Genomic DNA, 48,882 nt, shown 5'->3' with positions numbered 1-48,882 from the left:
GTTGGCTTTACCGCCGGCAACCTGCAGGAACGCCTCAGAAGACACAATTCCAATCACAAAGGATTCACCGGCCAAAGCAATGACTGGGTCATTGCCTACTACGAAGCCTTCACCGATAAACCGTCTGCAATGAAACGGGAAAAAGAAATTAAAGCAAAGAAAAGCAGGGCTTACATTAAGGAATTAATCGATGGTTCAGAGCATTCCGGCTCTTAAGCCGGAAGGGTCGGGGGTTCGAGCCCCTCAACTCCCACTACGGCCTCGCATGTTGCGGGGCTTTTTTATTTGCCTATGTTCACCAGCCCCATCGGGGAAAAGAGCATAAACAACAATATAGAAGCGACCACAAGCGCCAGCCCAACAATACGCCCGTACTTCCATGGCTGGACCGCCACCCTACTGTTTTGCTTTAATTCAAAAGGTATGGACATGGGCCTCCAACGGCCAATCAACAACATGAGCAGGGTGGTGATCACAAACAGGATGGCCAGCACATGCAAAAAATGCAGCTTACAATCGAAGAACAACTGGGTACTTCCATAGCTAATAATAAAAAAGAACAGACCAGTCCTTGCAGCCAACGGCGGCACCCGTTTTGTAAGAAATCCAACAAGCATAATTGTAAATATGGGTACGCTGAACAGCCCGCCAATCTTCTGAAGCCAGGTATAGAACCCTCCGGTGGCAAACAGGATGAAGGGTGCAATCATCATGGCGATGATGGATATCAGCACCTGAAATTTTTTGGCGGTGCGCACTGGGTCCTGCTCGCCCGAAGGCAGCTTTTTTCCGGCGATCAGAGGCTTATAAACGTTCAGTACGAAGAGCGATGCAGAACCGTTGAGCCCGGCAATAAAAGTGGTGATCGTAGCGCCAAATAGCAACGCAGCCAGATAACCGGAGTAGGCCGGAGGCGATACATCCCCGGCCAGCTTTGAAAAAACAGTGGAAGTATTGGGAATACCCGTATAAAGATGGGCGGCAATTACGCCGGGAATATTCAGCAGCAATGGAAGCACCAGTTTGCCAAGGGACGCCAGTGCGATCCCTTTTTGACAGGTAGCCAAATCCTTTGAAGCCAGCACCTGCTGAACGATGTATTGTTCAGTGCCCCAATAATACAGGTTCACCAGCAGCATGCCCGTGAAGATGGTACTGAAGGGAATAGCATCTCCGGCTTTTCCGATGCTGTTCAGGTGTTCCGTTTTTGAAGACAAGATGGTGTGCAACCCTGCCTGCCAGCTGCCCGCGCCCAGGTAGCGCAATGCAAAGTAAGGAAGCAGCAATCCGCCGGTAAACAATGCAAAGCCGAGCACCGTGTCAGAAACCGTAAGAGCCTTCAGACCGCCAAGCAATGCATACAACGTGCCCAATGTACCGATGACCCATACCAACAGCCATACTGTTGCCTGCGGGCCGATCCCCAGATGCCCCGAAATATCAAACAGTCCGTCAAATGCCACTGCACTGCCATACAGCACGGCCGGCAGCAGGTTTACAATGTAATTTGCCAGGAAAAGAAGGGAAACGATCGACTTAACCGACCGATCGTACCGCAGTTCAAGAAAATCGGGAGTGGTTGCGATCCCTGTCCGGAGATAGATGGGAATGATCAGTTCGGATACCAGTTGCATGGCCAGCACCGAAGTAATGCCCCAGGCCATCACGCTCATATTATTGACATAGCTGAGCTCGTTTTCACCAATAAAGGATGCCGTATTGATATTGGTAAACAACAGCCCGCAGCCAACAGCAGCAAATCCAAGCTTGCGGTTAGCAAAGAACAGGGCATTTAAGGTTCCCGTTTTCTCCTTTCTTGTTTTGAACCAGGAGAACAAAACAACGGAAAAAATGATGATGATAAAACTGATCAGTGCCATGGATACCGGATCTTGTCTAACGAAGCGTAATGTTTAAAGGCTTCTTGCCATCCCATCCGAAATGGAGCCCGCTCCTGCCCTCTTCAGTTACCGTAATGCGGTACTTTCCGGAAACCCGCTGTACCAGCAGATCGAATTTTGTATGGAAGGCATTGACGTTTTTAAGGGAAAGCTGGTTCCATTTTTTGGGGAGCCGGGGGCTGATGGAAAAAGACCGGAAGCCGGTAGGATCAAAGCCGATCAGTCCTTCCACGAGGGCCCTGCAATACAACCCGCTTTCTGCTGAAAGATGGCGCTGGTTGCCCTCCGGCCAGGCTTCAATGGCATAAGGTACATGTGCGCCCAGCAAGCGGCTGCCGGAATAAAAAGAGAGATAGGCTATTGCGGTGTCTGTGGCGCCTGCCTTAAACAAGCCACGGAATGCATAGAGCGTAGACCGGTCCCAATAAGTGCTGGAACCGGATTCGGTAAGCAGGCCATTGGGCGACCATAATTTTGGAGAGAGCAGGGCTGCCTGAGTCTGATCTTTCCGATCGTAAATACCCATCACCAACGGCAAACAGATCCAGGAGCGTAGTTTATTATTCCCTTCGTAATATTTATAGGTTTTATACCCTTCCACCGTGCCGCCAAAGTAGTGTTCCATGTGCTGCCGCAGCTCCAGGGCCTCCCGTTGCCATTCTGCAGCCATCTTTGTTTTGCCCAACGCGGTTGCCAGTCGTGATCCGTATAAGAAAGAGCCGTAGGCCAGGGCATTGGTAGAAAGATTCACCTTTCCTGCCGGGAAACGTCCTTCCAGCTCATCCGACTGGGAGGCAATCACACCATCGGCCGTTTTCTTACGCAGCAGGTAGGTATTGCACCATTCGATCAGGGGCCAGAGCATTGCAGCTTCGATAGTGTCGCCACTGGTTAAAGCAAACTGGGAGGCGCCATAACCAATCATAGCCTGATCACCCCGGTCGCCCGCGCCGTTCCAATAGCCAGCGCCTTCGGCAATGATGGAACTGGGAATGGGCGTGTAGGAAGGATTTATGTAGCCGGCAAAGAGCCGGTAACTGTTGCGGGCTGATTCCATACCAGCGGCATTGCCCAAATAGGCGAAGAAGGGATTGATATATTCCGCCTGATCATTGGCCCAAATAGCGGCATAGTATTCACCGCCGCCCGGTCCATGCATCAGTCCTTCTTTGGTTTCATAAATGCTTTCAGCGGCCCGGACTTTTGCAAACGCAAACATCCGGTTAATCAACGGATCGGGGGTTTGCAGTACCAGCTCGCGTTCCAGTTCATGAACCAACGCCCGTCTTTTTTCAAGTTCGTAGGTGGCGGCATAGTAATAGCGGTTTTCACATTTTTTTCTTGCCGATATCACGATCCAGAAATGACGGGCCTCCCGCGGCCGAAGAATCATGCGTCCGCCGTTGTACAGCTTTGTATTAATGATATAGGAACCATATACTCCTTTCTTTTCATCCGTAACAATGTTGCTGTCGATAAGCGGAATGTTTACAGAAACCGGCGCGGGGCCCTGGTTCCGGATGATGTACGACTCCAGGTAAGCCGCATGATCTGTGGATGGAAACAGGGTACGTTCCAGCACAATATCTTTGGTAAGTATGCTGGTCGTTTGCAGAAAACCATGTATCAAAAAACTACGCGGTGTTTCAGTGATATGGTTTCCATCGATAGTGATGGAGTCGGTGATATTACCATTGAACTCCCTGATCAGGTTTCCGCGGGTGTCATTGGGAATCGTGCGTAACATCGGGAATACCAGTTTCCGGTTCAGGTAGGCTGCTCCCGATGGTTGAACGCCATAGCGTACAATGGCGGAAAGCTGTTTGCCGCTCATCTCAATATGATCATGGTGTGTTTGTCCGGGCTGAACGATCCATTGAATGCTCCCATCGTTATTCAGTTTCCAGTAACGTTGTTGTGCAAACAGGGTAAGGCCGGAAAGTAATAGTACCGGCAAGAGTAATTGTTTCATGATGGCAGGAATCATTTTATAAAAAAAGTTTTAAAGGGTATTTCTCCGGGCGAGCGTTGTAGGTATGATAGCCTGGATGGGCTCATTTGTCAAAATGGTTTTAGCCGCCATGGTTCCCATCAGGGCAAAGTCGGCGGAGTAAGTGGTAATGCCTACAAACTCTTTGGCAGGTTCATCATTGTGCGAAAGAATGCCTACATCCCTTCCGGGTTTGAATTTCTTCAGCTTACATTCTTTCAGGATTTCCCACATGGCAAAGTTATCCAGTGTGAAATAGACCTTTCCTTTTTCAACGGTGCCGGGGACGAACTCCCGGAGCAGCCTGCCATTGATCTTGTATTTTTTTATGAACTTATGAAAGGAGGTTACGATTTCTTTCGGGTCCAGGGAGTCTGGTGAATGATAAAAAACAAATTCGTCAAATGCGCGGATCTCGTTTACCAGCTGTTCAAACACCCCGTAAGACGAGCGTTCAAACTCCTGGGTAATATGATTAAAAACTCCATCGATTGGTTCATAACGGTCAACCATCAGCAACCGGTTACGCGGGATGGCATTGAGCAGCTCCTTCGATCGGGGGTGCGGAATGGGGGCAATCACATACATGCCGAATTGCCGCCGGGTCCGTTGCAGGATGGTTTCAAATATCTCGATATTCCCGTGATGAAAAAACACCTGCAGATTGATGTCCTCGCCCAACGTTTTGCGAAAGTTCCGGTAAAACTGTTCCTCAAAGCTGTCGAGATTATACATGAGCAGGGCTACTCTTAGTAATTGTCTGGTACTTCCATTGGCTACAAAATATCCCAGCCGGTTCCGTGATGCTACAATGCCCCTGCTGATCAACTCGCGGTATCCGCGGATGATCGTTTCTCTTGAAAATCGCAATGTGCGAATCATGGTGTTGACTGAGGGAAGTGTATCTCCGGGCAATAAGATTTTTTCATCAATGGTATTGATCACACCCTGTACGATCCGATCGTGCTTTGAGTAGGAACTAACCTCTTCCAGTTCAGCGATCTTGTCAAATACTGTCATTATTCATGAGCCTTTTCGGCGGTTTAAATTGATTTAGAAAATAACAGCCGTTGCTTTTCCCCCGGGAGCAACAGCAATATCTGTATAAAAAAATGGCTGACCGGTTACGGTTGTTTGCTGAACCGCTTTTTGGCTTTTTCCGTTAACCAGGATCGATTGGCCGGTTCCGCGGAAGCCAGCCCGCCAGTGGATTACCGAGTTCCCATTATTAACAAAGGAGGATCCTTTGTTCCAGTGCCGCACCCCGATACGTGATGACAATACAGGAAGATTGCGCAATTCGCAGGTATCGCCTGATGGACCGCTATAGAGCGTGGCAACGCTACCTTTACGCGCATCCGGGCTTACGCCCATAATGCCCTGCACCAGTCCCTCAACAACGCCAAAGGACACCTCGGGGTAATCATGCCGTTCTGTAGCAGGGTTGGCCAGGAATAAGATGTTCTGGTATGCCTGTTCCTCATAACCGTAGCGCGCCAGCTGGTAGGGCAGGTAAGACCGGTTTTCTACGTTCCATTTTGCGCTGAGCAGATGTTGTATTGTGTGCCGGATACGGCTGCTGTCGGTTAATGCATTGTACCAAAGCAGATAGGTTTCTCCCTCACCACTTCCAAATCCCCCCTGGCCGGAATAATAGGTGTGATACCGGTTGATAGCACCGCTCCACCAGGAGGTTTCCAGCTGTTTCCGGTAAGCTGCTGCTTTTTGACGATACAGGGCTGCTTTTTGAGGCTGTTTCCATAATATGACCATTTCTGCATAGCTCATCAATCCCCTGTAAATAGCGGCCACCAGATCGATGCCCATTTTTACATCGTGTATAGCCTCGTAATAAGAAGGCAGGCCCCTGCAGCGGTGAAAATAATCATTGTTATTAAAGGGCACTGGCGCGTTCAGGTAAACGGGCCTTGTTAACAATGAATCCACCTGCAGTTTCCAACGTTCCAGGTAACGGGTTACCGTAAGCTCAAAAAAGGACCTGAATGCCGGCGCTGTTATATAGTGGGTATCACCGGTCCATAAATACATACGCCAGCAGGCATAAATGAGTTCAAAATTGGCATTGAGGTTGTACCAGAATTCCCGGTCATTGCGGTAATCTTCAGGTGCCGGCTGCCCATCCCGGTTCATCTCCCAGTAGGTGCACCAGTCTCTGCTTTCCGAAATATTAGATACAAAGCGGGTGAATATATTTTTATTTTCAGCGTCCATGCCCAACACTTCGGCGGGTATACATTGGTGCGATACATCCCGGATGCAAAAAGCATTGCGCGAAGGAAGTGCCGCTTCATACCAGGGACCAACGGGATCGGATGGGCTTCCCCTGAAAGAGAGGGCGAGCTTCCTGGCGCGATAAAAACTACCTTGCAACGCAGTGTCTGACGACACAAAATCAAGAGGCCGGCTTTGCGCCGGCGCCGGGACTGCGGAACCTGTGAAACAGCAGAGTGCCACGAAAATGCGTAGTATATTCAATGGATACATGTTGTTAATACCTTATTGTTTTTTTGCTGATATCGACCCCCAAAAAATTCCGGCTATTTCATACCTGTGAAGGCTTAAACGCCAGGCCTTCAAATCTCTGCGTATGAATGAGGATTGGAAAGATAAACATAAACACGAATATGAATTCTTTTTTCATTTTTTGTGAATGCTTATACGACACGACTCCCGGATGTGTTGTCATTCACTATTGACTATTCACTATTGACCCCCACCCTTCACCTTACCGGCAATTTCCCAAAGCCATTTCCCGTACTGTACAGCCTAAAAGCGCTTCCGGCCCGATACCCAGGTAGGCCGGACTGCCTCCTGTATTGGAAACCCTGCCCGAAATAAAATCCCGGTACCAGTCCATCCAGGGAAAGGAGTAATGATACACTTCTGCCGCATGTACCGAAAAGCCGCCTGCCTTTTCGGGAAGGTTCAGCCCTTTTGCCTGGTAAAAATTTTCGCCTACGGTGTGCAGCCATTCATGTACCCATACACCGGGGTCATTTATTTTGTACTGGTTAATCGTTGCTGCAATATCGGCACCCGGATCAAATTTGACCGTTACATAGCCCGTCTTCAGGGCTTCTGCCATCGGGTTGGTCCAGGCCAGTCCGAAATAATTACCCGGAAAGCTGCAGGCGCCTTCCTTTTCTCGCCAGAACACAAATACACAATCGTACACTCCGGGTTGTATCTGCGGCATCAGCGCCGCAATGGCAGCAGGCTCCACCGTATACCCGATACTTCCTTTTGTAAGGGTAACCGGGACGGTAATGTCCCTGCGTTCCACCTCCCATTTCATTGTTCCATAAGCATACTTTTCAAAATGCTCCTTCAGGCTCCAGGTGAAAAAATTGTAGCCGGCATCCAGATCCGCCGTAGAAAAATGTGTACTGCAGTCGCCTGTTTCTGTATTTCCCCGGGTTTCATACAACCCAATCCACAGGGCCTTCCAGGTTTTGGGAGCTGGCTTATCTGCGGTGGTAAAAGCTACTGGTGTACTGGCTGCTGCAGTAATGGTTTTCCGCAGATAGATCTCCGTATTTTTCAGTGCCACACCAATGGTATGATGACCGACTGAAAAGCTGACCGTACCCGGCACCAAAATACCGGTATACTTCCCATCGATATAAAGATACCCTGCTTCGCCCCCGGGCGTGGATATGGTTACAGGAACCAGGCCTGGCAACGAAGGGGCGCTATCCTTTTTACAGGCCGATAGAAAAGAAACGACCACTGCAAGTGTGTAACAAATAAATTTCATAGTACTGTTGTTGCGATGAAGGAGGCGGTATGCGTTTAGCTGTATCGTTACTCCGGAGATGCTTTGATAAAGTCATTTCAGCATCTGTTAATCGATCAATTATATTGTAAAAAACCATTAAGATTAATTAAGGCGCATTCAGGAATAGGATCACTCAACGGTTCTTAATACCTTAATGGTTTTGTTACGGTCTGTTAATCTTATTAATTATAGCCCGGGTTCTGCTGCAAACCAGTTCTTTTAATTTCTGTTCTGGGAATAGGCATCAGGTAATGCCGGGCCTTATCAAAGCTCCGGGGCTCAATATCCTTGTACTGGTAGGTTTTTACGCCGGTGGTGGCATTGCGGGTAATGATCACCTGGCGCACGGGTTTATTCTCTGTTACCTCGGCTATCTTCCAGCGGCGCACATCATAGTACCGGTGCCCTTCAAAAGCCAGTTCCACCTGCCGTTCATTGCGAATACGTGCTTCAAGTGCGGCTCCGGTTTCTGTGAGCGGCGCGGTAATACCGGCCCTTGTTCTGATCCGCTGCAGGTAGTCACGGGCAACATCTTCATGGCCTGAATAAAATTCGGCTTCGGCATAGTTGAGATAAATCTCGCCCAGGCGCGCCAGGATCCAGAATTTATTGGTTTGGGTGGTTGCATTAAAATTATACGTTGTATCCATATACTTCCGGAATGCATAACGGGTTAAGCTATTGTTCCAGGCATCGAAACCCTGGTCAGAGTCATAACCGCCCTCATAGAATTGAGCTGCCGTAGTGGTACGGTCTGAAAAGAATGCCGCGTTGCCGGTGGGCCGTCCGTCAAAAATGATGTCTGCATAAAAACGGTGGTCGCGGTTAACATAGGGATTTTGCGGATCATACCCCGAAGCGGGATCCGTAATATATTTACCATCTGCCGTTCCAAAAGCATCTACCAGCTCCTGTGTGGGAGCAAAGGCAGCCCAGCCATGATAGCCGTTGGGGAAGCACATCATTTCCAAACCTGTAAAAGGATCCCATTCGCCTTTATAGCCGGAAAGGTGCACGCCGATCAGTTCTGCGTTGGACGTGGTAAACAAATCGGCATAGTTGCCGGTAAAAAGACTGTACCCGGGCAGGTCGATAACGGCTTTTGCAGCGGCAGCAGCGGCGGTCCATTTTGCGGGATCTGCAGTTGGATTCCACAACGGGCTGGCGGCATATAACAATAAACGTGATTTTATAGCAAGCGCCAGTGGAGCCGATGCACGACCTTTCTGCGCCGTGGTATTGGCCAGTAAAGCCGCCGCTTTGTCCAGTTCATCGCTCACAAATTTTACACATTCGTCAAAGCTGCCCCGGGTGGCTGTAAAATCAGAGTTCAAATTGAAGGGTTTCGTAATCAGTGGTACTCCGCCATAATCGCTGATCAGCTGAAAATAGGCGTAGGCCCGCAGGAACGTAACCTCTCCTTTTATGCGTTTGCGATACGCATCGTCACCAGGCACATCATCAATCTTCGAAAGGAAAATATTGGCGTTCTGGATCTGGCCGTAATTTTTTGACCAGATGTCGAAACTGCCGGCATTATCCGGGGAAAGCAGTCCCTTGTTCAGCACATTCCGTGCACCGCAGGTGTAGCCATCGCCAAACTTGGTAAAACCCTCATCACAGGCCGATGATAATACCACGCTTCTGTTGAGCGAACTGCCCCAGTCAACCGTAAAGGTAGGTAACACATTATAAATGTTGTTGGCATAGGCTTCTGCCAGCTTCAAGTCCTTCCACACAGACTCATCGGTATAAGAGTCCAGCGGCGCTTTATCCAGCACTTTTGAGCAGGAGGACAAGAATGCTCCGGCCCAAAGAATGCTGATTGCAATGATTATTTTTGATTTCATAAACTGATTTTTAAAATTTACAATCCTATATTCAGTCCAAACCGGACGATCTTTGACTGGGGGTAGTTAACGCCAGTGGTATTGTTCGTTTCAGGATCCACGCCGTACTTTTTCAGGTGATCAAAAGAGAGCAGGTTATAACCGGCCGCATATACACGTACAGAAGAAAGACCCAATTTAGCATACACCTGTGAAGGGATGCTGTACGACAACTCCAGTGTTTTCAGGCGCAGGAATGCAGCATTCATCAGCCAGAAATCGGAATTATTATAGTAGTAGGCATTGGTGCTGTTATCATTGAAGGCACGGGGATAAATGCTGTTTGTGTTGTCGGGAGTCCAGCGGCCATCATAGAGCCATTGGGGCGGTGCAATGAGCGACCCCTGCATTTGCGAGTTGATCAGCTGTTTGGCCTGTGCCTGGCCGGAGAGCAGTACGTTCAATCCAACACCTTTATAGTTGAGGCCCAGGGTACATCCGTATACGATTTGCGGAACAGCCGACTCGTAGGTACGTACCGCATCATCGAAGGTGATGGAGCCATCGCCATTGGTATCCTTAATGCGGATCTCGCCAACCCGGGCGCCGGGCACGTGTACGGAATTATCAATTTCATCCTGTGTGCGGTAAATACCATCACTGGCAAACAAGAGCCAGGAGTTGATAGGATGGCCTTCAAATTTTTGCCATTCCGGTACGGTAGCAGCCTCATCGCTAAAGATGACTTTGCTTTTCGCAAAAGTCCCATTAAGGCCGATGGCGTATTTAAGATCGCCCACGGCATCGTTATACCCGATGGAGAAGTCGAATCCCCTGTTTAAGGATTTACCGATATTCTCACTGGGCAGGCTCATGCCGGTGTACAACGGAATGGAGGCATTCCGGGCTGCAAGAATATCGCTGCGCAGGTAGCGGAAATAATCAGCAGTGATGTTGAGTTTGTTGTTCAGCACTGCCATATCGAACCCGATGTTTCGGGTATCCTGCTTTTCCCAGGTGATGTCCGGGTTTGGAGTACTGGACAGGTACAGGGCATTGGTTAGTCCATAGTCGCCAAAATAGGTTTGATAGCTGGTATTGGTGATGAGCTGGTACCTTGTCAGAAAGAGGTACTGGTCTACAGCATCGCTACCCAGGATACCCCAGGATGCCCGCAGTTTTAGCTGGTTGATAAAGGGCACACTATTTCTGAAAAAGGATTCCTCCGAAATCCGCCATCCGGCAGAAACAGAAGGGAACATCCCCCAGCGTTTATTTTCCGGAAAGTTGAAGGAACCATTGTAACGCATAGTTACTTCAGCTATATACTTATTGCTGTAATCATACGCCACACGGCCCAGATAGCTGGCACGGCCATCCTGCGCAGCAGATCCCGTAGCTACCTGTCCTTCGGCGGCGCCGGTAAAGATCTGATCGATCTGATCACTCAGCAGGTTTTTCCGAAAGGCATAGGTACCCCAACTGGCAGTGCTGGTAGCCTCATAGCCGGCAAAGGCATTAATGTTATGGCGGCCAAACTGGTGATCATAAGCCAGTTTGACAAAGCGGGTGCTGCCGTTGTACATGCCTTCATTTTGCGTAACGCCGGATATCGCCGTGCTGGCACGTACATTGGAGTAAACATTCGTAGTCTTGTTATAGGAATAAGCATCCCAGGGCTTGGTGAATATTTTTTCATGCCGCAGGTTTACATCGTAAGAAGCATAACCGCTCAGCGATAATCCCTCGGTAACAAACGGCAGTTTCCATTCAAATCCCGCAAGTGGGGTCAGTACATAATTTTTGATCTTATCATAACCGGGGTCGCCGGTAACCAGGATCACCGGGTTACGTCCGGCCGTAACACCCGCACTGGGTGAGCCATTGGGCCAATGGGTAGGTATAAACGGATACATGGAGCGGGTTTCATGCAAAATATTGCCTACGCTCCAGGTAGGATAGGTACGATCCTCCAGCCGGCCGGCGATATCCAGGTTTACCTTCAGGTTCTTTGAAATACGGGCGTCTATGTTTGAACGGAAATTGTATTGCCGGTAATGCTCGATGCTGTTCCGGAAATTGCTGGACTGATCTACCAGTTGCCCGGAGAAATAATATTTTACATTATCGGTGCCACCGCTTACGGAAAGCGAATGGGTGCTTTGCGGGGCACTTTTCCGGAATACTTCATGGATCCAGTCGGTGCTGGTATAATTGGGATCATTACCGGCCTTGTATTTATCAATTTCTGCCTGCTGATAAGTGCCCGGGTTGATCTCGTTGTAGTAGGTCATATATTCCCAGGCCTTCACAATTTTAGGTAACCGCGTTAATTGCTGGATGCCATAATTGCCATCATACTGAATGGTGGGCTTACCGGTTTTTCCGCGCTTGGTGGTTACCAGTATAGCGCCATTGGCCGCGCGCACGCCATAAATAGCTGCGGATGCATCCTTCAGCACGGTGATGCTTTCAATATCATTGGGGTTAAGGCGACTGAAATCCCTATCGGGTACGCCGTCGATCACGATCAGCGGACTGGTGCCGCCTCCAAAAGAGTTAAACCCCCTGATATAAATCGTAGAACCATCACTACCCGGGCGGCCGGAGCGGTTATTGGCAATAACTCCAGGTATACGGCCGGCAATAGCATTGGCTACGTTGGGCGAACTGCTTTGTACAAGAGCAGTCCCTTTTACGGTAGCTACCGCGCCAGTTAAAGTAGCTTTCTTCTGGGAGCCGTATCCCACCACCACTACTTCGTCTAAAGAACGGTTGAGAGGCTGCAGTACAATAGTTAGCGTGGCCTGGTCGCCTACGACTATTTCGGTTGGCTGAAAACCGGTGTACGTTGCAATGAGGACTGCATTAGTTCCGGAAACAGGCATCTCGAAATGACCATTGCTCAGGCTTAGCGTGCCATGTGCCGTGCCCTTTTCTGAAATGGATACATTGCCCAGTGGGGCGCCATTATCGTCCGTTACGGTCCCCCCGATCTGCCGTTGTTTTTGGGCAAATACAGAAGGAGAAGTACAGAGCAGCAACAGCCATAACAGCAGCAGGGCGGGCATTCTTTTAGCAGGAGCAGGGCAAAAAAGGGCCCTCCCCCTATAAAAACAAGGTTTCATCATTTGTTTTGGATTTATAACTAAAAAATCATTGTCTTACCGGAAGTATCAAAGCGGTATCAGGTACTGTCAAAATGGTAGGTGGAATTTGTTCTCATTACAATCGCTTTATTTTATTCGTGACAAACAGTTTTAGAATAATAGATCTGGTCTAATCTATTCTAATACAAAGATAGACTCCTTTTTCAAGGTGCACCTATCATTTTTTGTCTTTGTATGGCAATATTTTAACATCTCTCCTGATCCGCATCCGGACCTGGCTGTATAGACTTTTGTAAACAACGCGTCCTGTGGTATATACCATAAGAAAAAGGGGCAGAAACAAGAAACGGGTGTTATTGTTTTTTATATCCTAATAAACGCAGGGCATTAAACACCACTACCAGGGTAGACCCCTCGTGTCCGATAACGGCAGGCCCAATATTGGCAATGCCCAGGATGGTAAGCGGTATTAACACCGCCACCATCCCAAGACTGATGACCAGGTTTTGCCGGATAATGCGGCTTGCTTTTTTACTAAGGCCGATGGCAAAAGGGAGGTTGCTTAATTTATCTGCCATCAGTGCAATGTCTGCGGTCTCTAATGCTACGTCGCTTCCGGCGGCACCCATTGCAATACCTACGGTGCTTTTGGCCATTGCCGGGGCATCATTAACACCGTCGCCAACCATGGCCACCTTCTTTTCACTGGCCCGTAATTTTTCGATAGCCGCTACTTTTTGTTCGGGCAGCAGGTTACCCCAGGCATCGGTAATACCAATTTGCCCGGCAATTGCTTCCGCTACTTTCTGATTATCGCCTGTGAGCATGATCATTTTGCGAACCCCCATGTCCGTTAGTCGTGTAAGGGTCTCTTTTGCATCTTCCCGGGCAATATCCATCAGCGTAACAATACCAAGATATCGATCGTCCTGCTGAACGATCATGGTGGTATTGCCCTGGCTTTCCAGGACTTCTACTTTCTGGTTTATATTATCCGGCAGCTTGTTGTTTTTTTCAGCAAACAATTCTTTGTTTCCCACATGAATAACGGCTCCCTTATAATCTGCTTTAATTCCCCTGCCCTGGAGCGCCGATACATTGGCGGCGGCTGCAATATCTTTTTTCAGGCGTTCTTCCCCACCTTTTACCAGGGCGGCCGCCAGGGGGTGGTCACTTAATTTTTCTACCGCAACAACAATTTCAAGCAGCGGCTCTTCCGCTATCCCGGCAAGCGGATATACCCCGGTAAGTTTCGGTTTTCCCTCAGTAAGTGTTCCGGTCTTATCAAAAGCAATTGCCGAAAGAGCGCCCAGTTCTTCCAACGGTTTTCCGCCCTTTATCAAAACGCCGCCCCTTGCCGCTCTTGCCACCCCGCTTAACACCGCGCTGGGGGTGGATATGGCTAGTGCACAGGGGCTGGCTGCAACCAATACCGCCATGGCCCGGTAAAAACTTGCACTAAAGGGTTCATCTACCACCAGGAAGGCCAGCAGCAGGATGCCTACCAAAACGAGCACAGACGGAACATAATAACGCTCCAGTTTATCTGTAAAATTCTGGGTAGGCGACTTTTGGGTTTGTGCTTCATTAACCAGCTTTACTAACCGGGCAATGGTGCTGTCTGCAGCAACTCTTGTTACTTTTATTTCCAGATTTTCGCCACCATTGATTGAGCCGGCAAACACCTTGTATTTCGCATCTAATTTATCGCTATTCTCCAGGCCGGCATCAGCGTTCTCAACCGGCATCTTGTCTGCCGGAACGCTTTCTCCTGTAATGGGGGCCTGGTTAACACTGCTATTCCCCTTTACAACAATTCCATCAGCTGCAATTTTTGAATTGGGTTTTACTACAATAATGTCGCCTTGCTTTAATGTTTCGATCTGCACCTCGCTAATAGCACCACCCGTTTTCAGTAACGCCGTTTTAGGAGCCAGGTCTGCTAATGCCGCAATTGATTTTCTTGCTTTTTCCATGGCATAATGTTCCAGGGAATGCCCCAAACTGAAAAGGAAAAGCAACAATGCTCCTTCGGCCCACTGACCTAATACGGCTGCGCCAATCGCAGCAACAAGCATGAGAAAATCGATCTCAAAAGCGCCTTTACTGATACCTTCAATGGCTTCTTTGCTGGTATAAAATCCCCCAAAGAAATAGGCAGCAATATAACACCCTATTGAAACATAGGGTGAAACTCCGCCTATGAAGGATAAGCCAAAACCTATACCTAACAAGGCGCCGCAGATAATAGCAAAGATCCCTTCTGTTTTTTCTCCAAAAACACCCCCGTGTGCATGTTCATCCGCTCCCGCTTCGTGATCATGATCGGGGTTCAGATCCTGATCTTCATGCATCTTTTCCTGCGACTCTTGCCTGTGAACGTGAAAATCCTCAACATTAATAATGGCTAAGCCTGTTCTTCCGATCTGTTCAAGAACGGTTTTATCCGTTGTTACTTCTTTATTATACTCCAATTGTATGAAGCCTGTTCCCGATACGGAAACCGTGAGTATTCCCATATATTTTTCAAGGGCAGCTTCAATAATTCTTGCATGGCGTGGGTGACGTACTCCTGTTGTATTAATAAGCAGATGGCCATAATGTTCCGTGATCTCCGCGCCGGCTTTTTTTGCTATTTGTTCAATTCCATTGAGCGAAATTTCAGAAGGGGTGTAATGAAAACAAAGCCGGGCTTTTTTATCCGTATCCCCGGCAATAACATGTACTTTGTCAATACCTCTTTTATACTGAAGCATATTGATCAGCCGTTCAACGCATGCATCCCTTTCATCCGGAATCTCCGGCAAAAGAATATCCAGATCGATTCTTGATCTTTCCATGGTACTGAATTTAATAAACAGCGGTTATAAGCAAGTCCGAAACCTTAACCAGCCTGCTGTAAATTTACTAATGTTCATGTTCACCGCTATTAGTCATTTTAGCCAAAATAAAGAAAGCTCCTTTAGTAACAATTTTGGCATTGGCCGGAATGTCCTTTAACAATGTCACTTCGCTATATCCAACATCGGTGGTGCCTTTTGCAACAGGTACCCGCTCAAACGTAATGTCCTTCGTTTCTTTTCGTTGACTGCTTTCGGATTCGCCTTCCGAAAGGGCCTCCGTAACCATAAAAATAAAATCGTTGCCCTGGTAACTTACAATAGCATCTGACGGCACGGACGGGACGGTGGATTTATCCAGACTCACCAGGGCCGTTACATTCATACCGTCAATCAGTCCCGTTTTATCCCCAATAACCTTTGCATGTACAGGAATGGTCTTGCTGCCGGCTTCAAATGCAGTCCCTATTGAAAATATTTGCGCATCGTACTCCCTGCCCGCATTATTGGTAATCGTAAAATGGATGGTTTGATTTGACTTTAGCCTGGGAAGATCTTTTTCATATACATATAAATCCAGGTGCAACTGGGAATTATTCACAATTTCCGCAATAGGAGCGCTGACATCCACCTTGCTCCCCAGCTGAGCAAGCACGTTACTGATGGTACCGCCTATGGGCGCTTTAACTACGATGGCGGAAGAAAAACTGCGGGCCGCACCTACCGCCGACAATTGTTTTTGCAAGCCATTTCGCTGACTTTTGAGTGTTGTCAGTTCGGTTTGTACCTGTTGCAGTCTTTTTAGCGGTGCGGCATTGCCCTCTACCAGCTCCTGCTGCCGCTTCACTTCAATTTCCGACAACACAATTTGCGCCTCTACCTGCTGCAACTGCTGCTGCATTTGAATCAGATCCGGGTTTACAATGGTGGCAATAGCCTGCCCCTGCTTTACGAAATTTCCGGGTTGTACATGAAGTGCCTTAACAACCCCGCTATACAGGGGCACCACAAAAGCCTTGTTTTGATTGGGTACGGTAAGAATTCCATTCGCTTTTATAGAATTGGTCAATTCCTTTTCTTCTATATTTCCCATTTCTATGCCTATGGCTTTAATTTGTACTGCTGTAAGCCTGGTAGTATTCCCGCCGGAATGTGCTGCTTCACCTTCCGTGTGATTTTCTTCTTCAGCCGCTGATGGGCCGGGCTTGTTTCCACAGGAAAAAAATGCGGATACGCTAAAAAAAACAGATGCTATAATCAATATGCGCTTCATTGCGGGTATTTTAATTATTGTTGTAGTAGTTAAATTGAATAACGGATTGATTGTATTTGTTCAATACATCCAGATAGTTCCTCCTGGTGTCGATAGCCTGCGTCAGAAACTGACTGAGCTCGGCAAAACTTATCTCGCCCGCTTTGTAACTCAATGTTGCGGCTTTTATGATCGCATCCGCCTGTTCCAAACCCGTTACGTCATAAAACCGGAGCATTGCCAGGCTCTTTTCTATTTCTGTGAGGGCCGTTTGCCGTTGCGTTTGAATCTGCTGCGTTTGGTAGCTTAATTGTTTTTGCTGTATATCCATTTCAGCGTTGGCTACTTTGATTTTATTTTTATAGGCATCGTTGCCAAACAAGGGGAATGCAGCTGTAACGGAAAAACCGGTGTAAGGGTCTTTTGCCCCCCATACTCGCTGGGTAAAAAACCTGCCGGAAAACTCGGGCTTATTCCCATTTTTTTGCACCGCAATACCTGAGGCCGCAATGGCTACCTGCTGCTGTTGCAGCATTAATAAGGGATGCAGGCTGTCTGCTCCTGCAACCAAAAGATCTACTTTTTCTAAAGGTTGTTGCACCGGCAACAATAGAGTATCCTGGTTCATCAACATCATCAGCTGTTGTTGCTGCACCACCATATCTTTGTCGTTCTGCTCGAGCATTGCCCGCAGTTCTTTGAGTTTTGCATCAGCTGCGATCTTATCCAGTCCCGCAGCCTCACCCGTTTTGTATCGCAGCTCGGCGGCTTTATACAAAGAAGAATAAATACTATCTAATTGCAGAAACAATTGGGATTTATCCTGCAAATACCAAAGCTCATAGTAAACAGTCCGGACATCTTTTTTTATTACCGCGTTCAAAGCGGGAGTGTTCAGCTGGTAATACTTTAACTGCTCGTTAAAATATTCCCTTCTGGCCTTATAGAGGCCCGGCCAGGCAATACTTTGCGAAACACCGATCTTTAGTACACCTTTGCTGTCGGATGGACGCAAGTCCTCATTTTCAGCAAACACGCCTGTCTTAGGAATTTCATTCGCTGTTTTAACAGCATATCCGGCTCTGCTGATTTCCGACTGGTTGATATCCAGCTGCAGGTTGCCTTTCAACGCGGTAGCGATAGCCTGGCTTACGCTGATGCGGTGTTGTGCCTGTGCTACAGCGGAATAGAAAAAAAGCAAGACACAAAAGACAAGGGGCAAAACGCCAGGAGCAAGGAATGAAACGAGGCAGGCAAAATCACCTGTCTTACATTTCCTGCCCCTTGCCATTCGGCCCTTGCCCGCTGCCGCTTGCCGCTTGCTTTTCACCTCCCATTCCCGGCGGTTTGTAACCTTAATTATCCTATCATACCATTTCATTGTTAATATTTTTCAGGATTATCAATCATGTGATAAATTAGTTTTCCTATTTCTTATATAAAGTCGTTTCCATAAAATGTGTAGCTGCCATATTTTTCATTTTTTTTTATGTTGCCTATTGCCCTTCATCCCTCCCCCTTCGTTTTGAGGAAAAGATAATATATAAACAAGGCAATACAACAAGTGTTAAGAACGTAGCTGTTATCAATCCTCCGATAACAACCGTTGCTAACGGCTTTTGAACCTCAGCACCCGCTCCGGCACTCATCGCCATTGGTAAAAAACCTAATGAGGCTACAGTTGCAGTCATCAGCACCGGCCGCAGACGCATCTTGGTTCCCTGCAGCACCCGCTGTATTACATCGGAAACGCCATCCTTCTGAAGTTGATTAAAGGTGCTGACCAGTACAATCCCGTTTAACACGGCTACCCCAAACAGAGCAATAAAACCAACGCCCGCTGAAATACTAAAAGGCATGCCCCGGAGCAACAAGGCGAATACCCCACCGATGGCGCTCATTGGAATGGCCGTATAGATCAATGCGGCCTGTTTTACGGAGTTGAACGTAAAATAAAGCAGCCCGAAAATGAGTAGCAATGCAATAGGAACGGCTAACTGTAACCGCGCTGATGCTTCCTGCAGATTTTGAAATGTACCGCCATAGGTAAGATAGTAGCCGGTGGGCAGCCTATTTTGGGGCTGCGCCAACTTTTCCTGGATATCTTTTACCACGCTTTCAACATCCCTGTCCTTGACATTAAAACCAACAACAACCCGGCGCTTTCCATCCTCACGGCTTATCTGTACCGGGCCTTCCTTAAAACCAACAGTTGCTATTTGTCCGAGGGGAACCTGCAAACCATTGCTGGCTGGGATATACAGGTTACTTACGTCATCCAAAGAAGTACGATGGGCGCTGTCAAGACGTACAACCAGTTCAAATTTTCGTTCATTCTCAAATACGTACCCCGAAGATTGGCCCGCAAAAGCGGTCGTGATCACCTGGTTAATATCCCTTATACTCAGTCCATACCCCGCAACCCTTGCCCTGTCGTACTCAACGGTTATTTGCGGCAATCCCGCGGTGCGCTCCACCAGTGGCTCGCTAACGCCTTGAACTGATTGCAATACTTTGGCGGTTTTAGAAGCCAGGTAGGCCAGGCTGTCTAAATTTTCTCCAAAGATTTTAACAGCAACGTCCTGTCTTATTCCCGTCATCAGCTCATTAAAACGCATCTGGATGGGTTGACTGGGCTCGGCAATAACACCCGGTATATTTTCCAGCTTGGCCTTCATCATTTCGCCCAGTTTATAAAAATCTTTTGTTGTGGTCCATTCCGCTTTATCCTTCATCACAACGATCAGATCGGAAGCATTCATGGGCATCGGGTCTGTGGCCACATCAGCCGCACCTGTTTTTCCGATCACCATTTTTACTTCAGGAAATTCTTTGAGCATTTTTTCAGCCTTCAGACAGATCTCGATCGTTTGCCCGATAGAAGCGCCCTGTGGCAGAACAAATTCAATGGCATAATCGCCTTCTTCAAGGGTGGGTATAAATTCGCCGCCAATTTTTGTAAACGTCCAGACACTAATGGCAAAAAACACCATCGCAATGCCTGCCACCCAATACTTCAGCCGGATGGCCTTTTGGATCAGCGGGGCGTAGCAGCGCTCAAAAAAGCCCATCATCCTGTCGGAGATATTTTTTTTATGGCCTGTTTTCTTACTTAAAAACAGGGAGCTCATTACCGGAATATAAGTAAGCGAAAGCAGCAAAGCGCCAATAATCGCAAAACTTACGGTTTGGGCCATGGGCACAAACATCTTTCCCTCGATGCCTCTTAATGAAAGAATGGGCAGGTACACAATCAGGATAATAATCTGACCGAAGGCGGCGGCACTCATCATTTTACCGGCACTCTCTTTCACCATGGCATCCATTTGCTGCTGTGAGTATACGGATGTTATTTTTTTTGCGGCTATTACATGCATCGTGGCTTCTACAATGATTACGGCCCCATCAACAATTAATCCAAAATCGATCGCTCCCAGGCTCATCAGGTTAGCGCTTACACCAAACAGATGCATCATTCCTAACGCAAAAAGAAGCGACAGCGGGATGGCGGAGGCCACTATGATTCCGGCCCTGATGTTCCCCAGGAAAAGCAGTAATACAAAAATTACGATCAACGCCCCTTCAACTAAATTCTTTTCAACGGTATCAATGGCCCGGCCAACTAATGAAGAACGGTCTAAAAAAGGCTCTATGATTACATCGGCCGGTAGCGATTTTTGCACCGATTTCATGCGTTCTTTTACCCGTTGCACAACTTCGTTGCTATTAGCGCCCTTCAGCATCAATACCAATCCTCCCACCACTTCTTTTTCACCATTGTAAGTCATGGCACCATATCGTGGCGGCGATCCAAATTGTACAACAGCTACATCTTTTATCAGAACGGGAATACCATTTGCCGCGTTTTTTATAACGATGTTTTCAATATCCGGAATGGACCTTACCATACCAATCCCCCTGATAAAATACGCATTGGGCTTTTTGTCGATATAGGCGCCGCCGGTATTTTCATTATTGTGCTCCAGGGCTGTAAAAATCTCGGGAATGGTCACGTTCATGGCCTTCAGCCGGTCCGGGTTTACACTTACTTCGTATTGCTTGGTAATACCACCAAACCCCGTCACTTCGGCCACTCCTTCAATTCCATATAGCTGGCGACTGACGATCCAGTCCTGCATCGTACGCAAATCCATGGGAGAGTATTTATCCTCGCTTCCTTTTTGGGGGTGAATAACGTACTGATAAATTTCACCCAACCCCGTTGTAACCGGCGCCAGCTCCGGCCTTCCCATACCCTCCGGAATTTGTCTTTCAGCATCCTTCAGCTTTTCGCCAATAAGTTGCCGGGCAAAATAGATATTAACATTATCCTTAAAAACAATAGTGATCACGCTCAGGCCAAACCTTGAAAACGAACGCATCTTTACAACATCCGGAAGATTGGCCATGGCTTTTTCAACGGGGTAAGTAACAAACTGTTCCACCTCCTGTGCCGCCAGCGTAGGGGACTGCGTAATAATCTGAACCTGGTTGTCGGTAATATCAGGCAAGGCATCAACCGGCAATTGCGTGGCACTCCAGGTTCCCCACACAATAAGGGCAATGGTGCCAACGGCAATCACCAGTTTATTTTTAATACTAAAATGTATGATCTTATTCAGCATGTCTTTTTGTTATTTTGATAGAAACCTTACCACCGCCGGATATGGCAGCTGTATCATCATTATTGCGCCACCCCTATACAGTAGTCTGCTTTGCAGGGTTAACCCTTTCTTATCCGGCCTCGTACAAACAGGTTAAACGGGTTCAATACAAGGAAGCATTAAACCGGAGCCGGCAGTCAATAAAAAAAATCAGGATATCTTAGGCGGTTGCCAGATGTTACCATAGTAGTTAGAATGAAAGAAAAAATCCCTCGGCAGGAATTTCCGGTTTTTGACGTCCGGCATTTTGGCTTCATTTACTTTAAGCAGCTGAAAAGCGAAGTTTGCGGTGGCACCGCAGCAACTGCACATGCAGAAGGGGCCACAAATATCACGGTGACTGGCCTGGTGGTCATGGCTCATGGTCATTTCCACCCGGGACCCGGAACTGGCGCACCTGCTGTACCCATCACTGCATGGTATTACAGATACCACCAGGAGATATACAACAAATATGAGCGCAAAAAACTTCATTGCCCGCAAAGGTAGCCAACTAGCGGATCGGATCCATAAAAATTAATGAAACCTCAGTGCAAAATGAGATACATGCTATCAATATAACAAGCTGAATATTTTGCACAATCGTTGATAATGCTCCAGGTATCTCTTTTAATTTAAAAATTACGATCAGGCCTGAATATGGGGAGTATACTGCGCCAGTTCATAGAGACCCAGCTGTTGCTCGATGCCCGCCACCTTATCTACAAATAATCCAAACCCTCCTTCTCCAAAAAGCTGGTGCTCCCGCTTCTCGAAATCTTCACCCAAAGCGTCAAACTCGTGTTTGCTGATGATTTTCCGCAATGCCGGAAACAGTACGGTATCCTCCCTTGCCTCATGTGGCCGGTACATTTGTATAAAGGCCGTTATCAGGCTACTTAATTTTTCTTTATCCCCATCCGATGATACCTGTGGTTGTTTGCCCAGCTGCAATAGCTGGCCGGTGATCAGCCTGCCCTGCTGATGCTGTTCTTTTAATACCCGAACAAGATTTGTGAGCTGATGTGCCTTTTCAAAACGGGGGAATAAAAAATCCTCTTCCTGTTTCTCATGATATTCCTCAATAAAAGTGCGGATAATCCCGGCGGTACCTGTGATGTATTGAGGATTAACCGGCTCATTTGCCGCCAGCATCTTCAAAAAATGATCATAAATCAATAAAACCCGGTTCAAAATACCGTGTTCCCGCATCAGGTCCTCCGGCGGGCCTATTTCTTCTTCATCTTCCTCCTTACAACCGGCAAGACACCCGGTACCGGCAACGGCTGTAACAAGTGCGATATTCAGGCTTTTTGTAATGAAAGTCCGCCGGCTGCGGCCTTCATTGTTGTCGTCCTCTTTTTGTGTAACCCGATCTTTCATAACAGCTTTTTTTGAAAGACGTTGTTTAAACTTCCAGCTGTGATGATATTACCGCAACATTTCTGCTTTTTTGGGGAAAGCTTAAACAGCTTCAAAGTAGTGAACCTATTGAATTCACCTGGATATACAGCAAATCCCATACCAGTCCCTTGTACCAGACGGGTATTATCCAACCGGCAATCCAACGCTTATTCCGCCATTACTTTCTCAAGCAGCGCTTTTAATGCCTGCACCCGCTGCGGATACTTTCCGGCAAGATTGGTCCGCTCTCCCGGGTCCTTATTCAAATCATACAACTGATCGGCAGCACTATACCCTGTTTCAATATTTACGGCACCCATCAATGCGGGGCCTTTTGAGGGCGAGATGTATTTCCAGCCATCTTTTATAATACATAAAACATTATTAGCGGGCTGCTCAATAACAAATTCGCGGTGTTTCCTGCTTTGGCCGGTCAGGGTAGAAAAATAGTTCCGGCTATCGGTAAACTCCCCTGCCGGCAACTTTACATTCAGCATGGCTGCAAAGGAAGCCAGCAAATCTACCTGGCTCACCAGTGCATCCGATTTTTTTCCAGGGGCAATCTTCGCAGGCCACTGCACAATAAAGGGTACCCTTGTGCCGGCCTCAAAAGCGCTGTACTTTCCACCCCGGTAAATACCTCCCGGCCGGTGATCCAGTGCGGCAGCCGTTTCTGCCGACTGATCCATATACCCATCGTTGAGCACGGGCCCATTATCGCTGCTAAAGACCACAATGGTGTTGCGGAGCAGGCCCCTTTCTTTAAGCCCGTTCATGATAACCCCCACACTATGATCCATTTCGAGGGTTACATCGCCCCGGTAGCCCAGCTTGCTTTTCCCTTTAAATTCGGTTCCGGGCATACGGGGTACGTGAATATTATGAATGGCATAGTAAAGAAAGAAAGGCTTTTTTTTCTTCAGACTTTCATCAATAAAGGACAGGGCTTTATTATTGAACACATAGCCCAGCTCTTCATCGGTCCATTCGCTGCGCTTTCCTCCCTGCATAAAACCGATACGGCCAATGCCGTTTACAATATGTCCGTCATGACCTTGCCGGGGATCGTTGGGCTGCTTCAGTAATTCGGGATGCGCCTTCCCTGTTAGCTCCCCGGGAAAGGCTTTATGATAATCCACCAATATCGGATCTCTTTCTTCCAAACCCAGCGCCTGTTGGTTTTCCATAAAAATGGTGGGCACCCTGTCGGCCGTTGCCGGGAAGATGAAGGAGTAGTCGAATCCTACTTCCCGCGGGCCGGGCGATACTTCCTGATTCCAGTTCACGGGCGATTGATTGCCCAGGCCCAAATGCCATTTGCCTACTACGCCCGTTTGATATCCAGCTTGCTGAAATACTTTTGGCAGGGTCGTAATATCGGTAGGAATCACCAGGTTGGCGTCTCCCGGCAGGATATTGGTTCCTTTCTTGCGCCAGGCATAACGCCCCGAAAGCAGGGAGTACCGGGAAGGCGTACAGGTAGAAGCCGTTGTATGCGCATTGGAAAAATTGATCCCGTTTTGCGCCAGCCGGTCAACGTTCGGCGTAGCAATAGCCTTTGCCCCGTTGCAGCTTAAGTCTCCGTACCCCAGGTCATCGGTATAAATAATCAATACATTGGGGCGGACTGAGGACTGGGCGTATCCCGACTGTATTCCCAACATCAATGCAATACAAAAAATGATCCGTTTCATATTCAAAAAAACCGTTTATGCAGACCCCTGTCCGGTTCCTATTACCCGGCTGTCATCCGCTCATTAAAAAATACCTGGCGCAGCGCTTATCTGCTGATAGCTACAGGCAAACAAATATAGTCAAAGACTGTTCCGGCGAAGATAGATTTTAAACAAGCATGACAGGAAATCTGCCCTGGTTTTTGCGCATTCGATTGCACAATAATGAAGTACCTCCTTGCCATAAAGTGTATAACATTTTTTGTACTCTTTTTTTAACGCTAAGGATGTAAAGAATTCGAAAAGAGGCTGTATTCAAAAGTCGCTACTGTTAAACAACCTCGCGAACCTCGCGAATTCCCTGCGCACCTTGCGGTTGAAGCTGATCCCAAAAGAAGTTTGTAAACATGTTATACTCCCTTGCCCTTATGGCAAAACCAAAACCGGGATTTTTTCTGTACGTTTGCTGCAGGACACCTGAAATAGCCACAAGTCCCTCCCGGCATCAGGAGCCGTACTAAAGAAAAGGTCATTATGAAAAAAATCTTCCTGCTTGCAGTTGGTCTCGGCATCTTCCTTTATAACACTCATGCGCAATCGCGGCCCAACGTTATCTACATTTATGCCGATGACCTGGGATACGGAGAACTGGGCTGCTATGGACAGCAAAAGATCAGGACTCCCAACCTTGACCGGATGGCAGCGGAGGGTATGCGGTTCACGCAGCACTATTCCGGCACCCCCGTTTGCGCCCCGGCACGTTGCATGTTGCTTACCGGCAAAAACGGGGGGCATTCTTATATAAGGGGCAACTATGAACTGGGCGGATTCCCGGACAGTCTTGAAGGCGGCCAGATGCCGCTGCCGGAAGGAACATTTACGCTCGGGCATCTTTTTAAAAATGCCGGCTATGCAACAGCCGCCATTGGCAAATGGGGCCTGGGATCTGTAAACACTACCGGCCACCCGCTATCGCAGGGGTTCGACTACTTTTATGGCTACCTGGATCAGAAGCAGGCGCACAATTATTACCCAACACATCTTTGGGAAAACAAGACATGGGACACGCTTAACAACCCTAACATCTGGGTGCACCGGCAGCTCAACCCGCAAACCGCCACGGACCAGGATTTTGACTATTTTAAGGGCAATGTATATTCGATTGACAAGATGACGGAAAAAGCGCTCGGCTTTATCCGTAAACACCGGAAGCAATCTTTTTTTCTGTACCTGCCTTATACCATTCCGCATGTGTCACTGCAGGTTCCCGAAAGGTACATCAAGATGTACAAGGGGCAGTTTGATGAAAAACCCTACTACGGGCAACAGGGATATGCTGCGGCTAAATATCCGCTGTCGACCTATGCCGGTATGATCACCTGCCTCGATGACCAGGTAGGCCTGATCATGAAGGAGATCAAAAAACTGGGGCTGGATCAAAATACGATCATCCTTTTCTCCAGCGATAACGGAGCCACTTTTAATGGCGGTGTGGATGCGGCTTTCTTCAACAGCGTACAGGGACTACGGGGTTTAAAAATGGACATTTACGAAGGCGGCTTCCGGGAGCCTTTTATTGCACGCTGGCCGGGAAAAATTCCTGCCGGTAAAACCAATACGCTGCTGTCTGTCCAATATGATATGATGCCTACGTTTGCAGAGCTGACCGGGCAGCCACTGACACAAGGAATGAGCGGTATTTCGCTGTTGCCCGGGTTGCTGGGCAAGGGTCACCAGCAACAGCATGCCTATCTTTATTTTGAATATCCCGAAAAGGGCGGACAGGTTGCTGTACGGATCGGATCATGGAAGGGGATCCGCACCGGCGTGCAAAAAAACAGGAACGCCCCATGGCAGCTGTACAACCTGGAAACCGATCCCCGGGAAATGCACAATATTGCGGCGCAGTATCCGGACCTCATCCGGCAGATGGAGGCCATTGCTGTAAAGGAGCATCAGCACCCGCATATTAAGGAATGGGAGTTTATTGATCCAAAATTTGAAAAAGCCGCGGAGGCGCAGAAACAGTGATTTCTATTTTTGCTACAGAAACGCTGAATCTCCAATGTTTGTTTATTTCTCGCAACGGCGCAGGGACGCGGCGGTTTTCCCCGCTGATTACTGCTGACTTTTCTGTACCTATACGCAGATCCCGCCCCCCTTTATCCTGTTACAGGTAGCTCCATCGGGCATCCAAAAGCGCCGAATCTCCTTTCTTCCACTTCTGCTTTCCTACAAGTGCATCAATATACCGATATAGAGAGCTCAGGCCCACGGTACCCATTAATCCCCGGTCAAGAATTTGCTTTTCCCTTTCTTCCCGATCCGTAAACACCACCGTTACATAGGGAACATCGGCTGCATTCACGGTGTAACGACATTGTAACTGGTATGGGTCAAGATAGCAGACCAGTTGCTTTAACCGCCGGAGATCCTTTCTTTTCAGACGTGCTCTATATATACCGTACTGTTTTTTTTCAAGTACCTTTTCAGAACCAATTCCGGCAAGAAGTATGGCCCTGCCCGTTTTCAAAACACGTATCTTATAATGAGCGTATTCCTTAAAAATACCCGCCCTGTCTATCTCCAATACCTTCATGCTGAATACAGGATTTCCATGCCGATCTGCTTCTACAATAAAGCCCTGCTTACACAGGAGTTGCCGGTGAGTTAAAAAACCGGTTTTGAATTCGTCTCTGAATTTCCGGTAACCGATGCTGTCAAACAACCGGTCTGTATCAAACAGATAATAATCCAGCAAAGGCTGCCTCCCCTGCTGCTTAAACCGCATAAAAACCATCTGCTGATCTCCCGATGAATAGGAAGTAAAGAACCGATGCTCAAAACGCCCCGTCCCTTTATCCAGTACGAGCAACGCTGCCGGACGGTTGTTAAACGAGCCATTGATCAGCAGATCTGTTTTACCGTTTTGATCCAGATCCGACTTTGAAAACAGCGATAGCGAAAGGCTGTCCGTAAAATACCGATAGATATCGGCCTTACGGGGCAACACCCTGAAAAAAGGAGGTGCTGCATGAAACCCTTCATACGAAGGTATATGCCGCTGTAAAAAACTATCCACTGCCGCAACGGTTGCAATGCGATCGATCTCAGATCGCGCATCTTTACCGCCGGAACCAGCCGCCTCAAGCACCATACCCATCAGCAATAACAAAGGGAGCCATCTCATAGCCATTTCTTTTTTCTAAGACCCCCGTTCTGTCATGTTTCCATAAAAAAGGCTACCACAAGTGGCAGCCCTTTCATAAAACAAACAAAAACAATATTTCAAACCGCCGGTCCGGCAGCACTGATCTCTGCTGCCACCAGGTCCTGATAGTTTTTAAAATTTTCGGCAAACCTTCCGGCCAGGTCCTTTGCCTGCCGGTCATAGGCTTCTGGTTGTGCCCAGGTATTACGGGGGTTCAGGATCTTCGGATCCACACCAGGGCAACTATCCGGGATCATCAATCCAAAAACGGGGTCTTTGTGACATTCCACTTTATCCAGACTGCCATTGAGTGCTGCCCGGATCATAGCCCTGGAGTCGGTCAGCTTCATCCGGGTACCTGTGCCGTATGCGCCACCCGTCCAGCCGGTATTCACCATCCACACTTTTACGCCGTGTTTCGCAATCCGGCTGCCCAGCATGGAGGCGTAGCGGCCGGGGTGCAGAGGGATGAAGGGCGCCCCAAAACAGGCGCTGAACGTGGCTTTCGGCTCTGTAATCCCCGTTTCCGTTCCGGCAACCTTTGCCGTATAGCCACTGACAAAATAATACAAAGCCTGTTCTTTGGTAAGGCGGGCAACGGGCGGCAGCACACCATAAGCATCGCAGGTAAGGAAGAAAATATTCCTGGGCACACCCCCTGTTTCTTCCGGAACCCTATTTTCTAAAAAGTAGGTGGGGTAGCCCACCCGTGTATTTTCGGTAACCGATGCATCGTCAAAATTAATATGGTCCGTTCCCGGCAGGAACGTAACATTTTCTACAAGCGCGCCGTTCCTTACGGCATGATAGATCCCGGGCTCCTTTTCTTCGGAAAGATGAATGCATTTTGCGTAGCAGCCGCCTTCAAAATTAAAGACCTGTTTATCGTCCCAGCCATGTTCATCATCGCCAATCAGCCGGCGGTCCGGATCCGTACTCAGGGTTGTTTTACCCGTTCCGCTCAAACCGAAAAACAAGGCAGTGTCCCCGCCCGGGCCCATATTAGCGGAACAGTGCATGCTGAGCACATCCCGGTTCTGTGGCAGGAGATAATTCAAAACAGAAAAGATCCCCTTTTTAATTTCACCGGTGTAGCTGCTGCCGGTAATCAGGATCATCTTATGTTTAAAGCTGACCACTGTAGCATTGCCCTGCCGGGTACCACAGCGCACCGGGTCCAGCTCCAGCCCCGGTGCAGAAAGAATATGCCACTCCGGTTCAAAACATTCCAGCTCCGCTTCTGACGGACGTAAAAAAAGATGATGGGCAAACAGGTTCATCCAGGGCAGTTCATTTACAATACGGATATTGAGGCGGTATTCCTCCGCCGCGCAGGCGTAGGAGTCTCTTACCCACAACTCCCTGCGCTCATTTAAATAGGCGCGTACATCTTCAAGAATCCGGTCGAAATATTTTTCTTCAATAGGGTTATTAAAGCCTCCCCAATCGATCGTTGCTGCCGTCTGCTCGTCTTTTACAATAAATTTATCCCGGGGTGAGCGGCCGGTGAATTTACCGGTATGGATCACCATCGCTCCTGTATCGTTCAGCCGGCCCTGGCGTTTCATAAGTGTACCGGTAACCAGTTCATCAGGTGTCAGCTGGTAATGGATGAGATTGGTCAATTGCAGTCCGGCAGCTTTCAACTGTTTCCCGGGAATTTCGAATGGCTTTGTAAGCATATTGTGTTTTAAACTTTTGTTGAGTCCACAAAAATATCATTTGATAAATTCTAAAAAAAATATCAGAAACAGACGTCAAATTAGAAAATATCAAATTAAAATAGGTCAAAAAATAGATACATTTCAAAACAAAAGAAAAAAACTAACGATTGTTTACGAATATTGATTCTTTGCTTGCAAATAGAATAATGATTCCCGGAGCATTTTTTTCTTTCCCCTTAGTTTCCTACCTTTGCGCCGTTCTGTTTTGAACAGGATCAGTTCTTTTTTATTTTTCCCGCCGCAGCGGGAAACCTTATCAAGAAAGGCAGAGGGTTTGGCCCAATGAAGCCTTGGCAACCTGTTGGTGAAATAACAAGGTGCCAATTCCAGCTCCCGCAATGCGGGAGGAAGATAAGTCGGATCAGTAGTATATTAAACATATTAATAGAACAGCTCATCTGGTTTATCCGGTGGGCTTTTTTTATGCGCCGCATTTTGCTGCCTCTTAATTTTTTTGAATATGAAAGAAAACTCTATTAAATTCGTAGTCTGCATGAATGAAAGCGCAACATACAAGGCTCCCGGCATTACGCCAGTAATGCGTTGTTGCAGCTGTTGTTGTATGCCTTAGCAGGCATACCCTTTCATTTATATCCCGTGGGCTGTTGCAGCCCTGATATCATACTCCAACATCTTTTTTCACTTCATTAAATTCATGATTTATTATGAGCAACCAATTACATTTTGACACATTACAGGTTCATGCGGGCCAGCAGCCAGATCCCACAACCGGAAGCCGCGCCGTACCCATTTACCAAACCACTTCCTTTGTTTTCAAAGATGCCGATCACGCAGCCAATCTTTTTGGTCTGAAAGAGTTTGGCAATATCTATACGCGGATCATGAACCCCACCACCGATGTATTTGAGCAGCGTGTGGCCGCGCTGGAAGGCGGCGTGGCGGCCCTTGCTACTGCATCCGGGCAGGCAGCGCAGTTCCTGACCATCACCAACCTGCTGCAGGCCGGTGAAAACTTTGTTACTTCCCCCTTCCTGTACGGTGGCACCTTCAACCAGTTTAAAGTATCGTTCAAAAGACTGGGAATTGATGTGCGGTTTGCTGCCGATGACAACGTGGATAGCTTTCGTCCCCTGATCGATGAAAAGACAAAAGCCATTTATATAGAAACGCTGGGCAACCCGCGGTTAAACGTTCCCGACTTTGAAAAATTTGCAGCACTGGCCAAAGAGTACGATCTGCCGTTAATTGTAGATAATACATTTGGAGCCGGCGGATACTTGTTCCAGCCTCTCAAACACGGTGCAAATATTGTTGTGGAAGCCGCTACCAAGTGGATCGGCGGACATGGCAACAGCATTGGCGGAATTATTGTTGATGGAGGAAACTACAACTGGGGCAACGGAAAATTCCCCCAGTTCTCCGAACCTTCAGAAGGCTATCATGGCTTGAACTTCTGGCAGATATTTGGCGAAGGAAACCCGCTGGGCTTACCCAATATTGCTTTTGCGATCCGCGCCCGCGTAGAAGGGCTGCGCGATTTTGGACCGGCCCTAAGCCCCTTCAATTCCTTCCTGCTACTGCAGGGACTGGAAACACTTTCACTGCGGGTACAACGCACGGTTGACAATACCCTGGCGCTGGCACAATGGCTGGAGCAGCACGACAAAGTGGAGTTTGTATGGTATCCCGGCCTGGAAAGCAGCCCCTACCATACCCTGGCTAAAAAATACCTGACCAATGGATTTGGCGGTGTATTACAGTTCGGCATCAAGGGAGGACTCGAAAACGGGAAGACCTTTATCAACAGCCTGAAACTGGTAAGTCACCTGGCAAATGTAGGCGACACCAAGTCGCTGGCTATTCACCCGGCTTCCACTACGCACGAGCAACTGAACGAAGCCGAAAGGGCCAGCGCCGGTGTACTGGACAACCTCATCCGCATCAGCCCGGGAATTGAACATATTGATGATATTAAAGCAGATTTTGAACAGGCTTTTGCCGCTGTTTTTAACAAGTAAAAAACAAAGAGACTTGTGGGGTTTTGCAAAGCCTCACAGGTCTTTCACACAGAATGCAACAAGAATTATTTATACATCCGGATCCTTTTATTTTAGAGAGCGGCACCATCTTCCAAAACCTGCGGCTGGCCTATACCACCTATGGTATCATGAATGAAGAGCAAACCAATATAATATGGATCTTTCATGCATTAACGGCCAACAGCAACCCGCATGAATGGTGGCCCGAGATGATTGGGGAAGGAAGGGTTTTTGATCCGGCAAGGGATTTTATCATCTGTGTAAACATGCCCGGAAGCTGCTATGGCAGCAGCAGCCCTCTGGATGTAAACCCCGCTACCGGCACCCCCTATTATCACGATTTTCCTTTTTTTACCATCCGGGATATGGCCCGGTCCTATCGGTTATTACAAAAGCAATTGGGCATCCGGAAAATAAAGATCGGTATCGGCGGCAGCACCGGCGGCCAGCAACTGCTGGAATGGGCCGTGCAGGATCCCGCCCTTTTTGAATACATTATTCCCCTGGCTACGAATGCAGTTCACTCCCCCTGGGGTAAAGCCTTCAATGCCTCCCAACGTTTTGCCATAGAAGCAGATCAGACCTGGCAAAACAAGCGTCCCGATGCGGGACTAAAAGGTATGGAAGTAGCAAGGGGCATTGCCCTGCTATCCTATCGCAATGCTACCGCTTATAATAAAACACAATCGGAACACTCAGACGATCAGCTGGAAGCCTTCCGGAGTGAAAGTTATCAGCGCTACCAGGGCACCAAATTAGCCGCACGCTTTAACGCCTTCAGCTATTATGCGTTAAGTAAAAGTATGGACAGCCATAATCTCGGGCGCGGCAGGGGCGGCGCCATTAAAGCCCTGGAACAAATTGGGGCCAAAACCCTGGCACTGGCGCTGGAAGGCGATCTGCTGTTTCCCCCGGAAGAACAGGAGTTTCTTGCAGCACATATTCCCGGGGGCATAGAAAAACTGATCCGCTCCGATTACGGGCACGATGGCTTCCTATTGGAATTTGAACAAATATCAGAAGCAATAAAAAGATTTACAACCCGGCACGCCGAAGGCGTGGCGATAAAATAAAAACAATGGGCGAACATAAAGAATTAGTGATCGGGTTATTTGGATTTGGTGTGGTTGGCGAAGGGCTTTACAAAGTGCTGCAGCAAACCCCCTCGCTGAAAGCTACTATCAAACAAGTGTGTATTAAACATCCCGGAAAAACAAGAAATGCACCAGAGGAACTGTTTACTACAAATCGCGATGCTTTGCTGAACGACCCGGCCATCAACCTGATCGTAGAAGTGATCGATGACGCCATTGCCGGCTTTGAGATCGTAAGCACCGCCTTGAAAAACGGAAAGGATGTGGTGAGCTCTTCCAAAAAAATGATCGCTGAAAACTTACCGGCTTTGCTGGAATTGCAACAAAAAACCGGCAGGTCGCTCCTATACGAATCTTCTGCCTGCGCCTCCATCCCGGTGGTCCGCAACCTGGAAGAATATTATGATAACGATCTCCTGCACAGCATCCGCGCTATCGTAAACGGGAGCACCAATTTTATACTCACCAAGATCTTTGAAGAGAACCTGTCTTTTAAAGATGCCCTGCTACTGGCGCAGCAACTGGGCTTTGCAGAAAGCGATCCTACGCTGGATGTGGAAGGATTTGACGCCCTTAACAAATGGACCATCCTGCTGCTGCATGCCTATGGTATTGTGGCGCACCCGGAGCATATTCTGTTTAACGGCATTCAAAATATCGCCAAATCAGATGCCCTGGTGGCCAAGGCGCGCGGACAGCAGATCAAGCTGGTAGCACAGGCCAAAAAACTGATCAATGGCGGCGTAGGCGCTTACGTACTGCCGCAGTTTGTAAACGCAGACAGCCCCCTGTCCTTTGTAAAGAATGAGTACAATGGTGTGGTGATCGAAAGCGGCTTTGCCGACCAGCAATTTTTTTACGGAAAAGGAGCGGGCAGTTTCCCCACTGCATCGGCGGTATTGAGTGATATTTCTGCCCTGCGTTATGAATACCGGTATGAATATAAAAAATTATACCATCATAAACCGCATCAGCTTAATGATGCCATTTACCTGAAGGTATTTGTAAGCTTTACCGAACTGGCCAATATTCCCAAAGAAGATTTTGAATGGATCGAGGAATGGCATGCACAGGAAAGCCGCAAATACTTATCCGGTGTGATCGCTTTACAAAAATTAAAGCAAAACATGTGGTGGAAGGAAAATGGTACATCCCTCATTGTAGAAGCCGACGGGATCATTGAAGACATTGAAGAACGGAAACTAAAAAAGAAAAGCCTGGAACTGGCGGGGCTTTTATAAGTTTCAGGTTTAAAGTTCAAGGTTTCAGGTTGGTTCCGTTTTTATGCTTCATGCGCTTAACTTCTCTCTGCTCGCTACTCGCCATTCCCTGAGTAATATCGACCGGAAGAAAGATCATAGAGCTGGAACGGCATCCTCTCTTTAACATTCTTTGGATATTTTACATTCCCGCCGGGAAACGTTCAGGTTCAACGTTTACTTAAACATTGAACCTTGAACTTTAAACCTTCTTTAAAATCCCCGTGCCATAGAGGGTACCGAAAGATCCGAAAAGTCATTTTCGAGATATTTATAATAGCCGGTGATGGCGATCATTCCGGCATTATCGGTGCAATACTGAAAGTCGGGAATGAAAGTGTTCCACCCGTTCTGTTCGCCCATTTCTGAAAACGCTTTTCGCAAGCCGCTGTTGGCAGATACGCCACCGGCAATACAAAGATCTTTTATACCCAGCTCTTTGGCTGCCCTGCTCAATTTATTTAATAAGATCGAAATGATCCGCTGCTGGATGGAGGCACAGATATCCTGCAGGTTTTCCTCAATAAAGTGTTTCCGTTCCGCTTCCGTAGCCGCAAACTCCTCTTTATAGACCTGGGCGGTACCGGCATTGCGTAAAAAATAAAGAATCGCTGTTTTTACCCCGCTGAAGCTAAAATCATAGCCGGGTATGCGGGGTTCGGGAAACCGGAACCGGCTGGGATTTCCTTCCTTTGCATATTTATCAACCAGGGGCCCACCGGGATAAGGCAATCCCAGCATCTTAGCCGCCTTATCAAAAGCTTCCCCGGCTGCATCATCGATCGTTTCACCAATGATCTCCAGTTTTGTCGGGCCGGAACATTTCACGATCTGGGTATGTCCGCCGCTTACCGTCAGGCATAGAAAGGGGAACGAAGGTTTAGCCTCGGGAATCAGGTTGGCCAGCACATGGGCCTGCATGTGATTCACTGCAATCAGCGGTTTGTTCAGCGCAAGGGATAGGGATTTGGCAAACTGCCCCCCCACCAGCAAGCTCCCGATGAGGCCCGGCGCCTGGGTAAATGCGATTGCGTCTATTTCTTCCAGCGGCACCCCGCTTTCCTTTAATGCCACATCTACCACCGGTACAATATTTTGCATGTGCGCCCGGGAAGCCAGTTCCGGCACCACGCCCCCGTGTGCCGCGTGCACGGCCTGTGTGGCAATGCGGTTAGACAGAATGCGTCCCGAACTGCAAACCGCCGCCGAGGTCTCATCACAGCTGGATTCTATAGCCAGTATATTTATTTTGCTCATTATTTCATTTATTTGATCCCACTCACCCACCCCTATTAACTATTGCCTATTAACTATTGACTACTGCCTAACTCCTTATCGCCACCACCGGATCCATTTTTGCGGCCTGTACCGCCGGTATAATGCCGGCCATAACTCCCACAAATACACAGATCAGAAAGGTCCAGATCATGTTTCCTACCGAAATGAATACCGGAAAATCCAGCGCCTTACTTAGGATCTGCGCCAGCACATATACCAGCAACAACCCGATCAATCCGCCCAGCATACAAAGAAAGGCAGACTCCAGCAGGAACTCAGTAAGGATGATCTGCCGTTTGGCACCCAGCGCCTTTTTTAACCCGATCTGCGAAGTACGTTCTTTCACCGTTACAAACATAATATTTGCCACCCCAAACAATCCAACGATCAGGCTGATACCCCCAATCACCGCTCCACCGATATTAAGACCGGCAAATGCTTCTGACACCTGGTCGCCAATATCGTTGATATCATTCAGGGCAAAATTATCGGCCTGCCGGGGGCTCAGTTTATGCAAACTCCGCATGGTTACCATCAGCTCATCCTTAAGCCCTTTGCTTGTAACCTGTTCCCTTCCCTGCACCATGATTACCGGATCCGTCTTTTCCTCGTTATAAATCCTGCGTCCGAACTGGAAAGGGAGGATCACACTCTGATCAAATCCCCAGCCTCCGATCATCTGCTTGCCCTGTTTTTCGATCACCCCCGCAACAAGTATCTTCTTACCGGCTATGGAGATCATTTTATTAACAGCCAGCTCCGGCTCGTTAAATAACTTTTCGGCAATTTCATTGCCTATGACCGCCACACCGGAACCATCATTAAATTCAGCATCGGATATGTACCGGCCAAAGCTCATCGTAAGAGGTTGTATCTTTATATACTCTTCACTCACGCTGTACACGGTCGCCCCATTTAGCAGGAACCCCGAGAACTCTACATTCCCCCTGCCCTGCAGGGTAAAAGCCACATATTTTGCATTAGGTGTGCGTTCTTTGATTTGTTTTACCTCCTCGTAACGGGGTACCGGGCGGTTGACGTATTTCCACCAGGGGTAATCGGGTCCGCCGCCATATTCCCATTTATCTACATAGATGGTATTAGAGCCCAGGGTCTTTATCTCATTTTGTATATTTTGCTGCAGGCTGTTTACCGTGGCCAGCACCCCGATGATACAAAAGATACCTATAGTAACTCCAAAGAGTGATAGAAAGGTGCGCAACTTGTTCTTCCACAGCTCCTGCATGGCCATGCGAAAACTACTGCCAACAATTTCCAGTGTGCGCCTCAACATAGCTACAAATATAACCAGGTTTTTATTTCCGGCCGGCTTTACCGCTGCTGCTCCGCGGCTTCCCGATAGCACCAGTCAATAATTTGCCGGATCGATTGCAGCATTTGCTTCTTGCCTTTCCTGCTCTTGATATGAATACCGCAGATGGTGTTATCGTTGTAACGGTAATGCAGGATGATATAGTAGATTGCCGACACCAGCAAGGCATTGATAGCACGAAAGTTTACCGATGTTTTTTTAAAATAGGGGTCTGACAATTTAAAAAGCTGTTCTCCAAACTGCTCCCGTTCCTCCAGTATATCCTGCAGCAACGGATTCTTTTCGCTCAACTCCCAGAGAATGATATTCTGCATTTCTACGGAATTTTCCAGGAACTGAAACTGACCGTCTAAAATCCCCATCATCGCATCTGCATCCAGGCTGGTAAGCGGTTCTTTTTTTGTTACCGCCTCAGCCTTTTTCCAAAAATCATTTTGTTTCAGATAGGCATCAATCAACCCCCGGAGACTCCCAAAATAATTATAGATCAGTTTTTTGTCAAGCTTTGCATGTGCGGCAATATTGCTGGCCTTTAGTGCCTTGTAACCGTCCTTCTGGAGGATCGCTCCCACTGAATGCAACAGTTTCTGCATGGATTTCTGCTTATCCCGCCGGGGTTCCTGTATCACACGTTGTCTCATTATTATTTATAACCAGCTTTCAAAGGTCCCGATTTTTATCAAGTTACCAAAAAATCTCCTCATTTGACATATTAAAAATTTTTACGGAGAACCTTAAACAATTCCGAACTTTTATACCGCTGCTTTAAATTTCATATTGGAGTGGAACCCCGGGGGTATATATTCTTTACTTTTTCAGGTTGCCTGATCGTTGCAAGTCAACGATCGTTGACTTGCAACGATTATTCACTTACCTTTGTGGCTTCCAAAAATGCCGGTGCTGTCAAGAAATTTGTTTGCACTATTGCTTTTTTGTTCGTAAGTGTGCCGTTGCTAGTTAAACAAGCCAACTAAGTGCTTTTGAGATAGCGTAGTGCTAAGGGTTGATAATGGATATGCTCCGGCTTTCTGAAGTATGTCCATTTTTTTGCGCCCTGTACCACCCGCCGGCAAGACTATTTTATCGCTGAAGTTGTGCTTTTGTATGCCTTTACATACTTCGCCTTAAGTCGTAATGCATTACCCTGCTCAATGAGCCAGCTCCCGTTCCATCCGGATCGCTTTAGGAAACAGGATATTATTTTCCAGGTGCACATGCAGGTGCAGGTCTTCTTCAAATTCTTTTAGCAATGCGTATGTAACCCGGTAGGTACTGCAGCCATCTTCAGGGACCGTATAGTCGCCGGTAAGCGCCGCAATTTTTTCGAAACGATCTCCTTCAATATGATGTTCGTGCATCATTACGCTAATCGGGTTTTCTACGGAGCCAAACGCTGCCTGAGCGGTTCCGTTTGCCACCATGCTCCGGATATAAGGAAACAAAACCGCCTCTTCCTTTTGCATGTGCGCAGAAAGGTCAACGGTGCAATCTCTAAATAATGCGGCTACTTCTTTCAATTCGGGATGCGCGTTGCCATGCACTTTTACAATCTTCTCCAGAAACGGCATAATCTCCCCAATTTTTGCCTTTACATAACGGTGATGTTTTTTTTCAATATAGTCCGACAGCAAATCGGCGGGCCAATTGTTATAAGCTATAGCGGCCGTACCGGCCGAACGATGGGCTTCCTCCAATGCCTGAAGCAGGATGCCCGGCTCCAGTTCCTTTTTGGTGCAGGCTTCCGCAATAGTGCGATCACCACCGCAGCAAAAATCAATCCCATAATTTTTAAAAACCGAAGCAGTGCGGTAGTCCTGTGCCACCAATTCTCCAATAATTGTTTGTTCCTGAATTTGCATATTATGTTTCGCTTAAAATTAAAAATCAGCTTCGGCGCTTCCCGGTTCCTTTCAAAGCTAAAACCATATATAAATACCTTTTTATCTTTTATTAGCTCAAAAAAACGCCTCACTTTGTTCGCTCCGGCAAAGATACAAAGAAAATTCAATAAAAGACATTTTTATCTTTTATTAACGGCCGGCAGATTTTTATCACTCGTAAATGATTTTTCCCCGCTACAACTTCGCAGATCGCGCAAATAAATACCCATTTAAAGTCTGTGTTTTTGCTTAATTCCACGTTCTGATCATTTTCATCGGGGAAATAGTCGTCACTACTATTTTTACAGACTTATTTTCAAACAATTTCTTACAAACCCAAAAACGGCTATACCATTCCCTGCCGGATGGCCTTACTGATGAGGATTGCGGTGTTTTTTGCATCGAATTTTTCAAGCAGGCTTTTGCGATGCGTATTTACTGTGGGCACACTGATAAAAAGTTGTGTTGAGATCTCCACATTGGTAAGCCCCTGGGCAATCAGCTGCAGTACTTCCTTTTCTCGCCGTGTAACCAGTGGAAGGCCCCTGTTGGTGTCTTTTAAGGAAGCGGCTGCCTCCAGGCTAAAATAGGTCTTGCCCGTAAGCACGATATGAATCGCTTCCAGCAGCTCTTCCTTGTCTGCATTTTTCAATACATAGCCGGAGGCGCCGTTATCCATCATATTGCGGATAACAGCCTGTTGGTTAAAGGTGCTCAGCCCCAGCACAAAAATGTTGGGGAACCATTCTTTCACCTCCCTGCACAGGTCAATACCGCTTTTATCCGGAAGGCTGATATCCAAGAGCAGTACATCGGGCTGTTGTTGTTTCAAAAAACTGATGCAGGAGGCGGCATTGGTAGCATGCCCCAGCCAATCAATATCCTTTTCATGCTGCAATAAAGAACGGATGCCCTCTATTACCATATAATGATCATCTACGATAAATACGCTTGCTTTCATATTTTCCCTTGTCTTAAAGTAATGGGAACTCTAAATTTCCTGCAACAAAGGTATGAATACCCAAAAGTTGCCTGTAATTATAGCCCGTTTACCCGATACCCACTTCTATTAAAACGGATGTACCCCGGCCCTGTTCTGAGTGTACGTCTATTTTCCCTTTTAGAAAATCAACCCGGTTCAGAATATTAGTCCAGCCGATACCCTGTGCTTCGGTAAGCAGCTTCTTGTCAAAGCCTTTTCCGTCATCCTCAACGGTAACGGTTAACAACTGTTCCTCTTCCGAGACATACGCCTGTACCAGCAGATTTTCCGCATTGGCGTGTTTGACGGTATTGTTGACCAGCTCCTGTATAATCCGGTAAATAGTAACCGAAATGGTCTGGTCTATAACGGCTTTTTCTGCTCCAAGGAATTGATAGTCGATATGTAATGCGCCACTTTTTTTTATTTCACTGCAAAACTCCTGCAGCGCCACATTCAGTCCATATTTTACGAGCACTTCCGGCATCATATTATGTGCCACACGGCGCATTTCCCGGATGCTGCTATCGAGCATATCGATGCTGCGCTCAAAAGCCTGCGCATTGTCGGGCGTCATAATTAAATTTCCTTTCATATTGCTTAAAGAGTATTTAACGCCGCTCAGCATGCCTCCCAGCCCATCGTGCAGATCCTTTGCCAGCCGCGTGCGCTCCCGCTCCTCCCCTTTTAGCACCGCTTCCGTAGCGGTCAATTGCTTTTCCGTTTCCAGTTCATCGATCTTTGCCTGTTGAAGCTTTTGCCGGTTTTTATAGTTGCGGTAGCTGAGCAATGAAATAATCAATATCCCAATGGCGCTGCCGGCAAGAACATAATTGAGCGTATTTTTATTCTGAAGCGAGATTTGTTGCAATTTGATCTGTGCTTCCTTTCTCCCCAGTTCAAAACGCTTTTCTGTACGCACGATTTCAGTTTGCACATCTTCACCAACGAGGCTATCCTGCAACAGCGTTACCTGGCGTAGCACTTCTTCGGCATCCTCAAGGCGTTGCATCGCAATTAAAATACTGCTCAAGGTTTCTAACCCTTTCACTTTATCGCCTCTGAAGCCATTTTCATTGCAGATGGCAAGCGATTCGTCGACATACTTTTTGGCTTCGGGATAATTCCGTTTAAAGTAATAGTAGATGGACAATGCCCGGTAGGCCACAGCTTTGGTCCCCGGCACCTCCTCATCCTTCGTAAGGGTTAGCACCCGGTCAATATAGGGTTTCATGCCATCAAAGTCGCCCTTATGTATGTACACCGTTACAATGCCCAGTAAGGCGGCTTCCTGTAAATCATGATAGTTGGCCGCCTCTCCCCTCTGAAGCGCCTCCCGGTATAATACCAGGGATTTTTCATGATCATTGATCGTTTCGTAATTGTTTCCAAGGTTCAACAGGGCAATTCCCAAACTAACACGGTCATCCCCGGTACGAAAATAAGCAACTGCTTCTTCGCCTGTTTTGATAGCCTCCTTGTTGCGTTTGAGGTTCATGTACAGGTTTTGCAATGCATCCGATAGTTTTGCCAGCAGCATTTTATCTCCCGTTTGCAAAATATACGGCCGGGCTCTTTCTATATACAATGCGGCACTGTCGTAGAGGCCCATATATTGAAAACTGATACCGGTGTTGGCATTACATTTTCCTAAAAGCAAGGGATCATTGATACTTTTGGCTAGTTCAATAGAGCGTTTATTCAATAAAACGGCGGAGTCAAAAGCGCCTTCCAAATTCAATATCTGGGTATAATTGGAAATAAATTTTATAACGCCCTTCTTATAACCCAGCTTTTCGCTAAGTGCCCGGGCTTGATGGTAGTAATATGCAGCGGTTTTATGATCATCCATCTCGTATTGGTTGCCAATATTGATGTAGAGCTGCACTTTTGCGGTATCCTCTTTTGCTGCGGGCAACAGTTTTAGCAAGCTGTCCCTGTTCAGCATTTGTCCATTGCCGGATATGCTTATACCCATCATGAACATGATTTTAAAAAACAACCGCTTTCTCATAATTTTCCTGTTGCAAATTAGGTATTGGTATCATTGTTTTTTCTCATCTTTTTTAATGATTTTTCGACCGCTTATTCAAAAATTATCACTTTAAATGATCAATTGCACTAAAGCACGGATCTATTTTACACCTCTTATCAAATCCGTAACAATGGATAAAACCCTTCCAAAAACGCAACCTGCATTTCTAAAATCTTCCTGGAAATTTGAAATTTAGTGGTAGAATGATTTTATATTTACCCTTCCTAAGCGCTTTAGGAGTTCCATAAACAATATACACCTATATCTAAAAATAATATAAAATAACGATGCAACGATTGTTTTTAATCTTCTTACTCATTATTGGAATAAGTAGTTGTGGAATAAGTAAAAAAGCCCAAAAACAAGCGGTTTCATTTGAGGATGGAATCGGCCAGGTCAAACACCTGGTGGTGGTCTATATGGAAAATCGCAGTTTTGATAACCTGTACGGTGAGTTTAAAGGAGCAAACGGTTTAAAGAATGCCCGAAAAGGAAATTTTATACAAGTTGATGAGAAAGGGATTCCTTATCAATACCTGCCCGCAATTCAGAGGAATAATTCATTTCCCACTAACCTGCCTAACAAGCTTTTTAATATAGACCAGTATGTAACATCAGATAAGAGAACGCCCGATGTTACGCACCGTTTCTTTCACAACCAATTACAGATTAACGGTGGAAAGATGGATAAGTTTGCGGCGTATAACGATTCTAAGGGGTTGGCAATGGGTTACTATACAACAAAGAAACTTCCTTTGTATCCGCTGGCGAAACAATATACGTTGTGCGACAATTTTTTTCAAAGCGTTTTTGGCGGTTCATTCTTTAACCATGTTTACCTGATTTCAGCCGCGGTACCGGTTTGGCCAAATGCTCCTGCAAATCTGGTTGCCAGGGTTGATGCGAATGGCAAAATGATCAAAGACGGTGTTGTTACGCCGGATGGCTATGCTGTCAATCATGTACTCTCCAGAAATAAACCTTATCCTGCAAAATCAGACACCGCCTTATTTTTGCCCTCGCAAACAATGGCAACCATTGGCGACCGCCTTAGTGAAAAAAACATATCCTGGGCCTGGTACTCTGAAGGATGGGATGATGCCGTAGCCGGAAGAAAAAATAATTTTGCCTATAATCATGAACCGTTTTTGTATTTTACCCAATATCAGGAAGGCACAGCAGGCAGAAAACACATGAAAGATCAAAATGATTTTATTAAAGCTGCGAAATCGGGCACGCTTCCTGCCGTTTCGTTTGTAAAACCTGGCGGGGGCAACGACGAACATCCGGGTGCATCGGCTGTATATTCTTCTGAGCAACTGGCGGTAAACCTGATCAATGCCGTATTGGAAGGCCCTAATGCAAAAGACGCATTGATTGTATTAACCTACGATGAATTTGGCGGTTTTTTTGATCACGTAAACCCCCCGGTTATTGACAGGTGGGGGCCGGGAAGCCGTATCCCTGCTATTGTTATCGGGCCATTTGCCAAAAAAAATCATGTGGATCATACACAATACGAAACCGTTAGCATCCTTTCCTTTATTGAGCACCGGTGGGGAATAAAACCATTAGCTGAGCGGGACAAAAATGCCAACCCCTTCCGGAACGCTTTAATATTCAAATAATCCGCGAAAATGGAGTAAAACAGGATATGTATAAAAAGACGGGCCTCGTTGTATTGCTGCTTACCGGTTTTTTTGTTGCAAGCCTCAGTTCCTTTTATGCGGCGCCCGGCCATTCCGTACAAACGCACTACAGCAGGCGCGAACATAAAATTCAGGAAAAGGTATTTAACCAGGTGGTATCTTTTCGGGATTTTGTAAAAGACAGCCTGTTACCTGCGATTAGTAAATCGCCGGCCGACACCCTAAGGATTCGCAAAGCCTTCTTAAAATCAAGACTACTGTTCAAAGAATTTGAATGGGCAGCGGAATATTTTAATGGGGAACTCACAGAACGGCTAAATGGGCCTCCGGTACAGGAGATTGAGAATGCAGACCTGCTCTCCCCTTCGATGGCCCGCGCCATTGACCCGATGGGCTTACAGGTTATAGAGCCGTTAGTCTATCCCCGGTATAATGCCGCCAACAAGGAGCGGCTGGGTAGTGAGGTTGGGTATCTACTAACCAATACGGAATACCTGATCGCTTATTTTTCGGACCACCTGCTTGCCGACTGGCGCATTTTGGACGCTGCCAAATTAGAGATATTCCGAATCATCACTTTGGGTATTACCGGGTTCGATAATGGGCTTTCGCTCAACAGTATGGAAGAGTCCGCCAGGTCCTTAAAAAGCCTTCGGGAAACGCTTTCTTACTATACGGGTAAACGCAAAGAAGCGGCATTACTATCCAACCTTGATACCGCGATAGCTTACCTGCAAGATCATCCTGATTTTGCTTCTTTTAACAGAGCCTTATTTATTACCCGTTTCGCCAATAAGATCAGCACCGGTATCGCTTTATTGCAGCAAAACTTACCCGGTCAAAAAATTAAATACAACCGGTTATTGCGCCAGGAAGCAAAGACCCTGTTTGATGCGGATGCTTTCAATGTGAATGCATTTACACCCGGCCCGGAATTTCATATTACGGAAGCAAAAGTGGAGCTGGGTAAAAAACTGTTTTATGACGTTTCCCTGTCCGGCACCGGTACAAGAAGTTGTGCGTCCTGCCATCGTCCTGAATTGGCATTTACAGATGGCCTGGTTAAGAATACAGACATCCACGACCCCTCAAAATTGTTGAAACGAAATGTACCCACTTTGCTCAACGCTGCTTTACAGTCTAACTATTTTTACGATATGCGGGCGCTGACGCTGGAAGACCAGACCCGCGATGTCATCAGCAATAAAGTGGAGATGGCAGGCTCAATGGAGCGCGTCATAAAATATGTTGCTGCAAATAAACCGTACCGGGCATTGTTCGCAAAGGCATTTCCCGCTAAAGCAGGAAACGACATCCAACCAGACGAAGTGACCAATGCGCTTGCTTCCTATGTGCGCAGTCTTACCAAACTCAATAGCCGCTTTGATGCCTATATGCGGGGCAACGAAGAAGCCCTTACCAAACAGGAATTGAGGGGTTTTAACCTGTTTACCGGGAAAGCCAAATGCGCCACCTGCCATTTTATTCCTTTGTTTAACGGCGTTACGCCTCCCAAATATGTTGCAAGTGAAACCGAAGTATTGGGCGTTCCCCGGTCGCCTACGGACTCCACGATAGACCCGGACAGCGGTTATTATGACGTAATTGGCGTTGAATCCTATAAATATGCCTTCAAAATCCCCACCATCCGCAATAGCCAAAGCACTGCCCCCTATATGCACAATGGCGCCTACCAGACCCTGGAGCAGGTGATGGAATTTTATAATAATGCCGGAGCTGTGGGCTTGGGAATTCCGCTACCTAACCAAACACTTCCCGCGGAAAAGCTTCAATTAACGGAAAAAGAAAAAGAAGATATCATTGCTTTTATTAAGAGTTTGGAAAACCAAAGACCACCTACAATAAAGTAAAAGCATGCTTACAGCTTCTAAACCTTATATCATCTGCCAACATTACACTTGTTGGCGCTTCATTGCTGGTTATAGCTTTCCATTTTTTATCCTTGGAGAAGATCGGTGTAGTGTAGTTCCTGTTTATGACAATGCTTTTTGTTTTATTAAGTTGTTCCCGGCAATCACTTAAACAAGACAAAAAGCATTGATATCCATCGTGTTAAACAATTTCAACGGGCTGAAAGGATTACAGTCGAACGCCTTATACCGCTCTTAACCTTTTTAGATGACGTGGAATAAGTTACAATTAATTAATTTTAATGGAAATCACCCCAATAACTAAACATTCAACAGTCGGCTGGCTATAGTACGGCTAACGTACAACTGCTGAACTTTCAAAATTCCACGTAACTTTAACATAAAACTTAACTGTAGGTTTGCTATGGCGCCCGTTAGCGTGTTCCATTAATAATCCGGTCCATACTAAAATTAATTGCAAATGAAAACAGCAATTTTCATATTCGCTTTTATCTTTTGTTTTGTGTTGGGCAACGCACAACAAAAGGACTACAAACCTTTATTAGACACATTTTTTCTGTACGCCGAAAAGAGTTTCAAGGATATTGCAGGAAAACCAAACGACACGAGTGCTTTTAGCCCGGCGAAACTCAAAGTTGATGTTGGCGAGCTAAAAGTTGGGCGGTATCCGTACGTAACTACGCTGGTGTGGAAAATCCCTTTGAAGCAAGCGGCAAAAATACACGCCGATGTGCAGGAATACATCCGCATTCATTTTTCGGGCAAGCCTAATTATCAGTTGGTAAGCGATGGAACGGAAGAAGAAGGTTATAAGGTTACTGAAGTGTACGCTGTAAAAGAAAACGAAAAACCAGTTGTTTTTTTCAGAACGATTTATTACAAAGCCGAAAACGAACAGGAGAAAAGTAGTTTTACGGTAATGGTTTACGGAAAATAAATTTTTAAACGCGAATGCTGTGACTTATCAAACAAAAACAACATCTTCATTTTCTGTAGTTTTCGGATATATTCCCCAGATTGAAAAAAAACGGGATGCACCGGAAAACCTGCACCGGAAATTTTCGCTTGTGCTTTCCTCATACCGGCAAGAAATCGGGGAAATGTTTTTTGACTTTAGGTTGTTTTTGCAACTAATGGAAACTACCTTATCAGCATTTGAGTATGATGAAATTCCTCTTTATCTAAACAAAAAAGATTTTTTGACTTTTGAAAACAAAGAACTGTTGTTCCGATATTTTGAAAACGAATTGTACAGCGAAGCTGCAAACGAATTGTCATTTCTGAAAATGATAGTGTTGAAAAACAAAAAGCCCCTATTGCAGGTTTTACCCGAAGATTATACTGGAATTGGCGGACCGGCACCTTACCACGATTCTATTACGTTTACTTGCCTTTGTGAAAATATCAACGAGGAATTTTTACTGAAAAAACTAAAAGAAAAAGCATTGATACCCGATAAAGTTATTTATGGAAAAGAATTTCCCCAACTGAACCTGATTCAGAAACTAAAGTGCTGTACGCCGTTACTACGCTGGGCAGTTCGCTTTCGGCAACTTATACTAAAAAAGGCGATGAAAAAACGATGAACGATATCTACGACCAACTCGGCACTCTCCAGGTAATGGTGGAAGACCCGAAAGATTTTCCCGATATGATGAAAAAAGAAAAAGACAAAAGCATCATCCACAAAACCATTGTGAAAGACTACAAAACAATGAAAAAAACCTGCATCATCACCTTAGATAATACAGGTAAAATTCACATCGATATTTTAAACAAATAAACCACCCGGTATATGAAACCCTTAATCCTGACATTTGTTGTAGTGCTTTTTAGCTTATTTGTATCGTATGCACAAAACTTAAAAATGGTGCAAGATTCCGCTGGCAACTGCGGCTATAAAAACAGGGCTGGTGATTTGGTAATACCTTACAAATATCGTCTTGGTCACGAATTTTCTGAAGGGCTTGCAGCCGTATATGAAGACGGGAAATTTGGTTTTATGGACGAAAACGAAAAGCTGGTAATTCCAATTGAATACACCGTAACATTTGATTTCAGCCATGGGCTTGCAGCCGTAAAACTCAATGGCAAATGGGGTTACATTGATAAAAAGGGTAAAGAAATAGTCCCCTGTGAATATGATTTTACCTATGGGTTTTATGAAGAGATGGCAGCGGTGCAACGGGGAAACAAATGGGGCTTTGTTGATAAAAGCGGCAAGTTGGTGATTCCGTGTATATACGCCAGCGTGTATAGTAGTTTTAGTGAAGGTTTAGTGGCTGTTAAACTCAATGACAAATGGGGTTATATTGATAAAGCCGGCAACACGGTTATTCCTTTTTCTTATGACGATGCTGGTTCATTCTACGAAGGTTTGGCTGCTGTGCAGCCTGTACGTGATAAGGGCTATGGCTACATAAATAAAAAAGGAGCAATGGCTATTCCGGTACAATTTAAAAAAGCCTATTCATTTGATGACAACGGGATAGCAATGGTGGAGGGTGAAACGGCTTCTACCGTTCATATAGATAAAACCGGAAAAGTTATAGACGTAAATTATCAAACAACCGGAAAAGGAAAATTTAGATTTCGAACCGGGGAAGTATATGATGGTGAGATAGTATATGGGGAAAGGACAGGAAAAGGAAACAATGTGTGGGCAAATGGAGATGTTTATGTGGGAGACTGGAAAGACAATAAAATGACAGGCAAAGGAAAAAAAGTGCTGGAGAACGGGAACAGTTATGATGGCGATTGGAAAGACGGTATGTTTAACGGAAAAGGAAAATATATGTGGGCAGATGGTGCTGTTTACGAAGGTGATTGGGTAAATGGAAATATGACGGGCAAAGGAAAATATAAATGGGCAAATGGAAATGTGTATAATGGCGATTGGAAAGACAACAACCTGAACGGGAAAGGCATTCTTACTAAAACAAACGGTGCCGTACAAAACGGCGACTGGGTAAATGGCGTTTTTAGCGGCGTTACAAAACAAACAACCGACGCAGCCGCAAAAATGAGTACTGCCGAAGCAGCCGCATACAAGGCATTGGAGTATAGAGATGCAGGCAATTACACCGCAGCATTGCCCGAAGCACAAAAGGCATTGAAATTGGATGCCCATAATTTTTTGGCATTGTTTGCAAGAGGCTTGCTGTACGCAGAATACGATAAGAACAATGCAAAGGCAATCGATTTTTATACAAAAGCTATTGCAGCAAACGCAAAAGACTACCGTCCGTTTTTGTTTCGTGCTTATGCCTTCACTGACAACAATCGCCTGGCAGATGCAAAAAATGATTTGGACAAAGCCATAGCGATCTACCCAAAATGTTTTAATTGCTTTATGCTTCGGGCGCATGTTTTTGGAAAAGAGCAAAAATGGGCAGCTGCCAGGGATGAAGCACAACTTGCCCTTAACCTGAAACCCGGCTCGGAAAAAGCAAAGTCAAGTTATGAAATGTATAAAAATTTTGCCGACCCGGAAACGATAGATGCGACCCCTTATGCTAAAAAAGAAGAACACCAAACTGTTACTTATAACAGAGGCGCATCCAATACCTACACCCAAAGCCAATCCATAAACCTTAGCAACATAAAATATATTGGGGGAGATGATGAAGACGACTATGAGGAAAACCCTGCCTACGCCAGAAAGAGAAACAAAAGATACCTGAGCCAAAGCGATATGAATAATATCATTCAATCCAATTCACCATCGCCTTCATCAAATGAATCGGGCTGGGATAAGTGGTTTAGAGAAAGAGACAGACAGTCTGAACGAGATTACAAACAGAAAAATGGTCAATACAGAGGATATTAAATTTGCCAAAAAGCAAAAGGCGAATCGCCAATACTGGCCAATCTCATAGAAAAGCAAACAACAGTCTGGCCAGCGGAAATTACTAAGGCGCCTAAAAAAATCCAGACATAAATAAAAAAGGGTCTTCTTGAAGAAGACCCTCTCAGCGGAGAGAGAGGGATTCGAACCCCCGGAATTATAGACACTGTTTCATAAAGTGTGTAAGTTAAAATCGAGTCATAACGGATTCGATTTTTTAACTTTAAACACAATATGCACAAATGAAAACGGAAGAT

At 46.6% G+C, this 48,882-nt stretch carries 33 protein-coding genes and 1 riboswitch; of the genes, 11 read left to right on the top strand and 22 right to left on the bottom strand.

Features of this window, described 5'->3' with window-relative positions; genetic code table 11:
* A partial coding sequence (locus GGU45_RS16345) for a GIY-YIG nuclease family protein (RefSeq protein WP_435226522.1) occupies positions 1–216 on the top strand: 216 nt, incomplete at its 5' end.
* Between the two features lie 65 nt (positions 217–281).
* Here the strand turns inward: GGU45_RS16345 and GGU45_RS16340 are convergent.
* From GGU45_RS16340 to GGU45_RS16275, 14 genes are all read right to left on the bottom strand, one after another.
* Complete coding sequence (locus tag GGU45_RS16340; protein ID WP_435226520.1) at positions 282–1,880, bottom strand: solute:sodium symporter family transporter; 1,599 nt, start codon at positions 1,878–1,880, stop codon at positions 282–284.
* 16 nt (positions 1,881–1,896) lie between these two features.
* Complete coding sequence (locus GGU45_RS16335) at positions 1,897–3,873, bottom strand: glucosidase family protein (RefSeq protein WP_435226518.1); 1,977 nt, start codon at positions 3,871–3,873, stop codon at positions 1,897–1,899.
* A gap of 30 nt (positions 3,874–3,903) precedes the next feature.
* Positions 3,904–4,911: a winged helix-turn-helix domain-containing protein gene (locus GGU45_RS16330; RefSeq protein ID WP_435226516.1), complete on the bottom strand. Its 1,008-nt coding sequence runs from the start codon at positions 4,909–4,911 to the stop codon at positions 3,904–3,906.
* A 33-nt stretch (positions 4,912–4,944) separates the two neighbouring features.
* Positions 4,945–6,300: a hypothetical protein gene (locus GGU45_RS16325; RefSeq protein ID WP_435226514.1), complete on the bottom strand. Its 1,356-nt coding sequence runs from the start codon at positions 6,298–6,300 to the stop codon at positions 4,945–4,947.
* A 337-nt stretch (positions 6,301–6,637) separates the two neighbouring features.
* The gene (locus GGU45_RS16320; protein WP_435226512.1) at positions 6,638–7,669 is read right to left on the bottom strand and encodes a hypothetical protein; all 1,032 of its coding nucleotides are present in this window, start codon (positions 7,667–7,669) and stop codon (positions 6,638–6,640) included.
* Between the two features lie 203 nt (positions 7,670–7,872).
* Positions 7,873–9,540 (bottom strand): RagB/SusD family nutrient uptake outer membrane protein, encoded by a 1,668-nt coding sequence (locus GGU45_RS16315; RefSeq protein ID WP_435226511.1) that lies wholly within the window; start codon positions 9,538–9,540, stop codon positions 7,873–7,875.
* A gap of 17 nt (positions 9,541–9,557) precedes the next feature.
* Complete coding sequence (locus GGU45_RS16310; RefSeq protein ID WP_435226509.1) at positions 9,558–12,650, bottom strand: SusC/RagA family TonB-linked outer membrane protein; 3,093 nt, start codon at positions 12,648–12,650, stop codon at positions 9,558–9,560.
* A gap of 332 nt (positions 12,651–12,982) precedes the next feature.
* Positions 12,983–15,469 carry a heavy metal translocating P-type ATPase gene (locus GGU45_RS16305; RefSeq protein ID WP_435226507.1) on the bottom strand — a complete coding sequence of 829 codons (2,487 nt, stop codon included), beginning with the start codon at positions 15,467–15,469 and terminating at the stop codon, positions 12,983–12,985.
* 67 nt (positions 15,470–15,536) lie between these two features.
* Positions 15,537–16,742 carry an efflux RND transporter periplasmic adaptor subunit gene (locus GGU45_RS16300; protein ID WP_435226506.1) on the bottom strand — a complete coding sequence of 402 codons (1,206 nt, stop codon included), beginning with the start codon at positions 16,740–16,742 and terminating at the stop codon, positions 15,537–15,539.
* A gap of 10 nt (positions 16,743–16,752) precedes the next feature.
* Positions 16,753–18,102, bottom strand: a complete 1,350-nt coding sequence (locus GGU45_RS16295; protein WP_435226504.1) for a TolC family protein — start codon at positions 18,100–18,102, stop codon at positions 16,753–16,755.
* A 115-nt stretch (positions 18,103–18,217) separates the two neighbouring features.
* The gene (locus GGU45_RS16290) at positions 18,218–21,346 is read right to left on the bottom strand and encodes an efflux RND transporter permease subunit (RefSeq protein ID WP_435226502.1); all 3,129 of its coding nucleotides are present in this window, start codon (positions 21,344–21,346) and stop codon (positions 18,218–18,220) included.
* Positions 21,347–21,535: 189 nt separating this feature from the next.
* Complete coding sequence (locus tag GGU45_RS16285) at positions 21,536–21,859, bottom strand: DUF6660 family protein (RefSeq protein WP_435226501.1); 324 nt, start codon at positions 21,857–21,859, stop codon at positions 21,536–21,538.
* A gap of 153 nt (positions 21,860–22,012) precedes the next feature.
* The gene (locus tag GGU45_RS16280; RefSeq protein ID WP_435226499.1) at positions 22,013–22,747 is read right to left on the bottom strand and encodes a hemerythrin domain-containing protein; all 735 of its coding nucleotides are present in this window, start codon (positions 22,745–22,747) and stop codon (positions 22,013–22,015) included.
* Between the two features lie 188 nt (positions 22,748–22,935).
* Positions 22,936–24,462 (bottom strand): sulfatase family protein, encoded by a 1,527-nt coding sequence (locus tag GGU45_RS16275; RefSeq protein WP_435226498.1) that lies wholly within the window; start codon positions 24,460–24,462, stop codon positions 22,936–22,938.
* A gap of 513 nt (positions 24,463–24,975) precedes the next feature.
* Between GGU45_RS16275 and GGU45_RS16270 the strand changes: the two genes are divergently transcribed.
* A complete protein-coding gene (locus tag GGU45_RS16270) occupies positions 24,976–26,472 on the top strand; it encodes an arylsulfatase (RefSeq protein WP_435226497.1) in 1,497 nt (498 codons plus the stop codon).
* Between the two features lie 139 nt (positions 26,473–26,611).
* Here GGU45_RS16270 and GGU45_RS16265 read toward each other — a convergent pair whose 3' ends face one another.
* A complete protein-coding gene (locus tag GGU45_RS16265) occupies positions 26,612–27,631 on the bottom strand; it encodes a DUF6438 domain-containing protein (RefSeq protein ID WP_435226496.1) in 1,020 nt (339 codons plus the stop codon).
* Positions 27,632–27,729: 98 nt separating this feature from the next.
* Positions 27,730–29,334: a phosphoenolpyruvate carboxykinase (ATP) gene (gene pckA, locus GGU45_RS16260; protein ID WP_435226494.1), complete on the bottom strand. Its 1,605-nt coding sequence runs from the start codon at positions 29,332–29,334 to the stop codon at positions 27,730–27,732.
* Positions 29,335–29,626: 292 nt separating this feature from the next.
* Positions 29,627–29,734: riboswitch (SAM riboswitch) on the top strand.
* Positions 29,735–30,041: 307 nt separating this feature from the next.
* Between pckA and GGU45_RS16255 the strand changes: the two genes are divergently transcribed.
* Genes GGU45_RS16255 through GGU45_RS16245 form a run of 3 tightly spaced genes read left to right on the top strand, consistent with a single transcriptional unit; the run spans position 30,042 to position 33,711 of the window.
* Complete coding sequence (locus tag GGU45_RS16255) at positions 30,042–31,355, top strand: O-acetylhomoserine aminocarboxypropyltransferase/cysteine synthase family protein (protein WP_435226493.1); 1,314 nt, start codon at positions 30,042–30,044, stop codon at positions 31,353–31,355.
* Between the two features lie 53 nt (positions 31,356–31,408).
* The gene (locus GGU45_RS16250; RefSeq protein WP_435226491.1) at positions 31,409–32,449 is read left to right on the top strand and encodes a homoserine O-acetyltransferase family protein; all 1,041 of its coding nucleotides are present in this window, start codon (positions 31,409–31,411) and stop codon (positions 32,447–32,449) included.
* A gap of 5 nt (positions 32,450–32,454) precedes the next feature.
* Positions 32,455–33,711, top strand: coding sequence for a homoserine dehydrogenase (locus GGU45_RS16245; RefSeq protein ID WP_435226489.1), 1,257 nt, complete (start codon positions 32,455–32,457; stop codon positions 33,709–33,711).
* A gap of 231 nt (positions 33,712–33,942) precedes the next feature.
* Here GGU45_RS16245 and tsaD read toward each other — a convergent pair whose 3' ends face one another.
* The 6 genes from tsaD to GGU45_RS16215 form a co-directional block, all read right to left on the bottom strand.
* Positions 33,943–34,986 carry a tRNA (adenosine(37)-N6)-threonylcarbamoyltransferase complex transferase subunit TsaD gene (tsaD, locus tag GGU45_RS16240; protein WP_435226488.1) on the bottom strand — a complete coding sequence of 348 codons (1,044 nt, stop codon included), beginning with the start codon at positions 34,984–34,986 and terminating at the stop codon, positions 33,943–33,945.
* A 67-nt stretch (positions 34,987–35,053) separates the two neighbouring features.
* Positions 35,054–36,373, bottom strand: coding sequence for an ABC transporter permease (locus GGU45_RS16235; RefSeq protein ID WP_435226487.1), 1,320 nt, complete (start codon positions 36,371–36,373; stop codon positions 35,054–35,056).
* The gene (locus GGU45_RS16230; RefSeq protein ID WP_435226486.1) at positions 36,340–36,981 is read right to left on the bottom strand and encodes a TetR/AcrR family transcriptional regulator; all 642 of its coding nucleotides are present in this window, start codon (positions 36,979–36,981) and stop codon (positions 36,340–36,342) included. Before GGU45_RS16230 ends, GGU45_RS16235 begins: the two co-directional genes overlap by 34 nt.
* 507 nt (positions 36,982–37,488) lie before the next feature.
* Positions 37,489–38,199, bottom strand: a complete 711-nt coding sequence (gene ric, locus GGU45_RS16225) for an iron-sulfur cluster repair di-iron protein (RefSeq protein ID WP_435226484.1) — start codon at positions 38,197–38,199, stop codon at positions 37,489–37,491.
* A 367-nt stretch (positions 38,200–38,566) separates the two neighbouring features.
* Positions 38,567–39,181 (bottom strand): response regulator, encoded by a 615-nt coding sequence (locus tag GGU45_RS16220; protein WP_435226483.1) that lies wholly within the window; start codon positions 39,179–39,181, stop codon positions 38,567–38,569.
* An 88-nt stretch (positions 39,182–39,269) separates the two neighbouring features.
* Positions 39,270–41,183, bottom strand: a complete 1,914-nt coding sequence (locus tag GGU45_RS16215; protein ID WP_435226481.1) for a tetratricopeptide repeat-containing sensor histidine kinase — start codon at positions 41,181–41,183, stop codon at positions 39,270–39,272.
* A 341-nt stretch (positions 41,184–41,524) separates the two neighbouring features.
* On the opposite strand from GGU45_RS16215, the gene acpA reads away from it, so the two are divergent.
* The 6 genes from acpA (at position 41,525) to GGU45_RS16185 (ending at position 48,607) form a co-directional block, all read left to right on the top strand.
* Positions 41,525–42,865, top strand: coding sequence for an acid phosphatase (acpA, locus tag GGU45_RS16210; RefSeq protein ID WP_435226479.1), 1,341 nt, complete (start codon positions 41,525–41,527; stop codon positions 42,863–42,865).
* Between the two features lie 26 nt (positions 42,866–42,891).
* Complete coding sequence (locus GGU45_RS16205; protein WP_435226477.1) at positions 42,892–44,757, top strand: cytochrome-c peroxidase; 1,866 nt, start codon at positions 42,892–42,894, stop codon at positions 44,755–44,757.
* 481 nt (positions 44,758–45,238) lie between these two features.
* Complete coding sequence (locus GGU45_RS16200) at positions 45,239–45,715, top strand: hypothetical protein (RefSeq protein ID WP_435226475.1); 477 nt, start codon at positions 45,239–45,241, stop codon at positions 45,713–45,715.
* Positions 45,716–45,911: 196 nt separating this feature from the next.
* A complete protein-coding gene (locus GGU45_RS16195; protein WP_435226473.1) occupies positions 45,912–46,364 on the top strand; it encodes a hypothetical protein in 453 nt (150 codons plus the stop codon).
* Complete coding sequence (locus tag GGU45_RS16190) at positions 46,361–46,561, top strand: hypothetical protein (RefSeq protein ID WP_435226471.1); 201 nt, start codon at positions 46,361–46,363, stop codon at positions 46,559–46,561. The genes GGU45_RS16195 and GGU45_RS16190 overlap by 4 nt, the downstream gene beginning before the upstream one ends.
* A 12-nt stretch (positions 46,562–46,573) precedes the next feature.
* Positions 46,574–48,607, top strand: coding sequence for a WG repeat-containing protein (locus GGU45_RS16185; RefSeq protein ID WP_435226469.1), 2,034 nt, complete (start codon positions 46,574–46,576; stop codon positions 48,605–48,607).
* Positions 48,608–48,882: the final 275 nt, after the last annotated feature.

Origin of the sequence: Niabella hirudinis, from assembly GCF_051201075.1 — a bacterium.
GTDB classification, from domain to species: Bacteria; Bacteroidota; Bacteroidia; order Chitinophagales; family Chitinophagaceae; genus Niabella; species Niabella hirudinis.
Note: the sequence above shows the minus strand (reverse complement) of the source record. Positions and strands in the feature narration are given on the sequence as shown.

What these genes read in the sequence shown, in the direction of transcription:
- GGU45_RS16250 (WP_435226491.1), top strand. Translation starts at nt 31,409, where the DNA reads ATGCAACAAGAATTATTTATACATCCGGATCCTTTTATTTTAGAGAGC.
- GGU45_RS16320 (WP_435226512.1), bottom strand. Translation starts at nt 7,669, where the DNA reads ATGAAATTTATTTGTTACACACTTGCAGTGGTCGTTTCTTTTCTATCG.
- GGU45_RS16330 (WP_435226516.1), bottom strand. Translation starts at nt 4,911, where the DNA reads ATGACAGTATTTGACAAGATCGCTGAACTGGAAGAGGTTAGTTCCTAC.
- tsaD (WP_435226488.1), bottom strand. Translation starts at nt 34,986, where the DNA reads ATGAGCAAAATAAATATACTGGCTATAGAATCCAGCTGTGATGAGACC.
- GGU45_RS16285 (WP_435226501.1), bottom strand. Translation starts at nt 21,859, where the DNA reads ATGAAGTTTTTTGCGCTCATATTTGTTGTATATCTCCTGGTGGTATCT.
- GGU45_RS16295 (WP_435226504.1), bottom strand. Translation starts at nt 18,102, where the DNA reads ATGAAATGGTATGATAGGATAATTAAGGTTACAAACCGCCGGGAATGG.
- GGU45_RS16200 (WP_435226475.1), top strand. Translation starts at nt 45,239, where the DNA reads ATGAAAACAGCAATTTTCATATTCGCTTTTATCTTTTGTTTTGTGTTG.
- GGU45_RS16245 (WP_435226489.1), top strand. Translation starts at nt 32,455, where the DNA reads ATGGGCGAACATAAAGAATTAGTGATCGGGTTATTTGGATTTGGTGTG.
- GGU45_RS16230 (WP_435226486.1), bottom strand. Translation starts at nt 36,981, where the DNA reads ATGAGACAACGTGTGATACAGGAACCCCGGCGGGATAAGCAGAAATCC.
- GGU45_RS16280 (WP_435226499.1), bottom strand. Translation starts at nt 22,747, where the DNA reads ATGAAAGATCGGGTTACACAAAAAGAGGACGACAACAATGAAGGCCGC.
- GGU45_RS16195 (WP_435226473.1), top strand. Translation starts at nt 45,912, where the DNA reads ATGGAAACTACCTTATCAGCATTTGAGTATGATGAAATTCCTCTTTAT.
- GGU45_RS16190 (WP_435226471.1), top strand. Translation starts at nt 46,361, where the DNA reads ATGAACGATATCTACGACCAACTCGGCACTCTCCAGGTAATGGTGGAA.
- GGU45_RS16315 (WP_435226511.1), bottom strand. Translation starts at nt 9,540, where the DNA reads ATGAAATCAAAAATAATCATTGCAATCAGCATTCTTTGGGCCGGAGCA.
- GGU45_RS16255 (WP_435226493.1), top strand. Translation starts at nt 30,042, where the DNA reads ATGAGCAACCAATTACATTTTGACACATTACAGGTTCATGCGGGCCAG.
- GGU45_RS16270 (WP_435226497.1), top strand. Translation starts at nt 24,976, where the DNA reads ATGAAAAAAATCTTCCTGCTTGCAGTTGGTCTCGGCATCTTCCTTTAT.
- GGU45_RS16220 (WP_435226483.1), bottom strand. Translation starts at nt 39,181, where the DNA reads ATGAAAGCAAGCGTATTTATCGTAGATGATCATTATATGGTAATAGAG.
- ric (WP_435226484.1), bottom strand. Translation starts at nt 38,199, where the DNA reads ATGCAAATTCAGGAACAAACAATTATTGGAGAATTGGTGGCACAGGAC.
- GGU45_RS16340 (WP_435226520.1), bottom strand. Translation starts at nt 1,880, where the DNA reads ATGGCACTGATCAGTTTTATCATCATCATTTTTTCCGTTGTTTTGTTC.
- GGU45_RS16275 (WP_435226498.1), bottom strand. Translation starts at nt 24,462, where the DNA reads ATGAAACGGATCATTTTTTGTATTGCATTGATGTTGGGAATACAGTCG.
- GGU45_RS16335 (WP_435226518.1), bottom strand. Translation starts at nt 3,873, where the DNA reads ATGAAACAATTACTCTTGCCGGTACTATTACTTTCCGGCCTTACCCTG.
- pckA (WP_435226494.1), bottom strand. Translation starts at nt 29,334, where the DNA reads ATGCTTACAAAGCCATTCGAAATTCCCGGGAAACAGTTGAAAGCTGCC.
- GGU45_RS16205 (WP_435226477.1), top strand. Translation starts at nt 42,892, where the DNA reads ATGTATAAAAAGACGGGCCTCGTTGTATTGCTGCTTACCGGTTTTTTT.
- GGU45_RS16300 (WP_435226506.1), bottom strand. Translation starts at nt 16,742, where the DNA reads ATGAAGCGCATATTGATTATAGCATCTGTTTTTTTTAGCGTATCCGCA.
- GGU45_RS16265 (WP_435226496.1), bottom strand. Translation starts at nt 27,631, where the DNA reads ATGAGATGGCTCCCTTTGTTATTGCTGATGGGTATGGTGCTTGAGGCG.
- GGU45_RS16310 (WP_435226509.1), bottom strand. Translation starts at nt 12,650, where the DNA reads ATGATGAAACCTTGTTTTTATAGGGGGAGGGCCCTTTTTTGCCCTGCT.
- acpA (WP_435226479.1), top strand. Translation starts at nt 41,525, where the DNA reads ATGCAACGATTGTTTTTAATCTTCTTACTCATTATTGGAATAAGTAGT.
- GGU45_RS16215 (WP_435226481.1), bottom strand. Translation starts at nt 41,183, where the DNA reads ATGATGGGTATAAGCATATCCGGCAATGGACAAATGCTGAACAGGGAC.
- GGU45_RS16290 (WP_435226502.1), bottom strand. Translation starts at nt 21,346, where the DNA reads ATGCTGAATAAGATCATACATTTTAGTATTAAAAATAAACTGGTGATT.
- GGU45_RS16305 (WP_435226507.1), bottom strand. Translation starts at nt 15,469, where the DNA reads ATGGAAAGATCAAGAATCGATCTGGATATTCTTTTGCCGGAGATTCCG.
- GGU45_RS16185 (WP_435226469.1), top strand. Translation starts at nt 46,574, where the DNA reads ATGAAACCCTTAATCCTGACATTTGTTGTAGTGCTTTTTAGCTTATTT.